This is a genomic window from Vibrio sp. Vb0937 (genome assembly GCF_033338855.1).
In genome coordinates this window covers 57,672-115,342 of record NZ_JAWOTK010000002.1, presented here as the reverse complement: position 1 = coordinate 115,342, position 57,671 = coordinate 57,672, and the positions used below count along the sequence as shown (strand labels likewise).

49 protein-coding genes and 4 tRNA genes (2 of these 53 cut by a window edge) are annotated in these 57,671 nt (G+C 42.5%); 15 read left to right on the top strand and 38 right to left on the bottom strand.

What is annotated here, in order from left to right:
* The 3 genes from amyS to R7P67_RS04080 all read right to left on the bottom strand — a co-directional run.
* On the bottom strand, positions 1–20 hold the 5' portion of the coding sequence (gene amyS, locus R7P67_RS04090; protein ID WP_238975448.1) for an alpha-amylase. Its footprint begins 1,504 nt before the window's first position; 20 of the gene's 1,524 nt are visible here — the first part of the coding sequence; it begins with the start codon at positions 18–20; the stop codon falls past the left edge of the window.
* Positions 21–327: 307 nt separating this feature from the next.
* Positions 328–401 (bottom strand) — tRNA-Cys (locus R7P67_RS04085).
* Between the two features lie 36 nt (positions 402–437).
* Positions 438–524 (bottom strand) — tRNA-Leu (locus R7P67_RS04080).
* A 550-nt stretch (positions 525–1,074) separates the two neighbouring features.
* Here R7P67_RS04080 and R7P67_RS04075 point away from each other — a divergent pair.
* The 4 genes from R7P67_RS04075 (at position 1,075) to R7P67_RS04060 (ending at position 5,485) form a co-directional block, all read left to right on the top strand.
* Positions 1,075–2,706 carry a methyl-accepting chemotaxis protein gene (locus R7P67_RS04075; RefSeq protein ID WP_262653063.1) on the top strand — a complete coding sequence of 544 codons (1,632 nt, stop codon included), beginning with the start codon at positions 1,075–1,077 and terminating at the stop codon, positions 2,704–2,706.
* 201 nt (positions 2,707–2,907) lie between these two features.
* On the top strand, positions 2,908–4,137 hold the full coding sequence (gene alr, locus R7P67_RS04070; protein ID WP_025767730.1) for an alanine racemase: 1,230 nt from the start codon (positions 2,908–2,910) through the stop codon (positions 4,135–4,137).
* A 311-nt stretch (positions 4,138–4,448) separates the two neighbouring features.
* The gene (locus R7P67_RS04065; RefSeq protein ID WP_017820197.1) at positions 4,449–5,180 is read left to right on the top strand and encodes an AzlC family ABC transporter permease; all 732 of its coding nucleotides are present in this window, start codon (positions 4,449–4,451) and stop codon (positions 5,178–5,180) included.
* On the top strand, positions 5,177–5,485 hold the full coding sequence (locus tag R7P67_RS04060; protein WP_017820198.1) for an AzlD family protein: 309 nt from the start codon (positions 5,177–5,179) through the stop codon (positions 5,483–5,485). The genes R7P67_RS04065 and R7P67_RS04060 overlap by 4 nt, the downstream gene beginning before the upstream one ends.
* Positions 5,486–5,625: 140 nt before the next feature.
* Here the strand turns inward: R7P67_RS04060 and dld are convergent, their stop codons facing one another.
* The 6 genes from dld to R7P67_RS04030 form a co-directional block, all read right to left on the bottom strand.
* Positions 5,626–7,332, bottom strand: a complete 1,707-nt coding sequence (gene dld / locus R7P67_RS04055; protein ID WP_065275338.1) for a D-lactate dehydrogenase — start codon at positions 7,330–7,332, stop codon at positions 5,626–5,628.
* 382 nt (positions 7,333–7,714) lie between these two features.
* A complete protein-coding gene (locus tag R7P67_RS04050; protein WP_005375982.1) occupies positions 7,715–8,617 on the bottom strand; it encodes a LysR family transcriptional regulator in 903 nt (300 codons plus the stop codon).
* A 239-nt stretch (positions 8,618–8,856) separates the two neighbouring features.
* Positions 8,857–8,932: transfer RNA gene (locus R7P67_RS04045), tRNA-Gly, on the bottom strand.
* Between the two features lie 37 nt (positions 8,933–8,969).
* Positions 8,970–9,043: transfer RNA gene (locus tag R7P67_RS04040), tRNA-Cys, on the bottom strand.
* A 204-nt stretch (positions 9,044–9,247) separates the two neighbouring features.
* The gene (gene viaA, locus R7P67_RS04035) at positions 9,248–10,702 is read right to left on the bottom strand and encodes an ATPase RavA stimulator ViaA (RefSeq protein ID WP_005375981.1); all 1,455 of its coding nucleotides are present in this window, start codon (positions 10,700–10,702) and stop codon (positions 9,248–9,250) included.
* A gap of 9 nt (positions 10,703–10,711) precedes the next feature.
* On the bottom strand, positions 10,712–12,373 hold the full coding sequence (locus R7P67_RS04030; RefSeq protein ID WP_213874063.1) for an ATPase RavA domain-containing protein: 1,662 nt from the start codon (positions 12,371–12,373) through the stop codon (positions 10,712–10,714).
* Positions 12,374–12,642: 269 nt separating this feature from the next.
* On the opposite strand from R7P67_RS04030, the gene R7P67_RS04025 reads away from it, so the two are divergent.
* From R7P67_RS04025 to R7P67_RS04005, 5 genes are all read left to right on the top strand, one after another.
* Positions 12,643–13,158, top strand: coding sequence for an NUDIX hydrolase (locus R7P67_RS04025; RefSeq protein WP_213969379.1), 516 nt, complete (start codon positions 12,643–12,645; stop codon positions 13,156–13,158).
* A gap of 22 nt (positions 13,159–13,180) precedes the next feature.
* A complete protein-coding gene (gene ltaE / locus R7P67_RS04020; protein WP_170890076.1) occupies positions 13,181–14,185 on the top strand; it encodes a low-specificity L-threonine aldolase in 1,005 nt (334 codons plus the stop codon).
* Between the two features lie 78 nt (positions 14,186–14,263).
* Complete coding sequence (locus R7P67_RS04015) at positions 14,264–14,584, top strand: c-type cytochrome (protein ID WP_104976059.1); 321 nt, start codon at positions 14,264–14,266, stop codon at positions 14,582–14,584.
* A 212-nt stretch (positions 14,585–14,796) separates the two neighbouring features.
* On the top strand, positions 14,797–16,329 hold the full coding sequence (gene yfcC, locus R7P67_RS04010; protein WP_005387492.1) for a putative basic amino acid antiporter YfcC: 1,533 nt from the start codon (positions 14,797–14,799) through the stop codon (positions 16,327–16,329).
* Between the two features lie 110 nt (positions 16,330–16,439).
* Complete coding sequence (locus R7P67_RS04005) at positions 16,440–17,435, top strand: succinylglutamate desuccinylase/aspartoacylase family protein (RefSeq protein WP_258641607.1); 996 nt, start codon at positions 16,440–16,442, stop codon at positions 17,433–17,435.
* A 207-nt stretch (positions 17,436–17,642) separates the two neighbouring features.
* Here the strand turns inward: R7P67_RS04005 and R7P67_RS04000 are convergent, their stop codons facing one another.
* The gene (locus R7P67_RS04000) at positions 17,643–18,176 is read right to left on the bottom strand and encodes a lipocalin family protein (protein ID WP_054576742.1); all 534 of its coding nucleotides are present in this window, start codon (positions 18,174–18,176) and stop codon (positions 17,643–17,645) included.
* Between the two features lie 304 nt (positions 18,177–18,480).
* Between R7P67_RS04000 and R7P67_RS03995 the strand changes: the two genes are divergently transcribed.
* Positions 18,481–18,861: a cystatin family protein gene (locus tag R7P67_RS03995; RefSeq protein WP_172563844.1), complete on the top strand. Its 381-nt coding sequence runs from the start codon at positions 18,481–18,483 to the stop codon at positions 18,859–18,861.
* 59 nt (positions 18,862–18,920) lie between these two features.
* On the opposite strand, the gene R7P67_RS03990 is transcribed toward R7P67_RS03995, so the two are convergent.
* The 22 genes from R7P67_RS03990 to tagH all read right to left on the bottom strand — a co-directional run bounded on the left by R7P67_RS03990 (position 18,921) and on the right by tagH (position 47,872).
* The gene (locus R7P67_RS03990) at positions 18,921–21,977 is read right to left on the bottom strand and encodes an SMC family ATPase (RefSeq protein ID WP_262606014.1); all 3,057 of its coding nucleotides are present in this window, start codon (positions 21,975–21,977) and stop codon (positions 18,921–18,923) included.
* Positions 21,978–21,986: 9 nt separating this feature from the next.
* Positions 21,987–23,120, bottom strand: coding sequence for an exonuclease SbcCD subunit D (locus R7P67_RS03985; protein WP_005375971.1), 1,134 nt, complete (start codon positions 23,118–23,120; stop codon positions 21,987–21,989).
* Positions 23,121–23,481: 361 nt separating this feature from the next.
* A complete protein-coding gene (locus R7P67_RS03980; protein WP_262606013.1) occupies positions 23,482–24,321 on the bottom strand; it encodes an NAD/NADP transhydrogenase subunit beta in 840 nt (279 codons plus the stop codon).
* The gene (locus R7P67_RS03975; RefSeq protein ID WP_005375969.1) at positions 24,322–24,612 is read right to left on the bottom strand and encodes a PAAR domain-containing protein; all 291 of its coding nucleotides are present in this window, start codon (positions 24,610–24,612) and stop codon (positions 24,322–24,324) included.
* 11 nt (positions 24,613–24,623) lie between these two features.
* The gene (tssI, locus tag R7P67_RS03970; RefSeq protein WP_318085884.1) at positions 24,624–26,459 is read right to left on the bottom strand and encodes a type VI secretion system tip protein TssI/VgrG; all 1,836 of its coding nucleotides are present in this window, start codon (positions 26,457–26,459) and stop codon (positions 24,624–24,626) included.
* Between the two features lie 49 nt (positions 26,460–26,508).
* The gene (locus R7P67_RS03965) at positions 26,509–26,988 is read right to left on the bottom strand and encodes an Hcp family type VI secretion system effector (RefSeq protein ID WP_005375967.1); all 480 of its coding nucleotides are present in this window, start codon (positions 26,986–26,988) and stop codon (positions 26,509–26,511) included.
* Positions 26,989–27,196: 208 nt separating this feature from the next.
* On the bottom strand, positions 27,197–29,764 hold the full coding sequence (tssH, locus tag R7P67_RS03960; protein ID WP_017820212.1) for a type VI secretion system ATPase TssH: 2,568 nt from the start codon (positions 29,762–29,764) through the stop codon (positions 27,197–27,199).
* Between the two features lie 10 nt (positions 29,765–29,774).
* The gene (gene tssG / locus R7P67_RS03955; RefSeq protein WP_005375963.1) at positions 29,775–30,740 is read right to left on the bottom strand and encodes a type VI secretion system baseplate subunit TssG; all 966 of its coding nucleotides are present in this window, start codon (positions 30,738–30,740) and stop codon (positions 29,775–29,777) included.
* Positions 30,737–32,560, bottom strand: coding sequence for a type VI secretion system baseplate subunit TssF (tssF, locus tag R7P67_RS03950; RefSeq protein ID WP_086047345.1), 1,824 nt, complete (start codon positions 32,558–32,560; stop codon positions 30,737–30,739). The genes tssG and tssF overlap by 4 nt, the downstream gene beginning before the upstream one ends.
* Positions 32,557–33,021, bottom strand: a complete 465-nt coding sequence (gene tssE, locus R7P67_RS03945; protein ID WP_017635621.1) for a type VI secretion system baseplate subunit TssE — start codon at positions 33,019–33,021, stop codon at positions 32,557–32,559. Before tssE ends, tssF begins: the two co-directional genes overlap by 4 nt.
* A 7-nt stretch (positions 33,022–33,028) precedes the next feature.
* Positions 33,029–33,823, bottom strand: a complete 795-nt coding sequence (locus R7P67_RS03940; RefSeq protein WP_005375952.1) for a type VI secretion system accessory protein TagJ — start codon at positions 33,821–33,823, stop codon at positions 33,029–33,031.
* A gap of 10 nt (positions 33,824–33,833) precedes the next feature.
* On the bottom strand, positions 33,834–35,345 hold the full coding sequence (tssC, locus tag R7P67_RS03935) for a type VI secretion system contractile sheath large subunit (RefSeq protein WP_104980726.1): 1,512 nt from the start codon (positions 35,343–35,345) through the stop codon (positions 33,834–33,836).
* Between the two features lie 52 nt (positions 35,346–35,397).
* On the bottom strand, positions 35,398–36,891 hold the full coding sequence (gene tssC, locus R7P67_RS03930) for a type VI secretion system contractile sheath large subunit (RefSeq protein WP_104980728.1): 1,494 nt from the start codon (positions 36,889–36,891) through the stop codon (positions 35,398–35,400).
* On the bottom strand, positions 36,891–37,421 hold the full coding sequence (gene tssB, locus R7P67_RS03925) for a type VI secretion system contractile sheath small subunit (RefSeq protein WP_005375949.1): 531 nt from the start codon (positions 37,419–37,421) through the stop codon (positions 36,891–36,893). The genes tssC (R7P67_RS03930) and tssB overlap by 1 nt, the downstream gene beginning before the upstream one ends.
* A gap of 15 nt (positions 37,422–37,436) precedes the next feature.
* Positions 37,437–38,552 (bottom strand): type VI secretion system protein TssA, encoded by a 1,116-nt coding sequence (tssA, locus tag R7P67_RS03920; RefSeq protein ID WP_054701384.1) that lies wholly within the window; start codon positions 38,550–38,552, stop codon positions 37,437–37,439.
* A complete protein-coding gene (locus tag R7P67_RS03915; protein WP_005375947.1) occupies positions 38,545–39,339 on the bottom strand; it encodes a PP2C family protein-serine/threonine phosphatase in 795 nt (264 codons plus the stop codon). The genes tssA and R7P67_RS03915 overlap by 8 nt, the downstream gene beginning before the upstream one ends.
* 9 nt (positions 39,340–39,348) lie before the next feature.
* Entirely contained in the window at positions 39,349–40,044 is a 696-nt protein-coding gene (gene tagF, locus R7P67_RS03910) for a type VI secretion system-associated protein TagF (protein WP_005387528.1), read from the bottom strand.
* The gene (gene tssM / locus R7P67_RS03905) at positions 40,026–43,544 is read right to left on the bottom strand and encodes a type VI secretion system membrane subunit TssM (RefSeq protein ID WP_262637963.1); all 3,519 of its coding nucleotides are present in this window, start codon (positions 43,542–43,544) and stop codon (positions 40,026–40,028) included. Before tssM ends, tagF begins: the two co-directional genes overlap by 19 nt.
* 16 nt (positions 43,545–43,560) lie before the next feature.
* Positions 43,561–44,853, bottom strand: coding sequence for a type VI secretion system protein TssL, long form (gene tssL, locus R7P67_RS03900; protein WP_005375939.1), 1,293 nt, complete (start codon positions 44,851–44,853; stop codon positions 43,561–43,563).
* Positions 44,854–44,864: 11 nt separating this feature from the next.
* The gene (gene tssK / locus R7P67_RS03895; RefSeq protein ID WP_080276943.1) at positions 44,865–46,190 is read right to left on the bottom strand and encodes a type VI secretion system baseplate subunit TssK; all 1,326 of its coding nucleotides are present in this window, start codon (positions 46,188–46,190) and stop codon (positions 44,865–44,867) included.
* A 21-nt stretch (positions 46,191–46,211) separates the two neighbouring features.
* Positions 46,212–46,667 carry a type VI secretion system lipoprotein TssJ gene (gene tssJ / locus R7P67_RS03890; protein ID WP_005375933.1) on the bottom strand — a complete coding sequence of 152 codons (456 nt, stop codon included), beginning with the start codon at positions 46,665–46,667 and terminating at the stop codon, positions 46,212–46,214.
* A gap of 11 nt (positions 46,668–46,678) precedes the next feature.
* Positions 46,679–47,872 carry a type VI secretion system-associated FHA domain protein TagH gene (gene tagH, locus R7P67_RS03885; RefSeq protein WP_149192229.1) on the bottom strand — a complete coding sequence of 398 codons (1,194 nt, stop codon included), beginning with the start codon at positions 47,870–47,872 and terminating at the stop codon, positions 46,679–46,681.
* Between the two features lie 312 nt (positions 47,873–48,184).
* On the opposite strand from tagH, the gene R7P67_RS03880 reads away from it, so the two are divergent.
* The 3 genes from R7P67_RS03880 to R7P67_RS03870 all read left to right on the top strand — a co-directional run bounded on the left by R7P67_RS03880 (position 48,185) and on the right by R7P67_RS03870 (position 51,343).
* On the top strand, positions 48,185–50,335 hold the full coding sequence (locus R7P67_RS03880; protein WP_318085883.1) for a serine/threonine-protein kinase: 2,151 nt from the start codon (positions 48,185–48,187) through the stop codon (positions 50,333–50,335).
* Positions 50,336–50,781: 446 nt separating this feature from the next.
* Positions 50,782–51,117: an Hpt domain-containing protein gene (locus tag R7P67_RS03875; protein ID WP_025767707.1), complete on the top strand. Its 336-nt coding sequence runs from the start codon at positions 50,782–50,784 to the stop codon at positions 51,115–51,117.
* Positions 51,118–51,151: 34 nt separating this feature from the next.
* A complete protein-coding gene (locus tag R7P67_RS03870; protein ID WP_025767706.1) occupies positions 51,152–51,343 on the top strand; it encodes a hypothetical protein in 192 nt (63 codons plus the stop codon).
* Between the two features lie 70 nt (positions 51,344–51,413).
* Here the strand turns inward: R7P67_RS03870 and R7P67_RS03865 are convergent, their stop codons facing one another.
* The 4 genes from R7P67_RS03865 to R7P67_RS03850 all read right to left on the bottom strand — a co-directional run bounded on the left by R7P67_RS03865 (position 51,414) and on the right by R7P67_RS03850 (position 54,210).
* The gene (locus tag R7P67_RS03865) at positions 51,414–51,875 is read right to left on the bottom strand and encodes an ATP-binding protein (protein WP_054730369.1); all 462 of its coding nucleotides are present in this window, start codon (positions 51,873–51,875) and stop codon (positions 51,414–51,416) included.
* Positions 51,856–53,085: a PP2C family protein-serine/threonine phosphatase gene (locus R7P67_RS03860; RefSeq protein ID WP_054730367.1), complete on the bottom strand. Its 1,230-nt coding sequence runs from the start codon at positions 53,083–53,085 to the stop codon at positions 51,856–51,858. The genes R7P67_RS03865 and R7P67_RS03860 overlap by 20 nt, the downstream gene beginning before the upstream one ends.
* 29 nt (positions 53,086–53,114) lie before the next feature.
* Positions 53,115–53,375 (bottom strand): hypothetical protein, encoded by a 261-nt coding sequence (locus R7P67_RS03855; protein WP_005375908.1) that lies wholly within the window; start codon positions 53,373–53,375, stop codon positions 53,115–53,117.
* 220 nt (positions 53,376–53,595) lie between these two features.
* Positions 53,596–54,210: a glutathione S-transferase family protein gene (locus R7P67_RS03850; RefSeq protein WP_053349944.1), complete on the bottom strand. Its 615-nt coding sequence runs from the start codon at positions 54,208–54,210 to the stop codon at positions 53,596–53,598.
* Positions 54,211–54,494: 284 nt separating this feature from the next.
* Between R7P67_RS03850 and R7P67_RS03845 the strand changes: the two genes are divergently transcribed.
* Together R7P67_RS03845 and R7P67_RS03840 are read left to right on the top strand one after the other, a co-directional pair.
* Positions 54,495–55,070 (top strand): TetR/AcrR family transcriptional regulator, encoded by a 576-nt coding sequence (locus R7P67_RS03845; protein ID WP_005375904.1) that lies wholly within the window; start codon positions 54,495–54,497, stop codon positions 55,068–55,070.
* Position 55,071: 1 nt separating this feature from the next.
* Positions 55,072–55,476 (top strand): PPC domain-containing DNA-binding protein, encoded by a 405-nt coding sequence (locus R7P67_RS03840; RefSeq protein ID WP_213874029.1) that lies wholly within the window; start codon positions 55,072–55,074, stop codon positions 55,474–55,476.
* 101 nt (positions 55,477–55,577) lie between these two features.
* On the opposite strand, the gene nirD is transcribed toward R7P67_RS03840, so the two are convergent.
* Positions 55,578–55,910, bottom strand: coding sequence for a nitrite reductase small subunit NirD (gene nirD, locus R7P67_RS03835; protein ID WP_318085882.1), 333 nt, complete (start codon positions 55,908–55,910; stop codon positions 55,578–55,580).
* Positions 55,911–57,671, bottom strand: partial view of a nitrite reductase large subunit NirB gene (gene nirB, locus R7P67_RS03830; RefSeq protein ID WP_318085881.1) — the 3' portion only. It continues 759 nt past the right edge of the window; only the last 1,761 of its 2,520 coding nucleotides appear in the window; its start codon lies off the right edge, out of view; it ends in the stop codon at positions 55,911–55,913. It abuts the gene before it with no gap.

Sequence of the window (57,671 nt, the reverse complement as noted above, 5' to 3'; positions counted from 1 at the left end):
TTAAGGTTGAATGTTTTCATTATTTTTCTCTCACGTTAAGGACTAGAATCCTCCTTTCTGCATATACGCACCAAGCGATACTAACTATGACGCTAGCTAGGTTGCTGCCTGTAATACAAAAAGTTCGGATTACAATCGAAGAGAAACTATCACCAATCACACTATACAATTATTGAGTTGTCTAACATTTATAAAATCAATGATTAGCGCGTTAAAAATATTGAATGGTGATCAAAACATGGGAGACTTTAGGAAAGCGCGAAGGGTTACGAAAAGGCGGACTAAAAACGAAAAAAGCCAGTCATTTAAGACTGGCTTTCGAAATAGTGGAGGCGCCTCCCGGAGTCGAACCGAGGTCCACGGATTTGCAATCCGCTGCATAGCCACTCTGCCAAGGCGCCTTTCTGATTTTATATCTCTGTCACCAAAGATTTTGATGGTGCCCCGGGCCGGACTTGAACCGGCACAGCGCGAACGCCGAGGGATTTTAAATCCCTTGTGTCTACCAATTCCACCACCAGGGCAACGCAATCATGCGATGGGTTAGACACCATCTGTCTCAGCGACCTTTGCCGTGAGAACGAGGCGTACTTTAACGGATTAATTTATCTGGTCAACAATAAATTTTATCTTTTTGATTTAAGTGCTTAAAAAGCGATCTGCCTAGTATATTTGGCATTCAATTAGACCAATAAGCACCCGTTCCCTTTCATTGTCTATTAAGTCATACGCATACTAGTGCCCGTAACTGCTTCGAGGTAAACACGCGACTATCACGTTATGAACGCTGATCTTTTCACCGCTGTAACATCTGTAACAATTTGATTCCCTACTCTTGGCACGACTGCGTACAGAACATCATATTTTGTTACCGATAACTTTATATCGAATGTGGTCGTACCTTTATAAAATCATTGACTTTTTTTATTTTCAAACAAAGCTCAATTCATTATCGAAAATATCAATAAATAATGGTACGTTACACGAGTTGCAGTAATTTAATGGACATATATCACATATAAGGATGTGGTTTACTTTGGCGACACAACATAAGAAAAACAAGGTATATCACTAATGTCTATCAAGAATCTTTCTATAGCGAAAAAGATATCGCTATCGTTTTTACTCATTGCCATCGTCAACATTGCATTTGGCGTGTTTTTATCTACAGAGCTCAAAAGCATCAAATCTGAGCTTTTAAACTATACCGATGATACGCTTCCTGCAATGGAAAGGGTCGATTCGATTCGAGACCACTTGTCTCGCTGGCGCCGAGCTCAATTTGCTGCGTACACTTATGAAGACGCAGACCAAGTCAAAACTAAAATTTCTAACAATATTAGAGAACGCGAAAAGATCACTAGAGAGCTCAACGCTTACGGTGAAACTATCTGGCCTGGCGAAGAGCAGCAAACTTACCAGCGTCTTATGCGTCAGTGGAAAAAGTACTTGGATACTATGGACCAGTACAATGAAGCGATGCTAGCTAACGACAAAAGCAAGGCCCACCCTATTTTGGCGAACTCTTTGTCTGCTTTCGAAGCGGTTGACTCAGAGTTAGGCGAACTAATCCGTCTCCTTAAAGAAGCTATGGACAGCAACAAAACTCATATCCTGTCCTCTGTAAATGGATTGAGTAATTCTTCAATTGCAAGTAACGTGATTATTCTACTGATCATGGTAGGCATGACATACGTGCTGACTCGGCTAATTTGTGGCCCACTTAAACTTGTTGTTGAGCAAGCAAATGCCATCGCGACAGGTGATCTATCAAGTAACATTGACCGTAAAGCAATCGGCAATGATGAGCTTGGTGAACTGGCAGACGCGACCACTAAGATGCAAGATGACTTACGCCAAGTTATCGATAATGTGATTGCTGCAGTTACTCAGTTAAGCAGCGCTGTCGAAGAGATGAACCAAATCTCCGATATTTCTGCGTCTGGTATGAAAGATCAACAGCTGCAAATTACGCACATCGCAACAGCAATGACAGAAATGAAAGCGGCCGTAGCCGATGTTGCTCGTAACACTGAAGACTCAGCGAACCAAGCTAACGAAGCAAACCGCCGCACACAACACGGTGTTCGTGAAACCCAAGGTATGGTTGACGCGATTCAAGAAGTTTCAAATGTAATTGGCGCTGCAGGCGATACCGTAGCAGAGCTTGAACAGCAATCGAATAAAATTAACGTTATCGTGGATGTTATCCGCGACATCGCCGATCAAACCAACCTACTTGCACTTAATGCAGCCATTGAAGCGGCGCGTGCTGGTGAGTCTGGTCGTGGCTTTGCCGTCGTTGCAGACGAAGTTCGAACTCTTGCTGGCCGTACGCAAGATTCAACGAGTGAAATCACTTCGATCATTGAGCAGCTACAATCACTTGCAAAAGACGCAAAATCAGCCACTGAACTTTCTAGAACCAGTATCTCAGAATGTGCAGAACAAGGCATTCAATCAAAACAGCTGATGAGCGACATTGAGCATTCGATTTCGGACATCTCAGACATGGGTACCCAAATCGCCACGGCTTGTAACCAGCAAGACTCTGTTGCGGAAGAGCTTAACCGCAGCATTGAAAACATACATTTAGCATCTCAAGAGGTCTCGCAAGGCTCGGAGCAAACCGCACAGGCGTGCCGCGAACTAAGCCAGCTATCCATTTCTCTTAAAGATGTAATGAGCCGCTTTAAACTGAGTTAAACTCAGTGGGTACCTTAGTAGATATCAAATCAATCCCGATTTGCTTAAATTGAATGTCATCACTGAGGTATATTTAGGTATATATTAAATCACTATCTTAATAAACGCTCCAAAGCACCACTTGGAGCGTTTTACTTCGTCAGGTACTTTCCCCAAGTACTCAATAACATAACCAATACAAAAAACGCGTACGGAGACTTTATGCGCTTAAATAAAACCTTACTATCACTGACTATCGCTGCTGCAATCGCGGTTCCTGTAATGCAAGCTACTGCTGCTCCTCTTCAAATTAGCAATACAGCAGCAAAAGCAGAGCAAGTTCAAGGTGCTAACGCTTGGCTAGAAATAAACTTAGGTCAGTTCCGCGATAATATTGAGCAGTTTAAATCGCACATGGATGGCAAAACGAAAATTTGTGCCGTGATGAAAGCCGACGCATACGGCAATGGTATCGCAGGCCTGATGCCGACTATTATCGAGCAACAAATTCCTTGCGTTGCCGTTGCAAGTAACGCCGAAGCACAAACTGTTCGCGACAGTGGCTTTAAAGGCCAACTTATGCGTGTACGCTCAGCGGATATTGGCGAGATTGAAGCCGCAATCAACCTAAATGTCGAAGAGTTGATAGGCACAGCAGAGCAAGCTAAAGCACTGTCTAAACTAGCCGAGAAAGCTGGTAAAGAAATCAAAGTTCACCTTGCTCTGAACGACGGTGGTATGGGACGTAATGGTGTTGATATGACGACAGAAGCAGGCAAGAAAGAAGCGCTAAAAATCGCTCAACAAGCTGGCGTAAATATTGTTGGTATCATGACTCATTTCCCTAACTACAATGCAGACGACGTGCGCCAAAAGTTAGCTTCATTCAAAGACAGTTCTGCATGGCTGATTAAAGAAGCGAATCTAAAACGCGACAACATTTTACTGCACGTAGCAAACTCTTACACCGCGCTTAATGTTCCTGAGGCGCAGCTTGATATGGTTCGTCCTGGTGGCGTTTTATACGGAGACTTACCAACTAACCCTGAGTACCCTTCTATCGTGTCTTTCAAAACACGCGTGGCATCCGTTCACCACCTGCCAAAAAATAGCACAGTCGGTTACGACAGCAGCTACACAACAAGCAAAGAAAGCTTAATGGCGAACATTCCTGTTGGTTACTCTGATGGTTATCCACGAAAAATGGGGAATACGGCAGAAGTTCTGATCAATGGCCAACGTGCAAAAGTTGCGGGCGTTGCTTCAATGAACACTACTATGGTAGATGTTACAGGTATCAAAGATGTTGAGCCTGGTTCTGAAGTTGTTTTGTTTGGCTCCCAACAAGGCAAAACGATTTCAGCTGCTGAGATGGAAAAACACGCAGAAGTCATCTTCCCTGAACTATACACGGTTTGGGGAAGCGCGAACCCTCGTGTCTACGTAAAATAAACCTATTCAGTTATTCGTAACAGAGCGAAAAAGCGAGCCTCGTGCTCGCTTTCTTTCTTATTTACTAATCTGTACTAGCTCGTGATGTTATCAATTAAACAGAGCTTACTATTTCTGTTGTTTTATTCTCCTTTAGCACTACCAAGCGCGACTCTCTACACTCTGTTTCTTAAAGCCGCTTGGATGGCTCAATTTTATATAGCACTTAGAGTTTGAAAGCCCCTCCAATTGATGTTAAACATGAAGTTTACAAAAGAATAACAAACACACTCGTATGGCACTGCCCCTTTGCCTGCTAGCTAGGTATCTCTATGACAGAAAATACTCAACATCTTCAACGCTCCTCCACTGAGTTGCACGAATTTAATCGGCTTGACGTCTGGAACGGCTTCACCCAACTTTTACCCCTCTCTATGTTCGTGGTCATATTTGGCCTCGCTTTCGGTGTTGCTGCGGTACAGACTGGACTAGATGTATTTCCCACTATGTTGATGAGCACACTGGTCTTCGCCGGTGCTTCACAATTTGCCACGTTAGAAATGTGGGGAGCAGAAGTCCCTCTCATTCCAGTTCTTATTACTGTATTTGCTATTAATGCTCGTCACCTCTTGATGGGAGCTACACTTTATCCATGGTTACGACAACTCCCACCAACAAAACGTTACGGTGTAATGCTGGTAGCATCAGACGCTAACTGGGCAATGGCACTCAATGCATTTGGTAGAAAAGAACCAGGCTTTGGCTTGCTTGTTGGTGGCGGCTTAGCGATGTGGTCTTTTTGGATTGTGGGCACCTGGATCGGCATTTATTTTGGTAGCGCAATCAAAGATCCGGTGGGCCTAGGGCTCGATATGGTTATGGGATGCTTCCTGCTGTCTATGGTGGTGGCCGGGCCGAAAGACTTAAGAATCTTTGCTATTTGGGCCATAGCAGCAGCCTCTTCTATGTTGGCGTATTGGTATTTGCCAGAGAATAGCCACGTAGTGGTTGGCGCCATTACTGGCGGAGTCTTGGGTGCTTGTTGGAAGGAGAAGAAAGCATGAACATCGAAACAACCTTAGGTGGCACACTGCTTATCATTATCGCTATGGCGTTAGTCACGCTCATAACCCGCTGGGGCGGAGTGTATGTTATGTCATTCATTCCAATTAGCGAACGGGTTCAACGTTTCATTACTGCGATGTCAGGCTCCGTATTGGTTGCCCTTTTAGCTCCGCTAGCAGTAGAGGGTGATAACGGTGCTAGAGCAGCACTGTTTTCTACTGCCGTTGTCATGTTCATCGTGAAAAAGCCTCTACCCGCAATCGCAGCAGGCATCATCGCCGCCGCTGCAGTACGTGCTCTTTAGTCGTTGTTTCAAAGCCGATACCAGTCATCAATAAAAGACCCAAAACACAAAGCCCTGATGTCACAAGTGTCATCAGGGCTTATCTTATGCTCATCATTTTAACGATGAACAACGATTATTAATCATGGTGAGACAGCACATTACGCACAGCAGTTACAATTGCGCTTATATTTGTCCATTTTACCAATACCAGGGTTAAAGGTATTGGTTGGGTCTAATTCGTGGTAAAACTTCTGCAACGAGTTTTCGGCTTCATACAAGTGACCCACGTTATGTTCTGCTGGGTATTTGGCACCACGGCTATTGAGGTGCTCAAGCATCAGCTTTTTCATCAACTTCGTGTCAGTCCCTTTTTTGAAAATGTAATCTTGATGGAAGACGTAACACATAAAGTGACCATAATAGAGCGCTTGAACAAGGTTCTTACTTACCTCTTCAGGCAAAGTTTCTAGCCACTCTTCATCATTACGTCGCAAAGCGATATCAAGTGCAACGATGTCTTCTACGTCTTTTCGGTGAATCGTCTCGTAACGAATTGCTGCACCTGCTGCTGCAAAGCGATGTAAATAAGCTTTTTTACCCTCTTCCGGCGTACACTCGAAGAAATCACAGTCGTCTTCAACAGCCCAAACTTCTTTGAGGTATTTTTGTGCTTCAGCAATACCACCATCACTCATTTTCAATACCAGGTGATGCTCATACTTGTCACGGAAATCCAGCATTCGCTCTGGTAAATGTTGTGGGAACAACTTGCTCGCGTAGTACAGAATGGTGTCTGGCAGATATTTACTGACAAACGGGATGCGCTCTAAGAAGTTTTCTACCTTAGCTTTAAGTGCGAACATTTTTGGCAGCTTATCTGTGCCTAACAAGTCGATTGATAAGAACACATCCTTGCCGTACTTCTCTGCCATGTTGAAGATATCTCGATGCAAGTATTCTCCCATCTCAGGCAAGTTATCAAACGTAGATAAGAAGTCTTTTCGCAACTTCGTTAGTTTCGCAGGGTCATTGGTGCCAAGGTAAAAAACCTGCTCTTTTTCGGGTACTGGGTAGCTGTCAACCCGAACGGCAAAAACACCCAACTTGCCAGCACAGCCACTGGCTTCAAATAATCGGCGTTCATCGGCATTAAAGCGAGAAGGAATGTCAGAAGTCACGTCTCGAACACGTTCATCGTATTCTCTGTCTGATGCCATTCGCTCATCATGAATGATCTTCGCTGGGTCAAAGTTCCCTTCTTGCAGGTTTGTTAGAATTTCTTCTGGCGTTTCACCTAATCCTTCAATACCAAGGTGGTTCACCAAATGTAACTGGCCTTGCTTATCGACCTGCGCGTAGATCGCCAGTTCCGTATAAGCAGGACCACGCTTAACTAGCGCACCGCCTGAGTTATTGGCGATACCACCGACCACAGTGGCACCTAGCGATGAAGAGCCGATGATAGAATGCGGTGCTCGGTTCACTGCCTTCAACTCTTTCTCCAAAGAGTGTAAGCTCGCACCAGGCAAGCAAACCGCCTGCTTACCACCATCTAATAAGTGAATCTTCTTGATTTTGGTAATATTGATCACAACCACATCGCGATCATAATCATTACCACTCGGAGCTGAGCCCTCTGTTAAACCTGTTTTAGCCGCCTGCATGATAATGATGCAGTTTGCTTCAACACACTGTTTAATAATCTTCCATTGTTCTAGAAGAGTGTTAGGAAACACGATAGCAAGCGCATTACCACTACCCGAACGAAACCCCGAGCGGTAATATTTCGTTTTAACCTCGTCGGTTAGAACATTTTCTTCCCCCACGATGGTTTTAAATTCTTCAATCAGCTGCTTTTGTTTCATATCCGTATCTCTAGTTATTGTACTTCGCTCACAACACCGCTTAGCGGCAGGCATGGCGTTTGAGCCACTATAAGCAGTCCATTTCTCTGCGTCTATGTCAGGCGGACGAACAATACGTAATCAATAAACAACAAACAAAATAATTCTTTATTTTTCTGTTACTTATCTTTCACATTTGAGAAATTTAACGTAAGAAACAGACCGTTTCTTAAAAGAAACAATAGCAAAACCATTTGTTAACAGTTGTGCGGGGTATCTTGTTATCAATATTAGTGAAGAAAACGAGGAGAAGCGTAAGCTCCTAAATTTAAGAGGACTCTTAGAAATGAAGATGGAAACATAAGCTCAACACCAACATAACGATCGGTGTTGAGTTATTGGCTTAAAATCGATGGTTTTGACTTTGAAAGCTTGTGTATAGATGATCGATAAAGATCTTAATTTTTTCTGGTTGCTGACGAGTGTAAGGGTACACCGCATAAATACCCAAACATTTGGCTGTTTCGTCTTTAAATAACTGAATCAGACTGCCTTGCTTTAAGTCTTCATAAACCAATACACGCGGCACATAGATGATTCCCTGCCCTAACAGCGCCACATTTCTCAATACAGAAGAATTGTTAGTACAGAGGTTACCGTCGACGGTGATTTGATATACCTCGTCTCCATCTTTAAACGCCCACTCATGCGCTCCGGTTTCTTGGTAGGAATAGACTAAACAATTGTGTTTAGCCAAGGCTTGAGGTTGTTTAGGTATGCCATGTTTAGCTAGGTATTGGGGTGACGCGCAAATGATCCAATTTGCATCCACCAGCTTTCTTGCAATCAGACTAGAATCTGGCAACACACCCGTTCTAATTGCCAAATCAAAACGTTCATTCACGATATCGACGAAACGATTATCTAGATCCATATCGATATTGATGTCTGGGTATTTCTGATTAAATTCATTAATCACTTGAGGAAGAATTAATTCACCAGAGATAGTAGGCACCGAAATTTTAATGTGTCCAGATAAGTTTTTACCTAAACCCACAATGGATTCTTCCGCCGTTGCCACCGCTTGATAAACCGCTTTTGCATGAGTAAAAAACGCTCGTCCTGCTTCAGTCAACGTTAGCGTTCGCGTTGTTCGGTAGAGAAGCTGTACACCAAGCTCTTGTTCAAGCTTGGCAATCCGTTTACTGACGACCGATTTGGTCAGTGACATATGTCTCGCGGCAGCACTGAATGAACCTTGCTCGATCAAGTGATAAAAAATGATGTAATCGTCGGTATTTCTCATGCGTCTTCGTCAAATCCTTTGGAAGCCCGTATTGTAAACTGAAATTGGCTGAGGTGCGAAACATCGGGTCACACTTAATATCAGAAACTCGTGACAGAGATGGGGTTGCTAAGCTCACAGGTAATGAAAAAGAGATGGTGTGAATTTATCAGTCTTCAGATACAAAAAAACCAGCTTTCGCTGGTTTTAAGTTGATGCACTTGGCATCGAGATACCGCCATGGCCATATCTGAATAATTTGGAGCGACACACGAGGTTCGAACTCGTGACCTCAACCTTGGCAAGGTTGCGCTCTACCAACTGAGCTAGTGTCGCATTTATTCTCGAAAGCCATTCGCTCTCAAAAGAATAATGGAGGCGCCTCCCGGAGTCGAACCGAGGTCCACGGATTTGCAATCCGCTGCATAGCCACTCTGCCAAGGCGCCTTTTTATTACGCTTCAGGGCTCTACCCCGTTGCGTTGGTGGCTACTTTACGGATTGAGAGAAGATAGTCAAACAAAAACATTTCATTTTCTGTTCGTTTGATTTCTTTTAAGTCAATTCGACCAAAGTTCGATCTTATTGGCTTAAAACGAAGCAATATAAATCTCGCTTTCAGTTCGTTTTGTCCCATGAAACATTAAAGCGTTTAATAGTTGCTGACCCTTTTTAGCAATCTTCCCACAACATTAGGGTGATAAGACCAAGTGTGATCAAACATCGACATTAATGCAGGATTTCCGTATTTCGATAAGCTAATCGCGTGAAAACGGTTTTTCTTCGCTTTGAGCGCATCCACTTTGGCCAGTAACTCGTCTTGTTGTTTTGGCGCGATAAAGTCGGAAATGACTACCATGTCTGCGTTTTTATATTTATCACCGCTCATCAAGTCGATAGATTTAATCAAAGTTGGCTCTAAGTCTGTACCACCATGGAAGCTATAAGTTAGAAAGTCCGCCGCCTCGCGCAGACCATCTTGTTTGGTTAGTTCGTAGGTAATGTGTTCCGTAGAAAAAATAATGACATAGCAATCACGTTGCTCCGCTAGTGCGATTTGCATCAGAGCATAAGCCATGGCTTTGGCGCATTGCTCAGGAAAGCCACTCATGGAACCGGACGCGTCCACACAAACAATGAAGGGGCCTTTTTCGATATCTACCGCTTTATGGTCAGGTCGGTGAGCTTTAACTTTACGTAACGTGCGCGATTTGCCTTGTGTACGATAGTTCATGAGCCGTTTATCAACTAAGTGTTTATAGAACACAACTTCAAGTTCAGGATACGCCAAAAACATCGTTTCGTTGGGAAGTAGCTTATTTAGATCATCGCTTTCGTGAATACCGACAATATCATCCGTCGCCTCATCACTTTTCTCTTCGACCAATTGAAGTTCTTCAGTGGGCGCACGATTTAGTTCAGGATCATTTACTTGCCCCGCCATACGACCGAGTTGCTCCGCAATTTCTTGCAAGCCTTGGTGCTTCTTCAGAAACTCAGCATGGCGCTTCATCACCGTTAAGTCTGTTTTACTCAACTTGGCAGATGCCATATCCCACAGGCGCCCTACACTTTCAGCGTCACCCGACTCCGTGACTTTATCCATATTACGCATGGTTTCCATACGTTGATACAGGTCATTCAGCACCTTTTCTTTATTGGCTTCAAGCTCGCTTACTTGCGCTTGTTTTATAGCATCGGTGAGGCTTTTGTACCATTGATCACAAAAGTAATGAGGGAACATAGGGTTATTCATCCCTTTGTTCTTTTCCATCATTCGGCGAGCTTGCATGTAAAACGCAGAGTGCCATTCCAGCTTTTTAATCACATCTTCGATGTTTTCAAAAAACGCCTCTTCATCCCAGTGAATGACCTCTTGATATAAAGACAGCTCTTGTTGGAAACGCTCTGTCTCACATACCTTGGTGATCCGTTTTTTAACGCTGCCTCGCCACTTTAACAAGTGACCTTTGACCGAAGATTTAACGCCTCGGTTTTCTGCCATCATCATGACTTGTGAACGCGCCATCAAATCATTAACTGCGCTATCGATGATGCCGGAGTCGGCCACCATCAGCGCGAGGTTAAGTCCGTCTGCACCTAGCATGTCGTCTCCTTATGAGAAAAACTGATTTAAGTTTTTAAAGCGTTGGATAACTTTTTCACTTTCTGCTTGGATTGATTCAAGTCTCTGACTTACCTGTTGCAGACTCGACTCCATTAGGCGGGGTAGTTCAGGATCAACAAAGCTATGCGGAAGCGCATCATGAAAGTTCGCTTTCACCTTGCGTATATGGTGTTCTGCCTCACTAAGCTGATTTACGGCTTTTTCGCTCTGCGTTAACCACTTTTGGTAAAGCTCTACATCCAAGCCCTCTTGAGTCACTAGGCTAACCAAAATGCCTCGGTTCGCGATATCACGGATAACTAGGTTATTCGCCGCGTCAACATCAAATCGTAAACGGCACATGTTGGTGTTTTGATTGACGTAACCATACACATCACCGCTTCCCTCTTTAATGACTCGATCTAACTCATCTTTGGGTACATAAACCCAGCGGCTATCACCTTTTTCTGATTCTGAAACCGACATGTTGCTTTGCAAGACAACCAATTTAACTAAGTTAACGGCTGCGCCAACTTTGTACATCTTGGCTTTAGAGGTATCGAAGCGCATGGTTTCTTTACGCAAAATGCCCGTTGCCGCTTCAGACGTTAACGTCATGCGGTAGGCATCTTCAAGTTCATGTTGAACATCAACCAAAGACTCTCGGCAGTACTCAATTTCCTGCTCCGCGTCTTGTTGATCAAATGCATGTTTTAAGGCGAACTCTTGAACCACTTCACGTACCACATCTCGCGATTCAGGACTGTTCCATAAACAATCTTGCAGCAGTAGAAGGTCAAGCGGATTGATTTCATCGCGACCATTAAAAAACGCGCTCGCTTTTAACAACTTCACGGCTTTCTTCCAGCGGCGGTCAGAGACATACATATCGGTATTGGCCACATCACCAAACTGAGCTTCAACTTTGGCTTCTAACATCGTTTTAAGCTGGAAAAGCTTTTCGAATGCATTGTCGGTTAACGTCAATTTGTCGAGCTGTTGTTGCCATTGATGATATTCTTCATCAGTTATCGCTAGGCCTTCTGGTACTTGTGCCTCTTGCGATGTGCCCACAGTCAACATCGACTTAAAGTTTTGTTTATTCTGAATTCGATTCACAAACACACGCACCAACATGCGGTCGTAGAGCGCATCCAATCCACTATCTTCATCGGGTAATTCATTGGAAGCCGATACCAACAAGCGCATTGGCACACGCTCGATATCGCTGCCATTTTTGAATGTTTTCTCATTAACCACTGTCAGCAATGTATTAAGAATTGCAGGGCCCGCCTTCCAGATTTCATCCAAAAATACGACTTGTGCAGTTGGCAAATACCCTTTAGTTAAGCGAACATAACGGCCGTTGTCTTTTAGCTCTTGGATACTCAGTGGCCCAAACACCTCTTCAGGGGTTGAGAAGCGCGTCATCAGGTATTCGAAGTAACTGCTGTTATCGAACGCTTGGATGAGTCGTTTGGCAATTAAGCTTTTTGCAATACCAGGGGGACCTAAAAGAAAAACACTTTCACCAGCAAGTGCAGCAAGAAGGCAGAGCTTGATCGTATGTTCACGCTCATAAACGCCATCCGTTAACGCTTTCGCCAATTTATTGATGCGTTCTGAGAGAAGCGCTTTTTCGGCATTTGAGGCAAATAAGGTTTGTGTCATACGTTCTCCGGCTACTGAAGTGGTATTGCGTTAACATTTTTATACACTTGTTATAACTTTGTTACAAATGTATTTTGTCGAATTCCCCTTATAGCAGATGCTTTTCCGCTTCTTGACGAAGCAATCAAAGTTTCCATTTATGAGACATTGCTCACTTAAAGTGCAAACGCTTTCGTCGTGTTGCAGTATTTTTTGCTTTTGTTTCCCACCATTTGTGGTTAATGTCGAAAAACGTCAAAAATGCGGTAACAGCTAGGGTTCATAACTGCATGAGCAAGATAATTTATAAATGGAAGCAAATTTCTCTGATTGAAGAAGACGTTATGCTTCCTACAGGACAGGCAATTACGCACACCACAATCCATCATCCGGGCGCTGCAGTGATTCTCCCTATTACAGCGGAGGGTGAGATTGTCCTTGTCCACCAATTTCGGCCTTCACTTAATAAATGGCTATTGGAACTTCCTGCTGGTACCAGGGAAGGCAACGAAGAGCCACTCTGCTGCGCCAAAAGAGAGTTAGAGGAAGAAACTGGGTTTAGTGCAGAGAAATTCACGTCTCTCGGCCAAGTCACCCCTCTTGCCGGATTTTGTGATGAGATACAGTATCTATTTGTTGCCGAAAAGCTCAATAAAACAAACCGTTACGAGTGCGATGAAGACGAAGTGATTGAGGTCGTCACCTTGTCAATCAAGCAACTCGAAGAAAAGATTGTCGATGGCACGATCACCGATGCCAAAACGATCGCTTGCTTAAGCAAAGCGCGCCTTTGCGGATATATTTAGGACTTTGACCAAGGAGACATTCATGGATTTTCGATCAGATACCGTTACACAGCCCACCCAAGCCATGCGAGAAGCCATGTTTAAGGCCCCCGTTGGGGATGATGTTTATGGTGATGACCCTACGGTCAATGAGCTTGAAAAATTTGCTGCGCAGCTTGCTGGTTTCGAAGCAGCTTTGTTTACCACTTCAGGCACTCAAGCCAATCTGCTCGGTTTAATGGCGCATTGCGAGCGGGGAGATGAATATCTATGTGGGCAACAAGCACATAACTACAAATACGAAGCTGGTGGCGCGGCGGTTTTGGGATCAATTCAACCTCAACCAGTCGAAAATAACCCAGATGGCACGCTACCATTTGATAAACTGGCTGCTGCGATTAAACCAGATGATTGTCACTTTGCTCGCACTAAGCTTCTCAGCTTAGAAAACACAATTAATGGTAAAGTACTACCTCTGTCTTACTTAGCAGAAGCACGTGACTTCGTGAATAAACATAACTTGCAGATGCATCTAGATGGCGCTCGCGTTTTTAACGCAGCCGTTGCACTTGATGTTCCGGTAAAAGAGATCGGTCAGTACTTTGATTCAATGACGATCTGTCTGTCGAAAGGTCTGGCTGCCCCTGTTGGCTCGCTACTACTTGGTAGCAAAGACTACATCGCAAAAGCACGTCGCTTAAGAAAGATGGTCGGCGGTGGTATGCGTCAAGCGGGTATTCTTGCCGCAGCAGGCAAACTTGCCCTTACCGAACAAGTGGAACAGCTAAAACAAGATCACACCAACGCAAAAACCTTAGCGGAAGGTTTAGCAGAACTGCCTGGTTTTTCAGTCAACCCTGAATTTGTTCAAACGAACATCGTGTTCGCGAAGCTTGATCCTCAAGTGGACATAGTAAGTATCGCTGCGAAACTAAAGGAACAAAACATCACGATAACCCCTGGAAATCCAATTCGTTTTGTAACTCATAAAGATATTTCAGCGAAAGACATCGACACTTTCTTATCAAGTATAAAATCTCTACTTTAATTTGATTTTGATCATTGAGCTTCCCCTAAGGGGAAGCTTTATTGTATCGGCATGATTTTTAGCGAATAGATAACCTCCATGCTCAGATTTATACTTCTAATCTCTTTTATTTTCTCTTCCGCTATCCATGCCGAGCCGTTTGGTGATGCTGATAAAGGTAAAATCAAATCACCTAGCTGTGTCTATTGTCACGGTGTTACAGGCATCGCAACGAACAACACCTATCCAAGCCTTGCTGGTCAAAATGCTCAGTACCTTTACAATGCAATGAAATCTTATCAAGCCGGTGAGCGTAAAGGGCCACTTGCAGAAATGATGGCAGCACAGTTAAAAATGTTAAATGATGAAGACCTTCGTGATGTCGCTGCTTTTTATGCAGAACAGACAGAAATCAAGTGATTAGATCACCTGTAGATGTACTATGAAAGCTCGTGAATCATCCAAACTCAACGCATACTGAAACATTAACCCAACATTTGACCACAAAACAATCAAATTAACTTCACTTCAAATATTTGATGAATTTATAGTTCAACACAAGCATTAATATTGACTTTTTATTCTATTTTATCGATATTTCATGCTTTATTGAATTTGACGTGAAGTAAGTTATGTCTCACACACATGCGCAACCAGCAGACTCGGTTGCTACCCCTAAGTCGTGGCAGATGCCAGATACCCTCATTTTGATCTTCATTGTTGGTATTCTTGCTGCGATTCTTACCTACTTAATTCCTGCTGGTCATTTTGATAGCCAACAGGTGACCTACATGGTCGACGGTGCAGAAAAAACTCGCACAGTTATCGATCCTTCTTCTTTCTCTTATGCAACCGACGAAAACGGTGAACTGGTTTACAACAAGGTTGGCCTGTTTGCTTCTGGTGGTGGCATTGGTCTGATGAACTTCCCTTTCGAAGGGCTAGTTTCTGGCTCTAAATGGGGCAGCGCAATCGGCGTGATTATGTTCATGTTGGTTATCGGCGGTGCTTTCGGCGTTGTAATGCGCACAGGCACAATCGATAACGGTATCCTGCGCCTTATCGATAAGACCAAAGGTAACGAAGCGCTATTCATTCCAGTGCTATTTTTGCTGTTCTCGCTAGGCGGTGCGGTATTTGGTATGGGTGAAGAAGCCGTAGCGTTTGCGATTATTATCGCGCCGCTTATGGTTCGCCTTGGTTATGATGGTATCACTACGGTAATGGTTACCTATGTTGCGACTCAAATTGGCTTCGCTACTTCTTGGATGAACCCTTTTTCCGTAGCTATTGCGCAAGGCATTGCGGGTGTACCTGTTTTATCCGGCATGACAGTACGCATGGGGTTATGGGCTGGCTTTACGTTAATCGGTATCGCTTTCACAATGATCTACGCCGCTCGTGTGAAGTCAAATCCTAAACTTTCTTACAGCCATCGCACAGACCAGTATTTCCGTCAGCAAGAGCTTGGCAATCAAGATTCTCGTTGGAACCTAGGTGACACACTCGTTATCCTTACGGTTATTGCGACCACGGTGTGGGTTGTTTGGGGCGTAGTCGCTAACGCATGGTACATCCCAGAAATCGCGTCTCAATTTTTCACTATGGGCTTTGTTGTCGCGATCATCGGTACGATTTTCCGCCTAAACGGTATGACGCTAAACTGCGCAGCTGATGCATTTAAAGAAGGTGCAGCTATTATGCTTGCACCTGCCCTATTAGTGGGTTGTGCAAAAGGTGTATTGTTGATCCTTGGTGGTGGTACAACTGATGAAGCGAGTGTACTGAACTCAATTCTAAACAGTGCTGGCGGCGTGATTAGCGGGCTTCCTGACGTGGCTGCGGCATGGTTAATGTATGTATTCCAATCTATCTTCAACTTCTTCGTCACTTCGGGCTCTGGACAAGCGGCACTGACGATGCCTCTACTGGCCCCTCTGGCAGACATTGCAGGAGTTACGCGCCAAGTGGCAGTTTTGTCATTCCAACTTGGCGATGGCTTTACTAACGTTATCGTCCCTACTTCGGCATCTCTCATGGCAACGCTTGGTGTCTGCCGTATCGACTGGGGTGACTGGGCAAAATTCTGCTGGCGATTTATTCTATTACTCTTTACCCTATCAAGTATCGTCGTTATCGCAGCTCATATTATGGGTTTTGCGTAAAACGAAACCAATTGGTAATTAAGGCGAGACATGTTCTCGCCTTATTAATATTCATGGTATGACGACGCTAAGGTTTTAGATTAGCTTATGGTTTTGGAGTGGTAACTTTAATGGCAACACAATTTCTCGATGACGTGATTCAAGGTCATCAAGTGATTCAGTCTCTCAATGTAGCAGACCTAAATTCGGGCGAGCATAAGTTTTGGTTTCGCATCGCAACGAATGCTCTCTCTCAGTGGCAACACCTACCTGTGCTAGTGTTCAAAGGTGAAAAACCTGGCAAGAAGATCATGATTACCGCAGGGGTTCATGGTGATGAGTACAATGGTGTGTTAGCAGCGCAGAAAACTGCTCGAGAGCTCATCGGCACTGAAGTCGCTGGTACTGTCACTATTGTTCCAACCATTAACATGCCTGGTATGCTAAACCACAGCCGCGATTTCTATTCCGCAGACCCTGATGCGTCTCCTGCAAACTTAAACCGCTTTTTTCCTGGTGACCAAAACGGCAATGAGGCCCAACGTTACTTATATGCATTGTGGAATGATTTGCTCAAGCCAAATGCTGATTTAGCCATTGACCTTCACACTCAAACCAGTGGTGCGGCCTATCCACTTTACGTGTTTGCAGATTTCCGAATCGAGCAATCATTAGAAATGGCTCGCCTCATTAATCCTGATGCGATTTTAAATGATCCTGGAGATGCTGGCGTCCTTGAAACGGTCTGGAATAACCATGGTGTCCCAAGTATTACTGTTGAAGTAGGTATGGGGCGATATACCGAGCAAGAACTTATCAGTCGAACTGTAACAGGCATTTTTAATGTGCTGAAAAAGCATAACATTGTTGAAGGTGATATGGACCCTATTACGTCATGCTTGGAAGGAAACGAAATCATCAGTGTGAAAGCGACACACGGCGGCTTTGTACTGCCTCATGTCAGTTTGATGAATTTTGTCGAGCAAGGCCAACTTCTTGCGATTCAATACGACAGCTTTGGCGCTGAGATTAAACGCTACACCGCCCCAACAAGCGGCACAGTACTTAGCCACAATGTTGAATCTATTCGAGCACCAGGTTCCCTGATCGTTCGTTTGATTAAGTAAACCATAACCGTTTGTTGATAGATCAACCTTTCGACGCTCACTCAAATTTATATAAGCCCCATCACGAGTAATCACAAATGATGGGGCTATATCCATTTTGACCACATTAAGTTACGCGGTAACAAATTACTGTTAAGCGAAATGACAAACCGAGCTCTTAATTAGGAAGCTGCCCCTCTGTCCGCTTTTTCAGCCACGCTGATGAACTTAAAGCTGTCTTTGTTTCTCTTGTTCAACAAAAATGAGCTCGTCGATAGCGAAACCTTTCTCTTTAGCTACGTACTTAAAGCGCTCCACTACTCTCTCATCAACGTTAGGCGTTCTGGACAATAGCCACAAATAGTCGTGGTTGTAACCGGAAACAAACGCATAGTCATAGTTTTCACCTAGCTCAAAAACAATGTAAGAAGAGTATATTGGCCCAAAAAAGGAAACCTTTAAGTGTCCAACCGTTTTATCTTCAACAAAATAAGCTTTGCCTTCAGCTTCTGACCACTGTCGCTCTTCTTCGGAATATCCACGGTTTATCACCTTAACCCCACCATCCTCGCGAACCTGATACTCAGCGGTAACGTTGGATAAGCCTCGCTCAAATGAATGGTCTAGGCGTGCAATTTCGTACCACTTACCTAGATATGGCTCTAAATCGAAATTATTGACGGGTTCCACCCCATCCGGCTTCGAGGTACAACCAAATAAAGTTGCAAGTGACAAAAGTAAAAATATTTTTATCGATTTCATACAACACCTAAATTTTAATTAGTGATTGATTTTACTCTAGAAGATAACAAATCGATCACTAAGCCGCACCATCACCTTCATAGGTACACATCACAATTCTTCATCAATAGCGCACTGAACACCGAAACCTCGTCATCTCAGCAAATCGTTAACAAGATTGCTCTATTTTTGACTTACAAGCTGACCATGCTTGTACATTTTGTCAGCATTTAACCCTATGCATATAGAAACTTTGCACAACATAGACATTCGTAGGCATATCACCCTCCTATAATACGTTGCGTTATAGACAGAGGTTATTGTTATGAAATTAAAAACAGTGTCAGTTTGTGCACTTTTGGTGTTACTTGCAGGTTGTCAGCAGGAAAAGCCGAGCGAAACGACACAATTAACGACCTCAGCAGATGTATGTAATGCACAAGGAAACATGCCAGGTGGGTGGAATGAGTTTAACGCGACCCCTGATGCACAAAAGGCAATGGCCTTTGTTTTAGAGAAAATGGACACAATAGCGTCGTTTAAACAAATACTGAATGTTCACGCGCAAATCGTTAGCGGCGTCAACTATGCTATTGAGTTTGAACTGGATGATGGCTCTGTTTGGAACACGATTGTTTATCGCAACCTCGATGGCGAATATGCGATTACCCAATCGCCAAAAGAAGGCTACTTTTGCGAACAGTAGCGACTTAGTCAGAAAGCCCCTAACAATAGGGGCTTTTTGATCTAACAGTAGTCACTGAATTAGACAGCGAAGCGACATTGAGATTTAATCGACACCGTTGAACCAAGTCTTGATGGTTCAACATCAATCCTCTGCGCCATTTGCTCTTTCAGCTCAGAAACGTGAGAAATAACACCGATCATGCGCCCAGTCTGTTGCAGGTCCACTAGTGTTTGAATAGCAAGATCTAAAGACTCTGGGTCTAAACTACCGAAGCCCTCATCAATAAATAAAGTGTCTAAACGGATACCGCCACTATAGGATTGCACAACATCCGACAAACCAAGTGCCAGAGCAAGCGCTGCCATAAATGATTCACCGCCGGAAAGTGTCGCAACATCACGCGTTTTTCCTGTGTAGCCATCTTCAACCATTAAATCTAAGCCGCGACCCGCAGCGCCTTTGAAGCCCTCTGTTTTTCGAGCAAGAATATAGCGCCCTTTACTCATAAGGCTTAAGCGTTGAGAGGCCTGAATCAGCACATCATCCAACAGTACACCAAGAACAAAGCGATGTAGGCTAACCCTGCTGCCTGTTTTACCGCTAGCAACGTCGTACAACGTACCAAAGACTTTGTATTCTTCTTCTAACTTACTATTTTTCTCATGCAACACGGCAATATCTTTACGAACCTTTTCAAGACGTTCAAATATTGAGCGTGTGGTATCAAGTTGATTCCTTACTTCAATATATTGCGCCTGCAGAGTGGTTAACCTATCGTTAAACGACTCTAAATTAGGCCTTTCAAGATCTTTCAATGCATGATTTAAATCATGTAGTGTTTGCTCAAGCTTGGTTTGTGCCTGTTTGAAGCTGTCTATTTCTTGCTGCCAGGCTTGAAGTTCATCATCTCCCACTCGACTACTTAGATAATGGCTTTCATCCTCAAATTTACTCGCCTGTAGTGCCTCATTCCACGCTAATTCTGCTTGGCTAAGTTTTTGCTCTGACTCAGATAACCACTGCTTGTTCGTCGCTAAGTGACTTTCCGCATTTGATTTCTCCAATATCGCTTGCTGCAAAGCGGTTTGCGCCTTTTCTAAGCCTGTGTTCAAACTCAGAATTTGCTCTTTTGTCAGCAAAATTTCACGTTCAAGCAAGTCAGCGGAACTGTATTTTGGGTCAATAGAAGCTTGTAATTGAGCCAATTGTTCTTGGTTCGCTTTAACGGTTGATTCATTTGCCGCCATTTTATTCTGCAGCTCATGAATTTTATTTTCACCCACGACGCAGCGTTGATTAAGCTGTTCAACGTTCTTTTCTAGCTTTTCAATATCAATAGCTTGTAGACGTAGGAGTTGAGCATTGATCGCTTGCAAATCATTTTGAACCGTCGAGATCTCAGATGTAGCATACTCACCCAACTCCTCTTTCAACTGGTTACACTGATTCTGATACTGACTAATGACAACGTTATGTTGTTCTAGCTGATTGCTTAGTTGGTTCAACAAGGTTTGAGCTTCTCGCTCTTTAGCTCTAGCCGCCTGAACTTGCTCTTTTGTAACGGCTTCTTCAACAAACGTTGCGGGGTTAGGATGCGTTTCGCTACCACACACCGGGCATGCTTCACCTGCTTTTAGTCGCTGCGCTAATACTGCCGCTTGAGCGTTGTGCCACTTAAGCTCTATCGTATCAGCGGCTTGTTGACGCTGCATATAGCGCTGACTGGCTTCGTGTAGTGACTGCTGCTTGCCTACAGTTAGCGCATTGAGTTTAGAGAGCTCTAAAGTAAGATCATGCAGCTTTTGTAGATCCTGTAACAGCCGTTGTTTTTGTTTTATTTCCGCATCGATGCTGCCAATAAGCGCAACATCAACTCGTGCTTTCTCTAGCTCCTTCTGTCCCTGCTGGGCCTGTAACGTTAACTTATCTTTTAGTTCTATGTACTGTTTTAACGTTGCTTCAAATTGTTGTTTTTGTTGATAACCCGCCGTTATTTTACTTTCCAAATTGTCTTTCTCGACCAACTTGTTTTTCATACTTTCAAGTTGATACTGCAGTTGCGTTAACTGCGGGACCTTTGCCGCTGCCTTTTTTGCACTTTGCTGCAAGTTTTCTTGTTCTCTCGCAACGACATTAGCTTTTTCGAGACTCTCTTCCAAAGCTACGATTTTTTGCCTAAGCTCTTGCGTTTGAGCTTTTGCATTTTGTAATGAGATGTAGGGCAACTCTATCTTATTGGCATTTTTAGCGTTTTCTAATTGCTGTTGACGAGCTTTTATCGAATCTGAGTGTTCTAGATGCAGCTTGAGTGCGCTTTCTGCTTGCTCTCGTTTCGAAAACTCTCCATTCAAGGTTTCCGCTTTTTGCAATTCAGATTTAGCAGTATTGAGCTTATCTAACGCTGCTTGCTCATTCTTTTTATCAGACTCTAATTGCTTAGTTACTTGTTCCAGTTGTTGTAATAGTTCTTGTTCAGAACTCGCTTCTGCAACTTGTAAAGCACCTCGAATTTGATTATCAAATTCGCCTTTCGCTTTACTAATTGCACTCGCTTTATCTTTGAGCGCGTACTCAATTTTTTTATATATGTCAGTTTGAAAGAGCTGGCCAAAAATTTCTTCACGCTCTTTAGAGCTAGCAAGCAACAGTTCTCGGAATTTTCCTTGAGGCAACACCATAACTTGACGAAATTGAGTTTCATTCAAGCCAATAATATTGCTAACTTCAGTTTTAACCTGAGTCGTCTTGCTGGTGATAAGCGTTTCAGTCTCACCGAGTTCATAAAGAGCCGCAGTGTGCTTTTTAATCGTCATCCCTTCACCACGGGCCTTGGGCGCTTCCTGCTCAGGGGATCGAACAACTCGGTATTGTTTGCCGTGTAACGAAAATTCGAGAACTACTTCGGTTGGTAAGTCTTGCGCGGATAAGTCACACCGCATCTGAATACCTTGTCGCTCATTACCTGTGGTTTCACCATAAAGGGCGAAGCAAATGGCATCTAAGATCGACGTTTTACCGGAACCTGTAGGACCATTAATCAAAAATAGAGGGTTACTGCCAAGCTTCTCAAAATGAATGATTTCAGTTTTTGCAAACGGACCAAAGGCTTGCATGGTTAGTTTAATTGGTTTCATCTTTGGTCCCTATTGCTGTGATAATTGCTTAATAATGTCAGTAACAGCTTGCTCTTGCTCTTTAGACAACTGGCTATCTTGCGCCTCAATAAAAAAATCTCGGAACATATCAATTTCGCTTCGCGCCAACTTTGCTTGCGCCATTTCCTGCTCTACCCCAATTAACATGCCAGGTTTCTCAAGGTGTAAAACGTTTGGATACACTGAACGAAGTTTTTCCATTGGGTTTAAAATCGCATGTTTATCCATCAAACGAACTAACAAATAATCTTCATTCTTGGGGTCTGTTTTCCCTTGCTCAATAACTTTATCCAGCTCGCCCTCTACAATACGCATTTCATGAGGAGCCGTAAGATCAATATGCTTTGCAGAAACGAATCCTTTCTTGTCCAGTTCAACTAACGTGAAACCTTTTCTCTGGTTCTGTTCACCAAAGCTATACTTCATGAGAGAGCCAGAGTAACGGATATGCTCTGCGCCTTTCTTTTGAGGCTGATGCAAATGACCAAGTGCGACGTAGTCAAAATCTAAGAAGTGTTCATGACTCACGCGATCAGAACCACCAATAGATAATGGTCGTTCAGAGTCTGACTCGATAGCCCCATCAACAAAGCAGTGACTCACGAGCACGCGCTTTTGCTTAGAGATAAAGCGCTCTTTAATTTGCTCAACAAGCAATTGATGAGCCTCATCATGAGTGGATACCGAGGCTTTGTAGGCAAACCTGACCTGTTCAGGGTCGTTATAAGGCATACCATAAAACGCGACCTCGTCCGCAGAGTCCGTTTTTATGATGATGGGAGTGAGCATCTCTTCAAAGTTGCTAACAATATGGAGACCTGCATTTTTCATTTGCTCTGAGCCGAAACCTAACCTTTCTGCACCATCATGGTTGCCAGATATCAATATCATTGGTGTTTCTAACTCGGTACAAATGCGTTTCACGACTCGATTTAACAGTTCTATTGCAACCGTTGGTGGCACCGAACGGTCATAGATATCTCCCGCCACTACAACTGCATCGACGGGGTTGCGTTCAATATAGTTAATCAGTTGTTCGAGTACTGCTTGTTGATCTTCGAGTAGTGATACGTTGTGGAATTGTCGACCAAGATGCCAATCTGAGGTGTGGATAAACTTCATTCGAATTCACTTTCCGCCAATTCTATGAGTAGGCTTGCTTCTGTCAGAGTCCATGTACCGTTTATAAAAAGGAATGCGTCACGGGTGGGATCTCGAACAAGCCAAAACTCAAGTTATTTTATTTCGGTAAGGATATCTTGAGTCGAACAGCTTTTCATGTGGTTTGTGTTCTATGGCTGGCTATTTAATCAGAAAGCGAGAAGAACACTGTAAAAACGCGGTGAGCAAAGCTATTTTGAAAAGCAAGCTGCGCCTAGTCATTGTCCAAACATCATTAAAGGGCCAGTTTCGAGTCAATCCCCCATAACATTTGCATCACTAAAACCTCAACTACTACTAGAAGGAAAAGCAATAGCCAGACCTATTCACTACGCCAATTGTATATTACTCCTACTGCATAGCCATCTGACTCGATGTCCGCTTGCAACACGTGAAAGTCTGGGCAGGGGCTGCTTCTTTGAAGCTCATCAATCACTAACGCTTTTAAAACGCCGCCACATGCACCCAATCCGCCAAGTTTGATATCAACAAATTGATACTGAGTTTGCTCGGTCACCCACGGAGACAAGAATTGCATTGAGTTTAACCATTGCGGTTCTTCCTTATTAACGGATAAATACAATTGACTGAGTGGATGTTCACAACTTACTCCTAATTGCTTAAACACCTTGTCCACGGCGATGCGTTGTTGTTTGGCATCTAAATCAATTCGAACAACATCAGGCACAAGACCTGAATGTCGAAAAAAACACTTGGTTAAAATGATAGAGCTTTGAGGTTTGACATGCCCTTCTACATCACTCGTAACCTCTATAGCCAGTATCCAAGTCGCTTGCGTTTCATTAACTTCACGATTTATCCGATTTAGTGCCATCAAAAATGCAGCTTGGCCATAAGGATAAAAGTAAATTTCAGTATTGACAGTTTGGTCAACGAAAATAGAAAGCTCGCTTATCAATGCTTTAAGCAAACTTTTGTCCACCGAAGATGGTAAAAGAACACAGAGATTCCCCTTGATATCAGCTTGCTCAAGACTCTCGCGCTCAGAGCGCACGAGGCTTAATATATGCTCATCTATTGATTGAGCAAAGTCAGGGGGTCGGATTTCCTCGGACAATCTAAAAGAATCATCAGCTATCTCGCGAACGGTGTGTGAACGGCCATTAAAGGATAGAAGATGCGTTTGAAATGCGAGTGGCATCTAGCCTCCGATTAAAACCGTAGGCATACCAGATAGAATTTTGCCACCATGAGACGTTGAATCGCCGACTCTCGCGGCTGGTTTACCGTTGATTGTTACGCTAGAAGAACCTGCTGAGATACTATCCGGAGGACCGATACAAATAAGCTTGTCGCCTTGTCTTGCCGCAGGTATCCCGCCAATCGTTACGTTTGGTGAACCAACAACGACGGGACCACCGACATGCGGTATCTTTCCTGTTTTTTTAGGGCAAAGATGAAAGCTGCCCAAAATTGCGGCTGGTTTACCCACTTTAAATCACCTTAGTTCAATGAAATTTGCCCAGCTTTAAGAGCAATAGCTGAGCCGTTAATGGATATTTTATTACCTTTGATATTGATTTCTCCAGAGCTAGACATCTGAATAGAAGCACCACCTACTTTGATCTCGACGCTCTTTCCTGCATTAAAAGACAGTACTTCACCCGTTTCATTCGAAAAGTTTTTACCTACTTTCAAGCTCGCGTTCTGACCAACCTCTTGATTAACATCATTGGTCACTTTTTCGGTTTTACTGTTTTCAACGGCGATATCAACACAGTCTTCAACTAGCATTTGGAACAGTTTTTCAGCATGAAGATAAATGTGCTCTTCACCAGGCTTATCATCGAAGCGCAACTCATTAAAATTGGATGTACCTTTTTGTACAGAGCGTGATTTATAACCACTCTGAGAACTTTGCTCTGGTAAAGCGTAAGGAGGGAGTTGACTACCGTTATATAGTGACCCCGTAACGATTGGTTGATCAGGGTCTCCGTTGACAAACTCGACGATGACCTCTTGTCCGACTCTAGGGTGAAACACCGCCCCCCATCCGTTACCTGCGATATTTTGCGCAACACGAATCCAACATGAACTATTTACATCGTATTTACCAACACGGTCCCAGTGAAACTGAACTTTGATACGGCCATGTTTGTCTATGTAAATTTCACCATCTTTGTTCCCCGTAACTACTGCGGTTTGCAAACCTTTCATCTGAGGTTTCGGGTAGTTAACTGAAGGACGCAGGATTGTCTTTGAGTCAACACAACTAAACGAGACTTTGACACCTTGCGCACCGGTCCCACCTTGACCAGTCTGGTTATAAACAGCAGCAGACAAAAAAACAGAAGACAGTACATATTCTTTGCCGACTCGAGATTTATCTTCATGCTTTTTAAACTTGAAGCACTTGCCCACACTGAATGTTCTGCACGTAGCCTCGCCACGACACAAATATGCATTTTGCTGTAGTGCTTCTATTGCACGCGTGTTTCTCAGTGCGTATTGATCATTGCTCTCCATTTCACCCATGTATTCAAAATACTCGCTTCCAGGTACTGTAAAAAAATCACTTTCACCCTTTGCAGTATTTTTAGGATTCGAAGAAGGCTTGAGCATGTTATAGCCTGACTTTTGACTCGCTTTAGTAGTCAGAATTTGCGTTTCATGCCAAGAAGAAATGTGGCTAGATTTCGCCGTACCTGTATCAAAATCGACTAAAAACTCAGTACCCGGCTTATAAAAACTGATGTCATCAAAAATATTGAGCGTATGGGCAGACTTAGTATGTGTAAAACAAAATGATAGCCCCTCTTCCGATAACAGACGTCGAACAAATTCAAGATCTGATTCTTCATATTGTACTTTGTACGTGTATTTAGGATAGGACTTGGTTAGCTCAAAACTAAAGGCAACACTATGCTCCGATAGTACTTCAGAGATAATTTCCTTTATATCTTTATGCTGAAATATTCTGCAATTTTTTCGATATTCAGCGAAACGTAATTTAGGCTCTATTAATAATTCTATGTTTTTATAATTTTCGCCTTTATGTGTATTAGAAACCCTTTTCCCTTCTAATCTTGCAGCAGAAACGTAACCATGCATATAACGAGGATTTGAAGAAACATCCTCATTATTTTCAAGGGTAATGGTAACTTCCTTACCAATAATTTCGTTTAACTCACTTCGTTGATCATTAAAGTAAGCTTTAGCACGCAATGAAAAAAGTTCTGAGATCTCTTCTTTATACTCAAACGAGTTTAGTATGATGGCATCTTTACCGAATGGGGAAGAAATTCGGATGAAATTGTTATCTTGAGTTGCTCTTTTCATTAAATACTTCTTTCAAAAAAATGCGGAGGAATACTCCCCCGCATGAAAATTACATTTGTTGACCTTTAACACCGCTGTAGCCGTATACCAATGGAGCAGAAGTGTTGTTCTTATCGTCAGTAGGAGTCACTGTCATCATCATTTCTGTGTAAGAAATTGTGATAGTTTCAACTGGACGATCGTCTTGGATAGAAACTGAGTAGTTAGAAATCATCGCATCAGTCAGTTCGATCTTCATGATCTCTTCAACCTTCTCACCCTGCTTAGTAATATGGAAAACCGCTGGTTTACCTTTACCAATCGTCGCTTCTTTAAATAAGTCAGGAGAAGAACGGTCTTGAAGTTTAGTGATAGTCAAATCATATAGACGAGTAGCGCTCGCTTCACGGTCCATCGCTGTACCAGTGTATGATGAGATCTCACGACCTACACTCCAATCTACAGATAGTAGTGTAATCAAATCTTTGTATTGCTCGGCTGTTGCCTCACCCTTAATATCTGCGTATTTAAGATACGTATTAGACTGCATGCTAATCTCCTATAGCATTATTAATTGACATATATCGTAGTAATTTAATTATCTGACGTTTGGTGATAATTAGTGATTAATGTATCAAAAACTTCATTTTAAATACGCCCTGTTATATCTTTAAATAAGATTTAATTTAAGCGTTTTTTATAAAAAATAATAGTTAATATGAACCAACTCCCAATTATTATTGAGAGTGTAAAGGATGTTAAACTATTGAGACATCAAGTCCACTAGTTGTACCTTTAACAATAATTTCATCAAACGTCTTATCATTAAGAATTGCATGCAATATTTCATGAGAAATCTTCGGAAGCAATGTATTTTCTATGGTTGTTTGTACCACACGCGCACCACTGCCAGACTCATTGCTATTGTCTACAATATCATTAATTAGTTCCTCATCAAAAAACAGGTCAGCGTTATAGTGCTTACGAATACGAGTCGTAATTTTATCCAACTTTAATTTTGTTATTTCTATCAATACTTTTCTTGATAGAGGCAAATAAGGTAATACGTTCACACGCCCTAAAAATGCAGGTTTAAAGTCGACCAACAAATCATCGCGTAAAGCATCTTTTAGTGCTGACGGCTCAGGAGATAAATCAGGATCAGAATACAAAGACATCGTCGTTTCGGTCCCTGTGTTCGCGGTCATAATAATAATAGTGTTTTTAAAGTCTATATCTCGACCTTCACCGTCTTTAATTGAGCCTTTATCAAACACCTGATAAAAAATATCTTGAACACCAGGGTGCGCTTTTTCCATTTCATCGAGGAGAATTACACTATAAGGTTTACGTCTAACAGCTTCAGTCAGTACACCTCCTTCTCCATAACCGACATAACCAGGAGGAGAACCTAATAGCAATGAGACTTTATGCTCTTCCTTAAATTCCGACATATTGATAGTCGTGACATTTTCTTCACTACCATAGACTTTCTCTGCAATCGCCAAAGCCGATTCGGTTTTACCCACTCCGCTTGGTCCGGTTAGGAGAAATACACCATTTGGTCGTGTCTCATCCGTGAGCTGCGCACTCGCGGTTTTTATCACTTCAGACATGAGCTCTAAAGCGTGATCCTGCCCGACAACTCGCTTACACAAACTTTCTTTCAAACCCAATACTGCTTGGATTTCATCATCCTGAAGTTTACCTAGCGGTATACCGGTCCAATCCGAAATAACTTCTGCGATTAGCGCTTCATTTACATGCGAAAAAACTAAGGGCTGTGAGTTAGCGGAAAGGTTATTTTCAAGCTCTTGTAACTTGTCTCTAGCAGTTTCAGAACCCTCCTGGATTATTTGGGTTCTAAGTGACTTAGCTTCATTTACCCATTCTTTTTCTTTTTCCCAAAGTACTTCTAATTCAATAATGTCATTAGATAGCGCATCAATCTCTTTTCGGACACCTTGCAGCTGCACATCAAGAGATGCTCCTAGCCGACTCTCTTGGCTAAGATGCTCATACTCAGCTTGCTTTGCTTTAAGTTTGTTTCTTTTCGCATCTAGGCCTCCCGGTGTAGATGACTGACTTAACGCAACTCGAGAACAGGCCGTATCCAAAACAGAAACCGCTTTATCTGGCAGTTGACGACCATTAATGTATCGAGCTGACAGTTGGACCGCTGCATTGAGAGCTTGGTTAGTGATATGAACATCGTGGTGTTGTGCCATTACATCAAGTAAGCCTCGTAACATTTCGATCGCGAGTTCAGGGGCAGGCTCATCAACCTTTACGACTTGAAAACGCCTAGTTAAAGCTGCATCTTTTTCAAAATACTTTTTATACTCTGCCCACGTTGTTGCTGCGATCGTTCTGAGTTCACCTCTCGCTAATGCTGGCTTCAGAATATTCGCCGCATCACCTTGGCCCGCTTGCCCACCACCGCCAATTAGGCCATGAGCTTCATCAATGAACAATATAATAGGCTGTGGAGCGTCGTTTACTTCCTTAACAAGGTTCTTAAGCCTGTTTTCAAACTCACCTTTCATGCCTGCGCCGGCTTGCAGTAACGCCAAATCCAGAGACTTAATTGCCACATTTTGCAGAGCGGGAGGTACATCGCCATCAATGATCTTTTGCGCCAAACCTTCAACAACGGCTGTTTTTCCAACACCAGCTTCTCCCGTAAGAATCGGGTTGTTTTGTCGGCGTCTTAATAAAATATCGATCATTAGGCGAATTTCATTATCTCTACCAATCACCGGATCTATTTTACCTTCCCTAGCTTGCTCAGTAAGGTCTGTTGTAAATTGATTCAAGGCGGAATTCGCGTTTGACTGCGCTAAGTCATTCGATCTTGATTGAGGCGCATTACTTTCTTTAAAGTTCAATAAGCGAGATGGTTCTATCTTGTTTAGTTCAGGACTAATCGAACCAGCCATGTTGACTAACGTATCATCAGACAAGTAGGCAAATAAAAGATGGATGCACCCCAACTGTTCTTGATTGAATTCAATGGTTGCAGACAACAAGGCATTTTGCATAACAGTCACCGTATGAGCTGATAGCCCAGGCACCGACTGGCATCCTGTTTTGTATTTTTCTAATGCCTTTTGAATATCGGTTTCAACCTTGATTTTATCGACATCAAATTCGTCAAAAACTTCAGAGTAAATATCGTCAGGATGGCGGATAATCATCATTAACCAGTGAGACATTTCAATACTGTGATGAGTTCGGGAGCTTGCCATCGCAGCTGCCTGTTCAAGTGTTTCCTTAGCCTGAGGAGACAATCTTTCGACCAACGCTGAAAGTGAGAGTGAAGCCATTACATTTCCTTTAAATAGTAATTGTTATAGTTCGATCTTTTGTACGTTCGTGTTTTTTAAGCACAGAACCAATACCTAACTGCCCCTGCTGTTTCGATAAACAAGCTTGTGGTAGCAAACTATGTTTGGTGGTGAGCTGCCACTTCAGTTGTTTATGTTTTCCAATCAACTCATAAGCAGCGTTCTTAATGATTGCTATATTGGGTTGGTTAGGAAGCAATTTACTAACTAGCTGTTTATCTTTTGGCAGAAATTCTATTGTTGTCCCCGCGTTGATGTTCCATGCTTTCGAACCCAAAGACGCTCCTAAACCAAGTTGAGCAAACTGCCCTTCAGGCATAGTTCGGGATGCAAGGCGTGTTTGCTCTTCTTTCGTAAGGTGTAACCATTGTCCTTGAAATTCATGAACTTTTACTTGGCATCCAGATAAACATTCAAGAATACTTTTCAGTCCACCTTTACTTCTCACTGGTGAAGCAAACACACCACCATAGTGCCGGGACAGTGAACTCCCTTTCCCAGTTAATGCCGATTTACAGCTTTCTAACGGCGAACGCGCGCCCTGCGCATGCGCACGAGACTGAACAGTCAGCTGACTCAGTTGCCAACATCGATAATAAAGAGATAATAAGCGATGATTGAAAATATCGTAGAAGTCCACCATAGCCGTATCGCCTTCTTTTTGGCGATGTAAAGCTAATTCACTATAGTGCTGGGGAAGCACACCTTGCTCACCCGTTAGGCCTATTAAATTGGTCTCAATCTCTAACTTGCTGTCATCTATATTTTTCAGTTCACAAAGCTGAGCATTTTCAAAACCTAATGATGGATTAACCTTTAAGTTTAGCTTTTCATGCTTCGGTAACGCATCTGTTCCTATTTGCGCCTCTGCTTGCAGAACTTCGTGTTCAATAAGATGAATCGCTTCAAACAATGGATGTTGCTTTAATTCTCGATAAAATTGTTCCGCGCTCATAGCAACACCTTATCGCCAGTTAATGCGGGCCATAGGTGGAAAAACTTTCCCGTGGACTTAAGTCTTATTTCTAACTGCGTAAAAATGTTAATTTCAGCATATTGCGAGAAGTAAACAGATAAAACACTACCTAAGAGAAAGATCTGCTCTTTAGGTAAAATTTGATCAGAAACCGTCAAAATAACTTTTATACCGTGCGCAAATCCAACTTTGCCTTTCTGACTAATTCTTCCTGTAGTAGGCTCAAACTCTAACTTAGTTAAAGCATCGATTACCGCTTTCGTTTCTGCTGTCCCAGAAAATGCATAGAGATTAAGGGTCTGCTTCAAAGTTGCTAAACCATCTTCCTCGGTAAAATGGTTTAAAGTTAAAAGCTTAGTTAACTGCCATCGTGTGCTTTCATCCATTTCTGGCCGAATAGTTTCTGATAAAGAGACTAAACAACGAACAGATTCGAAATTGTCATTTACCTCCGGTAAAGATACTTGCGGCAGCCCACCTCCAAATGGAAGTTTCTGCGCTAAGTTGCGGTTACAGCACTCAGCTTCCACGTACATTAACCAGTTTTCCCGGCTATCCGGGCTGAACAATTGATGTTTTTTATCAACAAAAGAAATGTAAGTTTCTCTACCTGGCTCATCATACCCACCAGCCCAGTTCTTATCCTCACGTCTCATCAACCAATAAATCTCACTAGTGTTCGTATAATGCGTGTGCTCACCAGCGTGATAACATGGCAAATTGTGGTACGTTTTGTTCCAATTTCTCAACGTTACGTCAGAAATTGAGACAACCTCATTACTTTCAGCTTCTTGGTATTGCGGAGACAAGTGGTAATCGTATTCAGTTGGTAGAATACGCTTAGGCTCCATAATACTTTTAAATAAGTTGATTACAGGCACACAACCTACCATTAAGCTTTCTTCGTCCACTTGCTTTGGAAGCCAGTCATCGTTGGTATCAAAGTAAAAATACAGTTCGAATTGCTCTCCAAGATCTAGCTCAGATAATCCAAGTTCGGTGATATCAAAGAACATAAACTTCTCAGGAAAGTGCAAATACTCAACAAGTAATCTTGCTCCTGAAAAGCTTCTTTTACTGTATGGCACAACTTTCTCATCTTCTGAAAATCCCACTTCAGAAAGATGCCTTTTGGTTAAAGGACGAACTTCTTTGCCATCCACAACAACAGATAAACCAATTAGGTTTTGAAACAGCATTTGGTAGAGCTTAAAAGTCAATTGAGATTGACCGTTTAAATAGAAGCGCAGCCGTTCTGCCCCCATTTCACCAAGAGGAGTCTCTTCATCTTGAGCCGTGAGCTGTACTTTCAAAACTGAATGAGCATTGCTTTCCCATCGTGAGCCAACTGGCTTGAAAGGCGCATTTTTAAAAACGCCAGAGGTCACATCAACAGGATACATTCTGACCGGATAACAAGTTCTAAACTCGCACTCATGATATCCAGGAGCACCGATAACAACTCGCTCGCCTTCTTCTACATCAAAATAAGAGGAAGTGGAGTTAGAACAGCTCATTTTAATGACTGACATTGACGGGATTGGGGCGTGAAAATCAGGATATAACTGTCCCATCAAAGACTCTGTAAATTGAGGGTAACTATTGTCTAAGCTTTGTCTAATCCTTGCTGTTAGAAATGCGCAGCCTTCTAACAATCTTTCTACGTGCGGATCGTCAACCTGTTCCTCACTAATACGAAGTCTCGCAGCAATCTTAGGATACTGCTCCCCAAATTCTTGCCCTTTGTGACGCAAATAAGCTAACTCGCGATTATAGTACTTGAGAAACTCTTCACTCATTTTGCTCTACTCAGTTTCATACCTAAATTTACCGGCTCTACTTCAGAATTGAATCGCACTTCATGAATACTGTTATCAATTAAGCAAGTGGCATTTATCTGTAACCTCAATACCCTATCAATAGCGTTTTTCTCGTCTGAAATCTGGACATGAGGGTTCCTTAACCTCGGCTCAAACTCTTTAATTGCATCATGAACGATGTCGCAAAGCTGATTCTGCCCTTCTTGGCTGCTATAGGGCATTGAGGAAAAATCTGGCAGCCCATAATTCAATATTGAATAACGAACCTCTAAAAGATCATCAGGAATGTTTTTCCATCCAATACGACTATTCAGCATCGACTCTAGATCTCTAAGTAAGCTGCTCAACATCTGTTGCTGGCTTGCAGGGAAGTCTTTCTCATCTCGAGTGAGAGGATCACTATCTATCAATTTGTCGAGCAGAGAAACGGTTAAAGACATGATATTTCTACGCTATTTGTTTCTGTTCTAATAATGTAGTCAAATCACAGATTGGAAGCGCTGAATCACCGACTAACCAACATTTTTGACCCAAGCCAACAAAAGATTCTTGCTCACCAATCTGCTTCCAATCCGTTTCTCGACCTAACTTTTGCGCATCGGTCTCTGAGTCAACATATGTCAACGGCATATGGCCTTCGCCTTCACCAAGTCCATCGATATCAAACTCGACAGGTCGCCAAATACTCTCTAACAATGAAGTAGGTGCTTTAACTTCTAGCGTATGGATGCTCGATATGGGTACAAGAAAATAGTTACCTGCTGTAGAAAACAGTTCAATGTAACCACCTAAACGATCATCAATATCTCTAGCATCTTCGTAGTTTGTGCCGTTTACGTTAAACCCTTTAATAGTACGATGCTCTTCAATGCGATGCGATAGACGTGACGCTTCTTCGTACTCTTGATTTCCGAGAGCAAGATTAAATCGAACAAGCTCTTTAGTTAATTCCTCATCACCTATTACTTTGGCACTAGCCGCACCATTGATAAAATCCTTTCTAGCTTGAGCTGCTTTCACTAAATGTCGTAGCTGACTTGCACCAGGCAGATACTCAGGAAACAATTTAATCGATTGCATGAGCTGAGCGTCCGCACGCTCGAAGTCCCCATCAATGCAAAGAAGCTCAATGAAGGAACTTCTCAAGCTCGCATCTTTAGGTGTTGCTTTAATTTCATCAGTTAATTGCTCTAGAGCGTGTTGCAATAGGCCTTGGGACAAAGCATTTTTCCATTGAGTCATTGTTATTTCCTTACACCATGTGCTCTGGTGATAATTCGGTAATTAATTTAATGCTAGATACCATTTGATCGAGTTGAAAATGCGGTCGCAAATGGATAACTGAGTAATAATGTCCAGGAGTTTCTCTTTTCTCTCGAACTGTAATTTTCGCTTCATTTAGGGGATATTTAGCTCGAAGCTCATCAGACGCTTCATCTGATGCGGTAGTGTACTGATGTAACCAGCGTTGAAAGTCACGCTCTAGGCTTTCTGCATCTTGATACCCACCAATTTTGTCACGCCCCATAACCTTGAGATAATGTGCGACTCGCGATACACACAATGTGTATTGCAACATCGATGTCAGTTTTGCATTCGTTGAAATATGCTTTTCTGCGTATTGTTTGGGCTTGTAGAGAGATACATTCGAGGTCATCCCTACCATATCAGTCTCAGGTATTGGAGAAATAGAAATAAAACCGCACTCAGACAATTCTTGTTCTTTTCTCTCAGAGATTTTCAAGTTTAACGGACATCTTTCACGATCATTCTTGCCGTTAACACGCATCTTGCTCCTTGTAGGAGCGACGATAATGCCCTGACTGTAATCGCCTTGTTTAATCCCTCGCATATGCGTGAACCAACCATGTTCCTGAAATGCTCTAATTGATACGGCAGCAAAACAGTACGCACTACTCCCCCATAGCAAATCTCGGTTGGAGTCGTAGATGTGTTCTTGAAAATTGAATTTATCATTCCGCGAGCCATCACTTTTGTATGGCTGACGGAACAAGACGTTAGGTGCAGTCAAACCAATAAATTTAGCGTCATCGTTATCTCTCAAACTACGCCACTTTGCATAATCTTCCTGTTCAAATTGGGCTGCTATATCTCTTATCGCAGAGAGTTGAGCGAAACTATCAACACCAAACATCTCTGGCGATGCAGACATGATAAATGGGCTGAATGCTGCAGCTGCAGACTGAGAGATCTTACTCAACACAGACAGATCTCTATCAAAATAATTTTTACTAGGATCACAGCGAAGCTGATAATCTCCAACCACCACACCAAAGGGTTCTCCCCCTGCCATGCCATATTCATTTTGATAGAGCAACTTAAATAGTGCTGATTGGTCAAACTCGATGGCTTTGAAAGCATCTTTACTGATTTCATTCCATGTCGCCGTTAAAACCTTAACTTTTACAGAGTCCGATGAACGAGAATCAACCTGTTCACATAAATACCTAACTCCAACCCACCCCCTTTCGAGCTGTTGAAACTCAGGATGATGTAATATTTCATTTAGTTGAGATTCTAATAGCTCATCAATGCGGTTAATTGTGTTCATCACACTATGACGAAAGCTGTCCAAATCTCTTGAACGTGTACCTTCTAGCCAAATTCGCGCTGACGCTACAAGATCAGAAGATTCATTGAATCGAGTCAACCACGGGCTATCAAGTTCAGCATAGCCTCCGGTACTGAACTCATGTTTTAGCTTGCTAGGGTCGCGAAAGTTAAGTGACACTGCTAATTCCATCTAGAACATAAAGATTGGTCATGGCTGGCCTTTCGACCAGCCAATTCATTTCTTATCCACCTGACTGAGGGATCTTTGCCACAAGTCGCAAAGATGTGGTCAGTTCTTCCATTTGTAACCAAGGCTTCAGCCATGCTACGGCATTGTAAGAACCAGGTGCGCCAGGAATTTCCTTAACCTGAACACGAGCGTCTGCTAGAGGGTATTTCGCTCTGATCTCTTGACCACCGCCTTCAGAAGCATTGACGTAACCTAGGATCCAGCGGTTCAGCCAAGACTCAACGTCTTCTGCTTCCATAAAGCTACCAATTTTATCTCGAGCCATTACTTTCAAATAATGCGCAAAACGAGATGTTGCCATCATATAAGGTAGGCGGGCAGAAATGGCCGCATTGGCCGTTGCTTCAGGGGATTCATGGTTCGCTGGTTTTTGACAGGTTTGCGCACCAAAGAACACTGCATAGTTGGTGTTTTTGTAGTGACAAAGCGGTAAGAAACCAAGCTTACCAAGCTCCGCCTCACGTCTGTCGGTAATACCAATCTCTGTTGGGCACTTCATATCAGGGTCGCCATCATCACTCATGAAGAAATGCGTTGGCAAGTTATCCACTCGACCGCCGCCTTCTGCACCACGGATGGCAGTACAAAATCCATATTTTGAAAATGCGTCGGTTAACTTAACACCAAGAACATACGAAGAGTTCATCCAACAGTAGTCGTTATGTTCAGCGTTAACAGCAATACCTGAAACAGGATCTACTTCGAACTCTTCAAACCCAAACTCTTCGACTGGAGCGGTAGCTTGTCCGTATGGCAAACGAGCAAGGACTTTTGGCATCGTCAGACTAACGAAGCGCGAATCGGCACTCTCGCGGAACGAACGCCATTGGGCGTATTCTAGTGATTCAAATACCTTATCTAGGTCGCGTGGTTTTGACAACTCAGTCCACTCATCAAAGCCGAATAGTGCTGGTGAAGCTGCGGACAAGAATGGAGAGAAGCCAGAAGCCGCTACATTTGACATTAGGCGTAACGACTCAATATCTTCTGGGTGGTTGGTAAACTCATAGTCTCCAATCAATGCACCATACGGTTCACCACCAGCACTACCAAACTCAGACTCGTAAACCTTTTTAAAGATCTGGCTTTGATCAAACTCAACAGCTTTGCTCAAGTCTTTATGTAGCTCTTTCTTGGTCATGCTCATCATGCGAACTTTCAGAGTAGAGCTGGTCTCTGAATTCATCACTAGATAATTTAAGCCGCGCCAAGAACCTTCGAGTTTCTGTAATTCTGGGTGATGCATTACTTCAGACAACTGATCAGAAATCTGCCTATCGAGCAAATTAATCGCTTCACGAAAAGTTACTGTTAGGTTTTTGTTCCAAGTAACTGTCCCTTTCATTGCTTCTTCAGCGAGCGTTTTAATCAGCTCCTCAGCACGAGAAGCTTCGGTCTGCTTAGTCGCACCAATAGCTTGATCTAAGAATGAAATTGTCTGTTCATTAACAGTTGGATCTAACTGTTTTTCAGCTTCAGTCGTCATTATTCCGCTCCTTCAGTACTGTCTGACTTCGCTTTCTTGCCAAGATCTAACTCGCCTGCAAGTCTTGCCAGATTGTCTGTATTGTTCAAAACATCCTCTAGGATATTTTCAAGCTCTTCTGAGCGGTCAACTTTTGTCATCAAATCACGCAGTTTATTACGCGTTTCCATCAATTGGCGTAGTGGATCAACTTGATTTACGATCGCAGCAGGCTCAAAGTCTTGCATTGATTTAAAGTTTAAATCGACCTCAAACTGTGAATCGTCATTCGCAAGCTTATTCGCAACTTTAAACTTCACCGATGGATTCATTTTTTTGAGTACATCGTCAAAGTTATCTCGATCGATCTGAATAAAACGGCGGTCTTTTAATGGCTTCAACGCTTCTGTGTTTTGACCAGCGAAGTCACCCATTACACCTACAACAAAAGGCAGTTCTTTCTTAAGAGTCGTACCTTCAGTTTCAACATCATAGGTAATGTGGACACGAGGCTTCCGTACTCGTGATAGTTTCGAGTGGATACTCGTCATACCATTCTCCCTTTATTAATTTTCATTTTGTTCTGCTATGCCAACCAAACGGAAGTAGCTTTTCTTTGCATCCCCGTCGGAGATAAGTTCCGCCAGTAACTCCGGCAGAGGCATCCCACACCAACGAATAATCTGTTCGATGGAGTAAGAAACTGGTGAGTGAGGTTCACTCTCTCGGAAGAAATCAGCTACTTGCTGCAATTGTCTAATTGCCTGCTCTCGTGATTTCATGTTTGTCGCTAATAATGCATCACAACTTTGTGAACTTAACGGTTGTTCAGAAGAAGATTCATCAAGATCCTCTAGCTCTTCAAACACGGCTTGTGGTTGATTGAAACGATCTCCTAGAAGGTGCTTTAATGCCGAGTGTATTGATTCAAGTCTTTTTGATATATAAGAGCTAGGAGTCACATCACCGGCCGCTTCGTCTAATCGCTGACTGAATTCATTAAATGATTCTGTAGCGAACTCCAAATCCGTGATTAATTCTTGATAAAACGTATCAGAAGTCGACTTAACCGTAGTTATAATTTCAGATAACTCAACAGCCCCAAGCTCGACTCGATTTCGGCGCTTATCTTCGTCTAAGCGCTCAAGCTCTATAGCTTGCTGATATTCCCAATAGGCATAAGCTTGCTCCACGCCTAAGTCAGTCAATGGTATACAAGCAATTGGAAAAATAAGTGTTCCTTCACTATCGATACCATTGAGGCCAATAATCGCCGATATTCTTGTCTCAATACCATCTTCATCAGGCATTGGGTACAGATCATCCCAAAAGTTCTCAATTAAACTGGTTGCGAGTTTGTAGCCAACGCCCATACCACGAAAACCATACAATCGAGTTAGGGCTTCTATAAGCCAGGCAACAAATTCCAAATCTTTAGACTGATTCGTGAGTATTTCTGGGACATCTTCAATAAATACTCGCCATAAATTACTGTGGGTATAGATACTTTCTTCTTCTATAAGAGCATTACGTTCAGCGTTGCGGGCGGCCATACGCTGATCTTTCAACCGATAGTAAGCAGACTGTGGTGATACATCCTCTCTAGGATCAACACCTGTAGGATTTTCTTGAGATATAGGAGCCAACGCTTGTTCATACCAATCAAACATTTCATTACTCATAAGCTCTCCCTCTTAGAAAGACAGGTATTGTCGCGTCTTCTCTAGTTACTGTTTCGCACTCCGTTTGCGCTTGGCGAACTTTGATCAAAGCACAAGTTACGTTATCACTTGCGCCCCGAACCAAAGCCGAATGCATGAGCGCTAATCCAGCTTGGTTGACTGAGTCTGCATACAATGTCCGATGAATTTCATCACTCGTAAGTTCCTTAGAGAGTCCATCGCTACAGAGTAGAAACTGATCGCCGTCAGCCAACTGCCCTGAAACTTGATCAATAGTGACACTTTCGTCGACCCCAACAGCTCTGGTAATAACATTTGCAAGAGGGTGAGATTCGGCATCTTCAAATGCCAATAAGCCCTGATCCACTAAGTCCATGACTTGACTATGATCACGTGTTTTTTGGACAAAATTACCACTTCTAAGCTGGTAAATTCGGCTATCCCCCACCCAAAGGCAGTGGTAATACCCATCCTGAATAAACAACAAAACAAGTGTTGTTCCCATCGTTTTACCGTCTAAGTGATTTTGTGCGTATTGGTAAATTTCTAAGTTCGCTTCTTGAACCACTCTTCGGATATCATCGATATTAGTATTGGAGACATCCTGCATGTGGCGCGCGACTCTATCCACTAGCATCTGGCTTGCTATATCGCCAGCACTGTGTCCACCCATTCCATCGGCAACCACCCAAATATGCTGCTCTGTCATATCCAACAGAGCATCCTCGTTATAAGGGCGTACTTTTCCTGCGTGCGATTTAGCAAAGGTAAAATAGTTCCAATTCATTCTTCTATCCTACCAATTCCACTTTTTCCAGCCGCCATCAAGCATGGCTGAAAACTGACCAATTGAAGGAAATCCACTAGTAATGAACATGCATGGTTCAACCTTCGTTGAACCTTCAGTCCACCAAAAACATGGTTTACTCAATTTTTCTTTAATGAGGTAATTCAAAAGCGTATTTTGATCAGTATTGCCGTGATCATGAAAAACTGTAGATATTTGGCTTTGATAAAGAAACTCTAGAGGCCTCACTTCACTTGTTACATTCGCAACGAGGTCATTTTTTTCTTGAGTACTCTTATGCCAAACATCAAAGACAAAGTCGTCCTCAAGTACCGAAAGAGCAAGAGCTGCACTGTCCTCTGTCCAAGCTCTGTCACCCCAATATTGCGCAGCTTCACCTTTTACGGCACGAGCTATAGTAAAGAAAAAGTATCTACCGCATGCATCAACACTAGGAATCATGCTACCAATGTAGGTTGAGTCTTCTAAATAGCTAATATCCAAAGCAAAGTGCCACACAGGAGCCGTTAAAAAGTGCTCATTCCAGCTTTCACCCAGTTGTTCCCTGCTGACTGCAATAACCGCCTGTTGCCAATCATGCCAACGCTCCGAGAAATCTTGTGATAAACCATCTTTCACAAAGTCCCCTTTTGCGGGCATTTTACCGATATAGCCCCAGCCTGATGTTATAAGGTTCGTGGACATCTGAACCTCTCCATTTCATTTGACCAAAAAGGATTAATGGCACTAGAAGGAATAAGCTCTAGCTGCACCTTATTTCCCTTTAAATCAATCATAACTATATTGTCTTTACGCGATTCTGGCCTTGCTTTAAGTGATTGATCCAAAAGCTTGAATATGCCCCACTCACCTTCATAGGTATGCGCAATTTCGCGTTTAGATTCAGGTGGTGTGAACACAATTCGAGTCTGATCTTGACCGGCAGGCCAACTCAACGATTTAGCTCTTGCTGGTCCATGCTTATAAACCAAATCTTGTCCACCCAACTCTAAGACAAATCGAGTAATGTGCTGGTCTAGATAAACAGGCTTCATCCCAAACTCTACGCGTAAGGAATTATCAGATTCAAAGAAAGACTGCCTGATACGTTGCGCTCTTTGAAAGACCATTAGTGTTTCTGGGCGAACTCCAATTTCCTTTTCTAATCGCCAACGACTTTTCGAAGTATCCACAAACGGTTCGAGGTATTCTTGGAAGAATGCGTCAAGCGTACCTCCATAACCAAAGAATCGCTTAAAGTCTTTCAATCTAACTTCTCTGCTCGCGTTGGGCTCGAATGGATATCTGCCAGCAATAGTCCGCTGATAAGGGCGGACCACTTGTGTTACCCAAAGTTGATTTAGATGATCCTTCGAACCGCTCTCCGCAAACTTAACCGACTCTTGAGAAAGCTCACCTAGCCATTGATTAAATGGTCTCGGCAAAAGTTCTTTAGCACGAGCAAAGGAAGCTGCGACATCTTGTGTAACGGTTCCATCTAAAATACTTTTGTAGGCAATTTTCTGATTGTTACCAGAGCTTGATAAGTCACTTAAATACGAACGCAAGTTAACCATTGCTTGTTGAATATCATCAAAGTCTTGCTCACCAAGGCGTAAGATCTCTGAAAAATGCGATTCGACTTCTTTACCTGGCAGAGCAACATTGAAACCGTTTTCTTCAGGTAAATACATGTCTAGTCTATCTGCCGTATTTGAAAACTTAACTTTGGCAACTTTACCAGCAACTTCAGAAGCGGCTTTTTGATTTTCTGACAATGATACTTTTGATAGAGCAACCTCTTTTTGGATTGCTCTCAACAAAGATTCGATTGGTCTTTCAACTCCAGATAAAATCCTCGCTTGCTCTGTCGCAAGTTCTAGGCTCGGAGCCTGCTTCAATTGAATATCTTCGATCAACGTTTTCCATTCATTAACATAATCTTGATAGTATCGAGACTGAACGCCTTGGATGGCACTATCTTGATCAATTTCATGAGCCTTAAGATCGTCACCATAAACCCAGTTCTCTTCCATTAAGCTTTTTACTGTACGGTTGATCTGAATCTGAAAAATGCTATGAAAACCATTGTACGTGTAGAAACCCGAAATGCCTTGTGATAGCGGTTTTCCACTAGCTCGCTCGAACTGCTCAAGCCCTTTAGGTCCCAATACATCAGTCAAGCGAAATGAAGGTACATGACTCTTAGAAAATTGTATTTTCATTCGCTGATAAGCACGTTCAGGTAGAGACATTTGAGTCAACACTTCTCGAGCACTCGTCACGGCAGCAGTGTTGTAAGTAAAGCCTTGTCCATCGTTGCCTAATAAATATTGAGTGTGCTGTAGCAAACGTCTTCTTAAGTCTGCGTTTAGCTCACCCGGATATTGACGTTCGAAATAAAAGTTAAACCAAGCCAACACTTCATCTTGTTGATATTTGTCTGGATTGAATAACATCAAATACGTTTTTAACGTTTCGTACAAATACTCACGATGCTGTTGATTGCTCTCCATTTCTGACACCAAGCTATCAAGAAGCAGAGGGGCGTAATATTGGGTCAAAGCATCAGAATATGCATTGTTTGCCGCCTGAGACACTTTGTCTCCTTGATAGAGACCAAACCTCTTTACAGAGTCGGCATCACCGTAGTCGCTTTGCTTTCCGAGAGGAAGCGTCATCAACCTATCTAATGTTTCTACAGCTGAAACAATATCCGCTTCAAAATCTAAACTTTGAGCGCCAATCATTGCATCAATATGGCTCGCTTGTTCATTGGTATCGACAATTAACTGTGAGTTCCACTTATAACTCATAAACCAAAGCGCAGAAGCTCCTAGCAGTAGCGTTGTACATCCAATGTAAACACCTCGACGCATCCAACCTGACTGCTTTTGATAGTGACGATTAACTGTTCCTAACAGTTGCTCTTTGAAAATAACCTTGTCAAAAAGATTCTTTACGAAATAACTATGAGAACCAGTCTGACTCTTTGCTAGAGCTAAACGATTTAACCCAAGTCCATTGGTTGATTCATTCATCAGCTTATCGACTGGTAAGCCTTCTTGAACCGAACTCAACATAAACACACCACGAATCAAGGCAGGCTCTTCAAAACTGTTTTGTGCAAAAATTTCAGCTAAAAACTCGTCAAGATTAGCTTGTAGCACTCTTAATTGCTTTGGAAATTCAAAGATAAGCGCGCGTTTATCTAAATCGTCCTCTGTTTCAAGTATTCTAAGCATACGGGCATCAAGGCGCTCCAACATGCCATGAAATTCTTTGTTGAATAGAGAAATAACGCCTCTTTCATCATCCACTTCACGAGGGAACATGAAACCAAATAATTCCTCTCGCTCTTCCTTACTTAAATCGGCAAAAAACTCATTGAAACCGGCAACTAAATCCATTTTGGTGAGCAATACGTAAATCGGAAACTGCATGCCTAACTGGTTTTTCAGTTCTTGAAGTCTCGACTTAATTGCTCGAGCATGAAGACTTCGCTCGGTTCGAGTCTGAGACATCACGCTGGCTAAACTTATCGTAACAATCGCACCATTAATTGGTCTTTGCGTTCTATACTTTTTCAACAATCCTAAGAAACCATGCCACGCTTTAGAGTCGACCTTTTCTTGACTGTCTTGTGTCGTATACCGGCCAGCCGTATCTATAAGAACTGCTTTATTTGCAAACCACCAATCACAGTGGCGAGTGCCACCTACACCGGCAATAGAGTCAGAGCCAAGGCTGTCTCCTAATGGAAACTCTAACCCCGACTGCTTTAATACGGTTGTTTTCCCCGTTCCAGGAGGGCCAATCAACACATACCACGGTAAGTCATACAAGCTTCTCTTGCCTTTGTGTGTTTTCGTCACTACTTTGACAGCTTGCTCAATACGCTCGCGCATTAAGTCAATTTCACTTGCCGCTTCTTTATCTGATAGGCTATCAACCTCAAGCAACGTTTGAATACTTTCGTCTTCTTTCACCTTTTGCTTATGCTGCTTGGTAACGTTAAATATCGCCCAAAGCAACACCAACACTAGAATAGTGACTAGCCGTTGAAAGTCACTCTTTAGGGGCTCATATCCCGCTATCGCAATAAGTGGACCAACAACCCAAATGAAAATAGAACAAGCAGCGACACCTATAAGACCGAGAAACCATCTTTGAGTAAATATTCTGCCAATTTCTTTAATACGCATCTCTATCTACCTATTATTAATTCGCGACAAGAAGGTCGATTTCAATCCGGCGGTTAATAGCTCGGTTTTCATCACTACTGTTTTCAACTAATGGTCTTGCATCCCCCAATCCCTCGGGTATCACTCGCCCTTCTAATGCACTATTCGAGATCAGTTGTTCAGACATAGCAGTGGCTCGAGCTAATGATAGGTGCCAGTTCGAGGGATATTTACTCGTGAAAATAGGCCTATCGTCGGTGTGACCAGTAACAATGATCTTGCCTTGGGTCGACTCCAATGTTCTCGCAAGCTTAGAAATAACGGGTTGGATGTAAGCGACAACATCAGCACTACCTGATTCAAATAGATCTTGAGACTTTAACGAAATTCTTACCCTGTCTTGCAGCGGCTCAACATTGATTAGCCCCTTACCGATCTCAGTTGCTAGATACATTGAAATCTTTTCTGCAATTGGCGCTGATTTTGATTCTGACGTTGCATCTTGGTTAAGTTGTTGCGGTTGAATCAAATTGACTAATTGAGAAAAGGTGCGATTGGATGCCTTATTTAGCTCATAACTAAAATACATATATATGCAGACCAATAGTGCCGCCGTTACAGAACATACAACCCAAAGAGGAGCTCTATCAGAAGCCTTTGAGCCATTCAAAATGTGTTGGTCGATACTATTGCTTAGTTCCTGAGGGACTCCTCTCCCATAAGTCTTAAGAGTAGCAATAACCTGTCTTCTCAATTTCCGGTGCGATTCCAGTCCATTTTTTTCTAAACGGTATTGACCCAGAAACCCGAGAGATAAGCACACATACATTAGTTCAAGCAAATCTAAGTTCACATCTGGTTTCGCCATGCACTTATCAAGATGCTTAAAGAACGCTTCCCCACCTTGACTGCTAGCATAGAAGGAGCTAAGTAATGAATCGTGACTCCAGAATGAATTCCCACCCCAATTGGTGTTAAGGACAACTTCATCTAGTGAACAGCATAAACAATAACGAGCTGTATCAATGGTATCCAAATCAACGTCATGCTGACGTAATCGGTTCTCATAATCTCTAAGCTTTTGTGCCAATGTCTCTTTTAGAAACAACGGATCGGAATGAGTCGCTGTCGAGCGAATTTGACCGATAATAGATAACAGGCCATTCGCCTCTGCTAGTAGAGAGTTATTCCCATAAGCGACCACTGAATCATTGTTCACCAATTCAGGACTTTTTGAGATAACTACGGTATTATCCACAGACTTTTCTGATTGTGGTTTCGATGCGGGTGCTCTTCCACCCGGTGTTGGTTTTACTATCGTTTGTTCCATACAGAGCGCGCCTATTGATTAATACTCCAAAGCTCAAGTTCAGCATTCGGAAAATGCCCTGATAGGTGAAGCGCAATACCGCCACTATCTTTTAGCCTCATCCAAAATGGCCCTTTCTTGACAACTTCGAAATAAACATAGCCCGTTTGGTAAGGAATCTGTCTCGGGACGACACTCAACGGCACTACGTTTATACCGTTGATCTGATTATTAATTAGATCGCGAATCTGTTCTGCCGGGCCAAACTTGAGTTGCGCTGGGACCAGGCGTCTTATTTCATCTGTTGTGGTGTCTGCTTTAATTGCTAGCACAAATTGGCATGACTCAAGCAAGCGTTTATCTGGAAGCGGCGTCACTTGAATACCGTATTGGCGAGGTTCCAACGGAAGTTTGGTCGCAGTTTGGTCAAGGACAACACTGAGGTACTGACTGAGTATCTGATTCAACTCGCTATAGACACTTGATACATCTAAGTGATCATACGCAAGCAAACTTGGGACTCTTTTAGTTTTATTAGAAAAAGTGGCTAACTCACCAATGTAACCTTTAAGTGTCGTCGCTAATTCCAGTGGATGTAACCTATCTAACTCACTGAAATGCTTTAACTTCGCCTCATATCGGTTCAGCATTTGGAGCATGATGAAATCAACAGCAGATGCCGATGCAGATTTACCCTTAATCAAGCGCTGTGCAATAACGTCAGCACGCATCTTTGTCATCGCGATAACGTTACGTAGATAAGCTGACATAACTTTGTCGCTAAGGAGGTTGATAAGCGGAGGAACGTACTCATCGTCTAGTATAACTTCCCCTTCAGGAGTTACCTCTTTGATCCTTAAGATAGGTAACTCCACATAACCCGCTAATTTGTCATTACTCGCTTTCAACTCTAGGTTAAGGGCTGCAACTTGGATGGTTTCTTCATCTTGTCCTGTAAGGTTATCTATCACGTCGATATCTTGAAGTACATAACGAGAGACGATCGATTCGCTTACATCCGAAACGTTTTTACCTGTAACACTTGAAAGAGGGAGAGTTATTTTTACTAACGTATTTTCAGTGTTTTTATCAATAAGTAGAGGCGAAACTGAATCGTTGGATATTAACGTATTAACCAACGTCATATCTGGCAAAACAGCTTCAAGATGCTCAAGTTCAATAAGACCATCTTTTAGCGCGTGTTTTTTTACTCGACATTTCCAAACTCCCCAATTGTAAGCCCCACCTAACTGATGTAAGCCCTTGAATTCTTGAGAGGTTGCGCGTTCTTGTTGTTGGAAGTGCTGGGGACGTAAAAACATTCCTTCGCACCAAGCCGTCTTGGAGTATTGCGTCATTTATAATTAGCCAACTAAACGTTATTTAACGACCAAAGACAGATCTTCTAACAATACTTGATATGTGTTGTAACCGGTCTTATCCACTTTAATGACTTGTCGCCAATTTGAGTTTTCAATATCTCGAAACGCTACGACAATGCCTAAATATTCTGTCTTTGGAGACATACTTGCTTGATATGTTTCTTTCTGACCTGGAGTTAATGAAACTTCATATTTATTCACTAAATCAGGTCCTAAGACTTTTTCACTTTCTTCATAAATAGAAAAAAAGTCCTGGCTTTCGAAAATGGTATTTGACGTTAATTCAAATACATACACCACTACAGGAGAAGGCCTGCCGTTTGAATCAGGATTAATGTTATGACTTGCTGCTATTTCTAAATCTGAGTATGGATCAACAACTAGGTTCGCTGCTGAGCACCCAAATAAAGCTATTGAAATTAATAACAAAATATATTGGTAAAACTTTTTCATCACCCTAATTCCTAGCCTTTGTTTTTTAATGCTAATTCATAGTGCTTAGCGAAGTCTTCTAAATAGAACGGAGACTCTTTATTGATAATATCATCGGATAGCTTTTCATGAATATCCTCAAACCTCTTCCAACTTTGAGCATATTTCCTAGCTGGAATAACCTTATTAATAACCGTGTCTTTCGCTAAAGCATCTGAGTATATAGAAGTAGGTTCAACAAGTGACATAACACTCGAAACCGTACCTTCAACACCTTTCATTAAGGCTTGCTCATGACTTTCGATGTCATTAAATGCTTCTTTAATGGCTGCATTTGGCTTTAAGAAGCTAGCGGTTTGACGGTTATATAAGTTATGAATCGCATCTTCTAAGTTTGCAGAAAACTTTAAAGGGTTATTTTCTGACTTACGAAATGCGGTATGACTAAGTCGATTTGTTTGTTTAAACACTGCTCTGTTATGCAGTGTTTCCATTAAACCAACTAGCATCAAAGAAAATGACTCCCCCAGTTGTTCGAACCATTCCTCTCGGTTATCGTTGGGAATCATCATTGGATCTATACCCACCCCTCTAACAAAAGCCGCAAGTTCACCCCCATTGGTATCAAAGTTGGGAGTCGATAGGTGTTCTGATTGTCGGTTAACTTTCGGTAAAGTTTCAGATACGGTGCTCTGTTTTTCGGGCTTTGGGATATCAATAAAATCATCGACTAAACCAATATCTAGCTGAAAATCAGAAGGAACACTTTCGTTTAAGAGTTCACTAGCACTAAGGCCTAGGTCAACAAATTCTGCTTCCGATGGACTTGAGACTACTTCAGGGGGTGCGCTAGAAAGACTTTTACTTGTCTCAAGACTGACTACATCTGTATCTGTTTGAATAGAAACTGAAATTTGATAATCCCCTAAGCTAACCATATCGTCATCGCTTAGTGCTATTTCATTTCCTTGACCCACAGGAGTTACAGCATTATTTACAAAAGTACCATTAGTTGAGAGGTCTTTTATCAAGTATTTGTCACCAAACTTAATCAGTTCTCCGTGGGTTCCGGATACCACTCTTTCAGGATCTGGTAGTGTCCAATCACATTGTTCAGACCTACCAAATGTAACCTTGGCATGTTCATCACTTGATTCAAACACGAACTCACTCTCAATCTCTGGAGTAAATTTGTGAAAACTTGTTATGGTTAAAACCAACTTCATGTAAACCTCGCCAAAGACCTGCTAGATATTATTTTTAATTTTATTATTAACTACTTTCTTATTAACAGTAAGATTAATAAAAATCTTAATACTGCCATTGAAAATCATGCACGGAATAATGAATCATTTTTTTATCAAAGCAATCACGTATTGTTCAACAATTTTAATTATCCAACCAAGTTCAAATTTTTGACACTTAGACTTTCATCAATAAAAAAACGAATGTTAGTTTGGCCGAGAAATTCTAACATAATGACTTTTCATTGAGCAGAAAGGTATATATTCCCCCATCATTTATACGGAGTTCTTGTGATGGAAGACAGTAATAAAAACAATTCTATAAATAACGAAGAAAGCGGAGATAAAACTAAAATTGTAAAGACTCAAAAACGAGACAATGCAATTAAATCAACCAGACTCACTAATAATGAAACCTCCGTTAAAAATAAAAATGAAACAAATACAAAACTGTCTCAAAAAGAAAACACTCCGTTAGTTAATAAGAAAAAAAACAATAAAGATGACTCATTAAATAATAACAAAGATGTTATTAACGAAAGCTTAATAGGAGCGACCGTTAAAAATCGGTATGAAATTGAGTCGGTTATTGGGCATGGTGGGCTTTGCGATGTTTACTTAGCTAAAGATAGGATTCTTGAATCTTCAGGTTCAGAAACACCCTACGTTGCGTTAAAAATATTACAGAAAGAGTTTGCTTCTCAACCAGAGACTGCACGCATGTTAATACGTGAAGCTCAACAAACTCAAAGGTTAAGCCACCCTAATATCATTAGGGTTTTTGATTTTGGTGTTGATGGCGAAATATACTTTTTAGTTATGGAGTATATTAACGGAGAAACATTAGAGAGTTTAATACAGCGTTCTAGGCCCCATGGGCTGAAGTTTAATGCAACTTTATCAATCCTAAATCAGGTACTCGATGCACTCTCATATGCTCACTCTCTTGGTGTAGTGCACGCCGACCTAAAGCCCGCTAATGTGATTTTAACGTCTGAGGGTAACGTTAAGTTGCTTGATTTTGGTGTATCTAAAACTCATCAATTAAAGCAGGATCAATATGCGGCTAAACGTAAATCCGAAAATGTTGAAACGCTTGGTTATACTCCCAACTATGCATCACTCAACCTGTTATCCGGTAAGGAACCGAACTTAAGCGACGATATGTTTGCTCTATTTTGTATTGCTTACGAGTTATTGAGTTGCAAACACCCTTACGCAAGAACTCCAGTTAATGAAGCTCTCAAAAAGAAGATCAAGGTCTCTAAACCAACTAACATGCCTGCATCTAAGTGGCCAATATTTTCAAGCGTATTTTCAACTGGCATCATTCCGTACGAGCTGACCCCTGAGCAGTTGAAACGCAAATTGAATATGCGCTATTGGCCTATTGCTAGCGGCGCGGCAGCGAGTATATTATTAGTTAGCGGCATTGTATTTGGTTATCAGCAGCAACAAGAAACCATCGCAACTTTGGAAACCGTTATTAGCAAGCAAAATGATCAAATTGCCGGACAAGAGTGGCAGCTTGATACGCCAGCAGAAAAAAGTTTGGCACTGATTGATAGTGAAAAAAGCTTACATCCAGTCGTTAAGGCTGGCTTATTACGCTTACACAAGACCTATATTCTCAGCGAGTTTGAATCTGAAATTGATCAGGTTTTGAATTCTGATGCCAACAACTACCCGAATTATGATGAAATTGAGTCCATACTTGATAAAGCAAAAACCTACTACCCTGACTCACATAAAATAGAAGTTCTTGCCTTAGATATTCAGTCAAGCAAGCACTCCACGTTACTTTCGATAGCAAGGCAAATCAACAGTCAACTTGAAAAGTCTCGGTACAGTAAAGAAGATGGCATTAAATCCATCTATGAGCTCAAGGATGAGTTAAATCAGATTCATCAAGGTTATCCTTTCACGCCAAGTTCGTTATCTAGCGATGTTTTCGGTCAGCACCTCACTGAAGCACTCCAAAAGAAAGACGCAGCTGCACTTGTTGCTCTTATTAAGGTTGGGAACACCTTCTTTTCAAACGTAGAAGAGCATCAAGAGAACTTACAGATAAGTAATGCGATGAAAGATGCAGTGCTGGAAATGAAATTATATGAGACAGCGCTAGATTCCAACAGCCCTCTACCGTTTCCAGAAGATGCCGCTAGAATCCTGTTCCAAGAAGAGTTTGAAAACTTTTATTCTCGCCTAGAAAAGGCAAGGACGACAACTCATCTCGATAACTTGGTGAAGGATGTGGATCTGTTCTCGAAAAACTTTCCTATTGGTTTTCAGGATGTTAACGATTTAAGATTCAAAACTGCTGATAAATACTTACGCTTCTCCGATATACTACTTAATAAGCGAAGGACTTCAAGCGCAAGACGCGCTATGAAGAAAGCCAACGAGCTTATGAAGCAAATAGAACAGGACTCTAAGCAAAGCTAGTAATACAAAAGGGACGCGAGTCCCTTTTTTGCCGCAGATTACTTGCCAATATGCAACTAGATTGCTAATTTATACTTGTACTTAATGAGGAGAGTTAGCCTTGACTGAAGGAATAGTCAAAGTTGGCGAACGTCTGGCGTCCGTATGTAACGATAGCCTCAAACTAGGACTGCAAGACACTTACCGACTCGGCGTTTTACGTGGAAACGTCCCCTTTGCTACTTGTGTTAAAAACACGCGAGTTGAAGTTTTTTCATCCCTACATTTCGACCATTGCCGTTTGGATATAAGTCAAAATATCTTTAACAATGACTTTCTTTTTGTAAGTTTATCTCAAGCGACAAGCAAACTATTTCTGCTCAAATACTGGTTATGCCATTCATACCTTCGGCTAAGCCTTCATTATCCGAAACATTCCTCTACCTCAACGTTTAATAGGGGTATACATGATTAATTTTGATGTTCTCAATACATACATGGATAACGACGTAGATCTCATCGTCACTGTTTTTTCTACATACCTTGAAGATCACACGAATGATATAGAGCGTATAGATGAGCTATATGCAAGCAGATGTTGGTCAGAACTCTATCTATTAGCTCATAGTTTAAAGGGCATTCTAGAGAGTTTCGGAGAAGACACCGCGGTCATTGCGTTTCAAAGAATAGAAGAAAAAACCAGAAACGATACAGCGCCAGATAGCTCAGATATAGCTATAGTTACTAAAGAGCTAGCTGCAATTAATCAACAAATCTTCGCTTACTTGAAGAATATGCAATAAAGAAATTCAAGGCTTAACTGGGGGAAATATGGCAATGAATAATAGCAATTTCAGGGAGTTGATTGAGTCTCTCAAAGACCTAACACCAACTCAAAAAAGGTACTTACTTAGCCGTACAAAGATGGCGCTAGATGATGAAAGTAATATGTTAAACATCAGTGATATTCTAACACCAGAAGAGTTGGAGGCGTTACTATCACCAGCACCAACAACGAATACAAAATAACAATGATATACAACGCAACCGTCAGATTAACGCTAGGGACCAAGTGAAGCAAATCGACTTTGCTTGGTTGTTAGTTTCTCTCCCAATTCCTTTTCACGACAACAAACGTATTGTTTTCGAAACCTTTTTCCAATTTAAACAGGTCAGATAATTGAGCGACTAACATCAGTCCGCGACCAGAGGAGGACCAACTATCGTCATCCATTAAGTTAGGTGCCTCAATCTGTTTATTTTTATGTTGGGTGAACGTCTTTTCATTGATCGGCGCTCCGCAATCAGAGACTCTCAGTTCCACGAAACCGGACACTTGGTCATCCCCAACCCTACACTCCACTTCAATTGGCAGGCCTTCTATTTCACTGTAAGAATGAATATAAGCGTTATTCATGAGCTCAACGACACAAAGCTCCAATGATTGAATTGCATTTAAGGGGATTTGATGACCCATCAAAAACCGAACAACGTCTTTGCTCGCACTTCGTGAGTGAGTAAGGGAGCTCCCGTAAGTTCGTTTAAATTCGCTCTTTGACATTCTTTTCCTTAAAATCGAGCCTCTCACCATGCCATTTTACCTGTAAAAGGCTGGCATCATCATCAAACTCATCTTCGTTGTGCCAAGATTGTACTTTTTTAAAGACGTCTCCCACTTGATCTTCAACTGGCAGCGTGCAAACAGCTTTTATACTCGATGCCAATCGTTGTAGTGAAAACATCTCCTCACCCTGCCTCGCTTCAATCAAACCATCCGAATAAAGCCACAATGCATCGCCCTCATCTAGACTAATTTGGTTACCGCTATATTCCATCGGCTGCATTGCACCAACGATAAAGTTATCATCACCTATCTGCTCCATCGTTTTCGTACTCGCTCGCCAAACTAAGATCCTGGGGTGGCCAGCCGTGCAATAGCTAAGTTGCCCTGATTTTGTGTTAAGAATGGCGTAAGCCATAGTAAAGTAAAGTTGACTGTTTCTAGTTTGCTGATAACGCCGATTTAGCCGTTCAATCACAGATGCAGGCTCACTTACGCAATAGCCGTCATCTCTCAACTCCATCGTGATCGAATCAGGCCCCTGACTTTGAGATAGCGTCTGTTGAATAGAAAAAGCCATCAAAGCTGAAGAAATACCATGACCAGAAACATCAAATACATAAAACGCAACATGTTGTTCATCGAGCTCCAAATACCCCAACATATCACCACCAATCTGGGAGCATGGTTTGTAGACATAACTAAACTGTATATTTTGGATAGTTGATTCAGAAGGGAGTAGTTGCTCCATCAGATGACTCGCAGACTGTAGGTCTTGGTGGATTGTTTGATAGGCCGCATCTAGCTCTTTATTTCTCTCAACGAGTTTGTTGTGCAGTTCTAAAGTACGAAACCCCGCACGGATTCTGGCCTGAAGTTCCTCTACAGACGTCTTCTTATCTACGAAATCATCTGCGCCAGCATCAATGCCTTTCACGATCGAACTTTGGTCATTTCTAGAAGACAGTAGAACAAAGAAAATGTAACGTTCGCTAACTTTAGATTTTAATTGGCGACACAATTCAATACCATTAATTCCAGGCATCATTAAATCACTCAGCACAAACTGAATATCAGGGCGGTGGGTTAGCACTTCGAGCGCCGCTCGTCCGTCTTCAACAGCAAGCACTTCATAGCCTTGCTTTTCCAATGCACTGCTGATGTAAAGCAGTACTGTTTTACTGTCATCGACCAAAAGAATGGGTTTCATCTGCCTCCTTAAAGTGGTTGCTATACTGGCTAACGCAAAACACTAGTCACTGACTGCTCATTTCTAAAACGGCTGTAGTCTTCGGCTAATAATTGGTGTTGATATCGAGTGTAAGACAACGCTTCATTAGAAATTAGTATCTGATGCTCTTTTTCGATTAACTGACTTTGCAGCCTTTCAATCTGTTCATTCTGCTGTGTGTAATTGAGGTACAGTGCGAATAGACCAAAAACCGAAACCATTAACAGGGCTATTAGAATATTATTGATAGTTTTCACTTGAATATTCATGACCTCTCCTTGTCTATTATTAGACTTTCCATGATGAAAGAGAGCGTCTACGGACCAAGAGCTCGAGGCTCTAAAACGCAACGAAGCAAATTGAGGTTGTTTTTCCAATTATAGGCGATAGGAGAAAAAATAAGAAAAATCTGAAAAAATTTGAATATCCTGCTGAGTTAAGAACCTGTAAGGTGGTAGCAGCGAGCTATCATCCACTCGCTGCAATACATTAACTCTGAAATGCAGGTCTAGCTAAAATTTGGTTATACCATCGAGCAATGCTTGGCGACGTCGATAGCACATCAATTTCTAGGCCTTTAATTGCGAAACTGATCAAAATAAAGCCTGTTATATCGACGATAGTAAAATGGTCTACGGCGATAAAATCATTATGTTCAAGGCGCTTGTCTAAGACAGGCAGAAATTCGTAGACGCGTTGTTTTGATTCTTCGCCCCATGCTTCAACGCAACGTTCTCTGTCTCCATAAACTCCGGTCATGTTTCGAAACGCCTGAAATGCCGCATTTAGTCCTTGGAACTCCACCACACGATGCCACATTTCCACCTGAGCACGTTCGAGCTGGTTAGCACCAAACAGCGCCAGATCATTTTCAAACGCTTCATCTAGGTAACGACAAATCGCCACGCTTTCACAGATCGTCGTACCATCATCCAGTTCCAGTAGAGGCACTTTGCCGTTCACGCTTTTCGATTTAAACGGTTCAGATAGGTTATCGCCCTCACGAACGTTCAGCGCAATTCGCTCAACCTCGCCACCGATTTCCTTTAGAAAAATGCTAACTCGCTTACAACTTGGAGTCATTGCGGTTTCATAGAGCTTCATTTCACATCCTTTTATCTTTTTCTAACCGATTGGTTAGGATATACTGTAGCCAGTTTATAAACGATCAGTCAAGAACTTCACTATCAAAAATTTTCAAACAGTTGTGGGTCTGTTTGCTGAGCGAGATTTTTGATGCCGTTTGTGAGTTCACATGAATTTGGAGGCTGATACCCAAGAATAGATGGGTATTCATCATATTGGTTCAGTTCGAACGCTAGAGGTTCTCTGTACCATCCCTCCAAAGCAATTTAATTACCCGATAAGCAGACCCAGGCAGGTAATTTATGGCAAGAAAAGCCAACTTCGACCGAGATGAAAAGCTTCTCGTGGCTATGGATGTGTTTTGGCGCAAAGGCTTTGCGAACACGTCTATCTCGGATCTCACCGACGAGTTGAACATCAACCGCTTCAGTCTTTACAACACCTATGGTGACAAGCAACAGCTCTACTACGAAGCGCTCGATACCTACTTGAAAAAGGTCTCGCTACCGTCACTGAATGATTTGGAAAAAGACGACGCGTCTTTACCTGAGTTGGAGTCGTTCCTTAAATCTTTTGCTGAGCTGCAACGCAAACGCAACTGTGGGTGCTTTATTCAAAATGCGTTGATTGAGCACGCTGGCGAAGACGATGACGTACTGCGCAAAGGGCATTTTTTGTTTGACCATCTTATCGACATCATTGCGGATGCGCTGACCAATGCGCAGAAAGAAACCTTAGTGCCGAAAACGCTGAAACCAGAAGAACTCGCTCGTTTTGTTCTCAACAACATGCAAGGCATGCGCGTACTTGGCAAAGCCAAACGTTATGCCGACTTGGATACGGCGCTTTCCTGCTTGCTGGTTTTGATTAGGAAGTGACATGTCGATTGAAGTGATAGCAGTACGTCTTACCAAAGGCATGGACTTAAAGCTGAGCCTAGCGAAATTGGTCGAGCAACATGGTATCAAAGCAGGCTCGATTGCCTCATGCGTTGGTTGTGTCTCTGACCTCAACCTTCGTTTGGCAGGTGCAGAGAGTACGTTAACCAAACAAGAGCCATTTGAAATCGTCTCTGTGATGGGAACCCTAACGCCTGAACATCAGCACGTTCATATCTCGGTGTCTGATCGTGAAGGACGAGTCTGGGGTGGGCATTTGCTGGAAGGCACAGTGATTGATACTACCGCAGAATTGATCATCCATTCTTACTCAGAACTTGAGTTCACCAGAACGATGGACGACTCGACTGGCTATACCGAACTACAAGTGAATCCTTCCAAATAGTAAAAAGCTCCAGAGCCATACTGTACTGTCTCTGGAGCTTTATTCGCTTGTCTCTTACGCTAAGAATTTACTCATATCGAGCAAGCTAATTTCGAGGATCATTATTCGACTAAATAACAAACCTGATTATCGTCTACCGTTACTTGCCACGTTTTTAGACAGTGCACTTCGTCTTCCAAACATTGCCCGCTCTTTAAGCTGAAATGCTGTTTGTACAGTGGTGACGCAACACACATCTCTCCATCAATATCACCGACAATCCCTCGACTCATCACATAAGCCTTACCAATTGGGTCCCAATCTTGAACGGCGTAAACACCGCTATCTGGAATGTAGAATAGCGCAACGTGCTCGCCTTCAATCAATACAGTAGCACCGATAAACGGCATTAAGTCATCAAGCTGACACAATTTCACTTTGGTTAAAGCTGCCATTTACACCTCCTGTTTCACTGGAATACGCTGACCGCGCACACGTTGGTACGGCAAGACTTTGCTGCCCGACGTGCTGTTCAAGAAAGGACGGAAGCGTTGCAGTTTTTGAGGATTATCCAGCGTACTCTTCCACTCACATTGATAGGTATCTATGACTCGCGCCATTTGCTCATCCAATGAATCACATAGGTTGAGAGAGTCATCCAAAATCACTTGTTTAAGGTAATCTAGGCCCCCTTCCATGTTCTCCATCCACACCGACGTACGCTGCAAGCGATCTGCGGTGCTGACGTAGAACATCAATACTCGGTCGATCATGGTGATCAACTCTGATTTGGATAAGTCGGATGCAAATAAATCAGCGTGTCGTGGTCTCATGCCGCCATTACCACAAACGTATAGATTCCAGCCGTTTTCAGTAGCGATCACCCCAATATCTTTACTTTGCGCTTCTGCACACTCGCGAGTACAGCCCGATACGGCAAACTTAAGCTTATGGGGCGCTCGCAATCCTTTGTAGCGGTTCTCTAACTCAATGGCTAACCCAACCGAATCATCAACACCATAACGACACCAAGTAGAACCGACACAAGATTTCACGGTGCGGACCGATTTTCCGTAGGCGTGCCCTGTTTCAAAACCAGCATCGATTAAGGTTTGCCAGATTTCAGGAAGCTGTTCTAACTGCGCGCCAAATAAATCCACGCGCTGACCGCCAGTGATCTTGGTGTATAGATCGTATTGCTGAGCAACTTCGCCTAGCACGATGAGTTTGTCTGGTGTGATTTCACCGCCCGGAACACGAGGTACAATCGAGTAAGAGCCGTCTTTTTGCAGGTTTGCCATAAAGGCATCATTAGAATCTTGCAGAGATTGATGTTGAGGCTCCATGATGTGTTCATTCCACAAAGAAGCAAACACAGATGCTGCTGTCGGCTTACAGATATCACACCCATGCCCTTTGCCATGCAGTGCAATTAAGGTGTCGAAGTCTTTGATTTGTTCCACTTGGCAAATATGGAACATCTCTTGGCGACTGAGCTCAAAGTGCTCACAAAGGTGGTTGTTAACCTCTACCCCCATGGCTGCCAGTTGAGTATCCAATACCGACTTGACCATATTGCTACAGCCACCACAGCCAGTACCGGCTTTGGTGTTGGCTTTAAGGTCCGTCAGGTTGGTAGTGCCAGCTTGTATCTCGGCAACTAAGTCGCCTTTTGTGACGTTGTGACAAGAACAGATGATGGCGCTGTCTGGCATCTCTCCATCAAGCATTCCGGTATCAAACAACAGGTTCGCTGCGTGGTCTGGTAGAACCGTTTTGTTCAAATAACACTGTAAGAGCGCATCGTAGTCGCTGTTGTCACCAACGAGAATCGCACCAAGCAATTGGGTGCCGCTCGCATCAACCACCAGCTTTTTGTAGATGCCTGCAACCGCATCTTGCAACACCATTTCCTGTGCGCCTTCGGTTTGCATTTGTGCATCGCCGATAGACGCCACATCCACCCCAAGTAGCTTGAGCTTGGTGCTCATGTCTGCGCCTTTAAAACCTTCGCTTGGCATACCAGTCAAGACATCGGCAGTGGTTCTCGCCATGGTGTAACCGGGTGCGACTAAACCAAAGATCTTCTGCTCCCAAAGGGCACATTCGCCAATCGCGTAAATGTTCTCATCGCTGGTTTGGCATTGGTTATTAATCACAATGCCGCCTCGCTCGCCTATTTCTAGCTCAGCCAGCCTTGCCAACTCATCTTGAGG

Excerpts from the sequence above, each read along its gene's own strand:
- tssM (WP_262637963.1), bottom strand. The coding sequence starts at position 43,544 with ATGCGTATTAAAGAAATTGGCAGAATATTTACTCAAAGATGGTTTCTC.
- R7P67_RS03880 (WP_318085883.1), top strand. The coding sequence starts at position 48,185 with ATGGAAGACAGTAATAAAAACAATTCTATAAATAACGAAGAAAGCGGA.
- R7P67_RS03965 (WP_005375967.1), bottom strand. The coding sequence starts at position 26,988 with ATGCAGTCTAATACGTATCTTAAATACGCAGATATTAAGGGTGAGGCA.
- R7P67_RS03845 (WP_005375904.1), top strand. The coding sequence starts at position 54,495 with ATGGCAAGAAAAGCCAACTTCGACCGAGATGAAAAGCTTCTCGTGGCT.
- R7P67_RS04015 (WP_104976059.1), top strand. The coding sequence starts at position 14,264 with ATGCTCAGATTTATACTTCTAATCTCTTTTATTTTCTCTTCCGCTATC.
- R7P67_RS03860 (WP_054730367.1), bottom strand. The coding sequence starts at position 53,085 with ATGAAACCCATTCTTTTGGTCGATGACAGTAAAACAGTACTGCTTTAC.
- R7P67_RS04050 (WP_005375982.1), bottom strand. The coding sequence starts at position 8,617 with ATGAGAAATACCGACGATTACATCATTTTTTATCACTTGATCGAGCAA.
- nirD (WP_318085882.1), bottom strand. The coding sequence starts at position 55,910 with ATGGCAGCTTTAACCAAAGTGAAATTGTGTCAGCTTGATGACTTAATG.
- alr (WP_025767730.1), top strand. The coding sequence starts at position 2,908 with ATGCGCTTAAATAAAACCTTACTATCACTGACTATCGCTGCTGCAATC.
- R7P67_RS03850 (WP_053349944.1), bottom strand. The coding sequence starts at position 54,210 with ATGAAGCTCTATGAAACCGCAATGACTCCAAGTTGTAAGCGAGTTAGC.
- ltaE (WP_170890076.1), top strand. The coding sequence starts at position 13,181 with ATGGATTTTCGATCAGATACCGTTACACAGCCCACCCAAGCCATGCGA.
- R7P67_RS03985 (WP_005375971.1), bottom strand. The coding sequence starts at position 23,120 with ATGAAGTTTATCCACACCTCAGATTGGCATCTTGGTCGACAATTCCAC.
- tssK (WP_080276943.1), bottom strand. The coding sequence starts at position 46,190 with ATGACGCAATACTCCAAGACGGCTTGGTGCGAAGGAATGTTTTTACGT.
- R7P67_RS04030 (WP_213874063.1), bottom strand. The coding sequence starts at position 12,373 with ATGACACAAACCTTATTTGCCTCAAATGCCGAAAAAGCGCTTCTCTCA.
- tssJ (WP_005375933.1), bottom strand. The coding sequence starts at position 46,667 with ATGAAAAAGTTTTACCAATATATTTTGTTATTAATTTCAATAGCTTTA.
- dld (WP_065275338.1), bottom strand. The coding sequence starts at position 7,332 with ATGAAACAAAAGCAGCTGATTGAAGAATTTAAAACCATCGTGGGGGAA.
- tssB (WP_005375949.1), bottom strand. The coding sequence starts at position 37,421 with ATGACGAGTATCCACTCGAAACTATCACGAGTACGGAAGCCTCGTGTC.
- R7P67_RS03990 (WP_262606014.1), bottom strand. The coding sequence starts at position 21,977 with ATGAAACCAATTAAACTAACCATGCAAGCCTTTGGTCCGTTTGCAAAA.
- tssL (WP_005375939.1), bottom strand. The coding sequence starts at position 44,853 with ATGGAACAAACGATAGTAAAACCAACACCGGGTGGAAGAGCACCCGCA.
- R7P67_RS04000 (WP_054576742.1), bottom strand. The coding sequence starts at position 18,176 with ATGAAATCGATAAAAATATTTTTACTTTTGTCACTTGCAACTTTATTT.
- R7P67_RS03865 (WP_054730369.1), bottom strand. The coding sequence starts at position 51,875 with ATGTCAAAGAGCGAATTTAAACGAACTTACGGGAGCTCCCTTACTCAC.
- tssE (WP_017635621.1), bottom strand. The coding sequence starts at position 33,021 with ATGTCTTTAACCGTTTCTCTGCTCGACAAATTGATAGATAGTGATCCT.
- tssH (WP_017820212.1), bottom strand. The coding sequence starts at position 29,764 with ATGGCTTCACTCTCACTTTCAGCGTTGGTCGAAAGATTGTCTCCTCAG.
- tssA (WP_054701384.1), bottom strand. The coding sequence starts at position 38,552 with ATGAGTAATGAAATGTTTGATTGGTATGAACAAGCGTTGGCTCCTATA.
- tssG (WP_005375963.1), bottom strand. The coding sequence starts at position 30,740 with ATGAGCGCGGAACAATTTTATCGAGAATTAAAGCAACATCCATTGTTT.
- R7P67_RS03855 (WP_005375908.1), bottom strand. The coding sequence starts at position 53,375 with ATGAATATTCAAGTGAAAACTATCAATAATATTCTAATAGCCCTGTTA.
- R7P67_RS03870 (WP_025767706.1), top strand. The coding sequence starts at position 51,152 with ATGAATAATAGCAATTTCAGGGAGTTGATTGAGTCTCTCAAAGACCTA.
- R7P67_RS03995 (WP_172563844.1), top strand. The coding sequence starts at position 18,481 with ATGAAATTAAAAACAGTGTCAGTTTGTGCACTTTTGGTGTTACTTGCA.
- R7P67_RS03980 (WP_262606013.1), bottom strand. The coding sequence starts at position 24,321 with ATGCCACTCGCATTTCAAACGCATCTTCTATCCTTTAATGGCCGTTCA.
- R7P67_RS03840 (WP_213874029.1), top strand. The coding sequence starts at position 55,072 with ATGTCGATTGAAGTGATAGCAGTACGTCTTACCAAAGGCATGGACTTA.
- tagF (WP_005387528.1), bottom strand. The coding sequence starts at position 40,044 with ATGTCCACGAACCTTATAACATCAGGCTGGGGCTATATCGGTAAAATG.
- tagH (WP_149192229.1), bottom strand. The coding sequence starts at position 47,872 with ATGAAGTTGGTTTTAACCATAACAAGTTTTCACAAATTTACTCCAGAG.
- tssC (WP_104980726.1), bottom strand. The coding sequence starts at position 35,345 with ATGGAATTAGCAGTGTCACTTAACTTTCGCGACCCTAGCAAGCTAAAA.
- R7P67_RS04060 (WP_017820198.1), top strand. The coding sequence starts at position 5,177 with ATGAACATCGAAACAACCTTAGGTGGCACACTGCTTATCATTATCGCT.
- tssC (WP_104980728.1), bottom strand. The coding sequence starts at position 36,891 with ATGACGACTGAAGCTGAAAAACAGTTAGATCCAACTGTTAATGAACAG.
- viaA (WP_005375981.1), bottom strand. The coding sequence starts at position 10,702 with ATGCTAGGTGCAGACGGACTTAACCTCGCGCTGATGGTGGCCGACTCC.
- yfcC (WP_005387492.1), top strand. The coding sequence starts at position 14,797 with ATGTCTCACACACATGCGCAACCAGCAGACTCGGTTGCTACCCCTAAG.
- R7P67_RS04025 (WP_213969379.1), top strand. The coding sequence starts at position 12,643 with ATGAGCAAGATAATTTATAAATGGAAGCAAATTTCTCTGATTGAAGAA.
- R7P67_RS03940 (WP_005375952.1), bottom strand. The coding sequence starts at position 33,823 with ATGACTCAATGGAAAAATGCTTTGTCCCAAGGCCTATTGCAACACGCT.
- R7P67_RS03915 (WP_005375947.1), bottom strand. The coding sequence starts at position 39,339 with ATGAATTGGAACTATTTTACCTTTGCTAAATCGCACGCAGGAAAAGTA.
- R7P67_RS04075 (WP_262653063.1), top strand. The coding sequence starts at position 1,075 with ATGTCTATCAAGAATCTTTCTATAGCGAAAAAGATATCGCTATCGTTT.
- tssI (WP_318085884.1), bottom strand. The coding sequence starts at position 26,459 with ATGAAAAGAGCAACTCAAGATAACAATTTCATCCGAATTTCTTCCCCA.
- R7P67_RS04005 (WP_258641607.1), top strand. The coding sequence starts at position 16,440 with ATGGCAACACAATTTCTCGATGACGTGATTCAAGGTCATCAAGTGATT.
- R7P67_RS03875 (WP_025767707.1), top strand. The coding sequence starts at position 50,782 with ATGATTAATTTTGATGTTCTCAATACATACATGGATAACGACGTAGAT.
- R7P67_RS04065 (WP_017820197.1), top strand. The coding sequence starts at position 4,449 with ATGACAGAAAATACTCAACATCTTCAACGCTCCTCCACTGAGTTGCAC.
- tssF (WP_086047345.1), bottom strand. The coding sequence starts at position 32,560 with ATGAGTGAAGAGTTTCTCAAGTACTATAATCGCGAGTTAGCTTATTTG.